A 57181-nucleotide genomic window follows, 5' to 3' on the forward strand; every position below is an offset into this window, starting at 1 on the left:
ACGAAACAGTTTAACGATCAATTATCTCAACTCTCTTACTATAACTACATGAATTCGACTTTATCACGTGTAGAATCTATGGTTGGAACGACAGGAAAGAATTCATTATCTAGTTTAATGGATGGCTTCTTTAATGCCTTTCGTGAAGTTGCAAAAAATCCAGAACAACCAAATTACTACGATACATTAATTTCTGAAACTGGGAAGTTTACAAGTCAAGTAAATCGTCTAGCGAAAGGCTTAGATACAGCAGCAGCACAAACGACAGAAGATATTGAAGCGCATGTCAATGAATTTAATCGTCTTGCTGGCAGCTTAGCGGAAGCGAATAAAAAAATTGGACAAGCAGGTACACAAGTGCCAAATCAACTTTTGGATGAACGTGATCGTATCATTACAGAAATGTCTAAGTACGCAAATATAGAAGTGTCTTATGAATCTATGAATCCTAATATCGCGAGTGTTAGAATGAATGGTGTTTTAACAGTAAATGGACAAGATACGTATCCGCTTCAATTAAATAAAGAAAAAGAACCAATGACTGCTGAAATTTACGGTTCGGAAATTCCTTTAACGAGTGGAGCAATCCAATCAGCGATCGATACGAAAGCGAAGATTGCTAGTTATAAGAAAAACCTTGAAGAATTAATGAGCTCTGTAAAGAATGAAGTGAACACAGTAATGGGAAAAGAGTTCTTCGTTGGAGATCAAGCGAAAGATATGAAATTAAACCCTGAATTTGCAAAAGATGTTTCGAAAATGAAAATATCTGCTGAAACAGCAAATAAACTAGCAGCAATTACAGATGGAAATTATAAAGAAGGTCTTTCTTATAAACAAGCATTAGACCAATTCGTAGTTGGTGTTGCATCCGATAAAAGTGCAGTGAATGCTTATCAAAAAATTCATGGGGATTTATTAGAGGGGATTCAGCAAGAAAAAATGGGTGTTGAAGGCGTTAATATGGAAGAGGAAATGGTTAATTTAATGGCCTTCCAAAAATATTTCGTTGCAAACTCTAAAGCTATTACTACGATGAATGAAGTGTTTGATAGTCTATTTTCGATTATTCGATAAGTGATAGTAATTGATTGGAAATATATAAGGAGGAGATAGAAATGAGAGTATCTACATTTCAAAATGCAAGCTGGGCAAAGAATCAGTTAATGGATTTGAATGTGCAACAACAATACCACCGAAATCAAGTAACTTCAGGGAAGAAAAACCTTCTTATGAGTGAAGATCCACTTGCAGCAAGTAAATCATTTGCGATTCAACATTCATTGGCAAATATGGAACAAATGCAAAAAGATATAGCGGATTCGAAAAATGTGTTAACACAAACTGAAAATACTTTACAAAGCTTGTTGAAGTCTTTAACAAGAGCAGATCAATTAACAGTACAAGCATCAAATGGAACAAATAGTGAAAAAGAATTGAAGGCTATTGGTGTAGAAATTGATCAAATTTTAAAACAAGTTGTATATTTAGCGAATACGAAAGAGCAAGGCCGTTATATTTTCGGTGGTGATAGTGCAGAGAAGCCACCGTTTACAGAAGATGGTACATACCAAGGTGGAAAAAATGATGTGAACTGGCAACTAAATGACGGTTATGAATTCAAAGCGTTCCGTAACGGAGAAGCATTATTATCCCCAGTTATAAAAACGTTAAAACAGATGAGTGAAGCGATGCAAAACGGTGACCCAAAAGCGTTAAAACCGTTATTAGAAGGAAATAAGCAAAACTTAGATGGCATCATTAATCGTACAACTGAAGTGGGTTCGACAATGAACACAATGGAGACGTTTAAAACAATTTTAAGCGAGCAAAATGTAGCACTTCAAGAAAACCGTAAAGAAATTGAGGATGTTGATTTAGCGGTCGCAATTTCTGATTTAGCTTATATAAACGCAACATACGAAGCAACATTAAAAGCTGTTAGTACGATGAGTAAAACGAGTATTTTAGATTACATGTAAATGATAAGGAGTGAAAAATATGGCAGGGACAATATCTAATTATGGTGACAGACAGCAAATATGGAATTTAGGAAATAACATGATAGATACAAAGAAGTTAGTAGATTTAGAGTTACAAGCATTGGAAATGAAAAAATCACCATATACTACACAAAAACAAACGTTAACAAATGAAAACAAAGTGTATGCGAGCATGAAAAAAGAGTTTGCAAGTTTTGTGCAAGTATTCAAAGATTTAAACACATTTAAAGGTGATGAAAAGAAAACAACTCTATCCAAAGATGGTTTTATGACAGCACAGGCGGATGCTGCTGCAATTCCTGGAACATACACAATTACAGTAGAGCGAGTAGCAGAAAGGCATCAAATAACTACAGCGCCACTTACTCCCCCAAAAACTCCTGAAGGTACGGAGCAAAAATTCAGTTTAGATTTAAAGCTTGGAGTAGATGATGCATTTCAGATAAATGGAAAAGAAGTTAAAATTTCGGAAGATATGACGTATAAAGATCTTGTCAATAAAATTAATAATGGAAATTATGGTGTATCCGTATACACGTTAGGGGATCAACTATTTTTCACATCTACTATTGCAGGAAAAGAGGGAGAGCTGAAATTAACGGATGGTGCCAATGGCTTTTTACAAAATATAGGGCTGGTTACTTCTGCGAAAAATACGGATGGAACGAATGCCATTGCACATCAAGTGACAGGAGCAGTAAATGCGGAATATACAATAAATGGAATTAAAGGAACTAGTAAAACAAATAAGATTGATACAATTCCAGGATTAACTATTAACTTAGAAAAGGTAACTACAGAGCCAATTAAATTAGCTATCGAAGATTCAGATATAAAAAATTCGATAGATTTAATCAAAAAAATGAAAGATGAGTATAATAACGCTGTTAAAAGCTTAGATTTGTTTTCTGGTGAAAATGGAGTAATGCAAGGGAATAATGTTTCATTTGCTATCAGTAATGCAATGACAAGCATTTTTAGATTTTCCCAAGATGATAAGTATTTATTTTCTTTTGGGATTCAAATTGATAAAACAGGAAATATGACTCTTGATGAAGAGAAATTGAAAATAGCTTTTAAAGAGAATCCAGAATCTACAAAACAATTTTTCTTTGGTTTTAATGGCATTGGTCATGATATAGATAAAAAGCTCGAGGGAATCTTTGGAGATGAAGGGATTATTGGAAAACGCTCTAAAAGTATTGAAAAGCAAGTAACTGATTTAGAGAGAAAAATTCAAGATATTGATACAATTAATAAGAAAAAACAAGAATCAATTATTGATAAATATGCAAAGTTGGAAAGCCAGCTAGCATTGCTTGATAGTCAGCTGCAGACAATCAAAGCAATGACAAAAACAAAAAGTGATGATTAATGAAAGCTGAGGAAGTGATTATATGCAAGCATGGCAACGTTATATGCAAAACGATATTATGACGAGTAATCCGATTAAAAATACAATATTTATTTATGAAAGATGTATCGTAGAGTTTCGTAAATTGGAAGAGCTTTTAAATACATTTAAACTTCAAGAAGGAGACGACCTTCTTGAAAAGTTAGAACGTATATTTGAAGAGTTGAAGCTTCAATTAAATCCTGATATTTCGAAAGATTTATATGACAGTTTATTCGGTTTATACGATTGGATTAGCATTCAAATTCAAACGATGAAAGTAACGCGTGAAGCAAAAGACATTGATGTGATTGTACAAGTGTTACAAGATTTAATAGACGGTTACCGTGGAGCGCTCGAAAATGAACAATGATATTTATCGGATGTTTGTCGGCTGTTTTAATGAAATCGGTGAATTGCAGGTTTCAGATGAAGAGTTTGCTGAGAAAAGTGGGATGTTAAATCGTTGGATGATGACATTGGATGAAGAAACGCGCACGCAAGTTGCAACGGAAGTTACCCCGTGGATTATTAAGGCAGCGCAGCATATTCGAGATAAGCAAAAGATTTTGGAAGAAATGATTATGGAAAATGATGGGCGAATGAAAGCTAATTCATTTTATGGTAAATATTAATGATAAAGTATGGAAACGGATTCCCCTTTTTAAAAGGGAATCCATTCCTTGTTTAAATAAAGAGTTCCGCTGATTGAGGTTTCACTTTATGCCTGTAATGAGAAAGTAATCTAAAAAATATAAAAATTGACTTTGGTTTGTATTTCATATATTGAAATATTTCATGGATTACTACGTGTATACATTTTTTTGTATTCTTTTTTATATTTTTGTATTTTTCTAAAGACAACAATGGAAAAATGGAATAAAATATGTAAGGGTACATGATTGTTAATATTTTAATAAACACATATAAGAAAATAAATAATGAAGTGAAACTTCCATCAGTGGATCATTAAGTTAAAAAAGAAAGGGTGTGAAATATGCCAGATTTAGTGAGTGATGTAGGCCATTACATGAATTATTTAGTGACGAAACGAAATACCGTTTCTAGTAATATTGCAAATGCGAATACACCCGGCTATAAAGCACAAGATGTAACATTTGCTGAGCAAATGAATAAAAGTAGTGCATTATATAAGAACAATGCTGCGGACTTAAAGAGCAATCCAAATTTATATCAAACGAATGAAATGCACTTACCGACAGTGAATGCGAAAAATACATATGCAAAGATGCAAACAAAATCAATGCAAACGAATAAAGATGGAAATAGTGTGGATGTAACGACAGAAATGCTAGATTTAATGAAAGCAAATCAGTTATACGGTATTTCAGTTAACGCGATTAATACACAATATGCAATTAACCAAGCGGCACGCGGACGTTAAAAGTAGAAGGAGAGACAACGATGTTTCAGGCAATTAATGCAAGTGGCTCAGGGCTAACGACAGCGAGAAAGTGGATGGAAGTTACTTCTAACAATATTGTAAATGCAAATACAACGGCTGCTCCGGGGGCGAATTTATATGAGCGTCGTAGTGTAGTGCTAGAATCAAACAATAGTTTTGCAAATATGTTAGATGGGTCTCCTACAAATGGAGTAAAAATAAAAAGTATTGAAGCAGATAAAACTGAAAACTTAGTGTATGATCCAACACATCCGCATGCAAATGAAGAAGGATATGTACGTTATCCAAATATTGATGTGACTGCTGAAATGACGAATGTAATGGTTGCCCAAAAAATGTACGAAGCGAATACAAGTGTATTAAATGCGAATAAAAAAATGCTTGATAAAGATTTAGAAATTGGTAGAGGATAAGGGGGAATATAGTAATATGAAAATCCAACCGATGTTAAATACGCAACCATTTGGAGCAATTCAGTCAATTGGTGCACCGAAAACGTCTCAAACATCTGTAGTTGAGGGGAAAAAGTTTATTGATTTATTGGAAGATATGAATCAAACGCAAAACAATGCGCAAACAGCAGTATACGATTTACTAACTAAAGGGGTAGGGGAAACGCATGACGTTTTAATTCAGCAGAAGAAGGCAGAGTCCCAAATGAAAACGGCTGCTCTCGTACGTGATAATCTTATTGAAAATTATAAGTCACTAATTAATATGCAAATTTAGGAAAGTGGACGGGTGTGTTTAAATGGAAAAGATAAAAAATGTTATCCAATCATTAAAAACGTGGCATAAGTTAGTAATCGGTGCTGCGCTTTTAGCGATTGTAACAGGAGCACTTTTATACTTCACCTTGCCAGATAAATATGTTGTTGTATATCAAAATTTAAATGATACAGATAAGCAAGAGATTACAGCAGAATTATCGAAGTTAGGTGTCGATTATCAATTAGCGGCCGATGGTTCGATTCGTGTGCAAAAGAATGATGCTCCATGGGTTCGAAAAGAAATGAATGGGATGGGCTTACCGTTTAATTCTAAAAGCGGTGAGGAAATTTTATTAGAAAGCTCGCTCGGTTCAAGTGAGCAAGATAAAAAAATGAAGCAAATTGTCGGTACGAAAAAGCAATTGGAGCAAGATATCGTAAGAAACTTTGCGACAGTTGAAACGGCAAATGTTCAAATTACATTACCTGAAAAAGAGACAATTTTTGATGAAGAAAAAGCAAAAGGAACAGCGGCAATTACTGTAGGTGTGAAACGTGGCCAATTATTAACGGCAGATCAGGTTGCAGGTATACAGCAAATGATTAGTGCAGCAGTTCCAGGTGTAAAAGCAGAAGAAGTAAGTGTGATTGATAGCAAAAAAGGTATTATCTCAAAAGGAGCAGATGAAGCGCATTCTACTAGTTCCTCTTCTTATGAAAAAGAAGTAGAGATGCAGCAACAAATTGAAGGTAAATTAAAGCAAGATATTGATGCAACGTTAATGACGATGTTTAAACCGAATGAATATAAAGTGAATACGAAAGTGTCTGTAAACTATGATGAAGTTACACGCCAGTCAGAAAAATATGGTGATAAAGGTGTACTTCGTAGCAAACAAGAGCAAGAGGAAAGCTCTACTGCACAAGAAGGAGCAGAGACGAAGCAAGGCGCTGGTATTACAGCGAACGGCGAAGTGCCAAACTACGGTACGAACAATAATCAAAATGGTAAAATCGTCTATGATAATAAAAATGGTAACAAAATTGAAAACTATGAAATAGATAAAACAGTTGAAACAATTAAGAAACACCCAGAATTAACGAAAACAAATGTTGTAGTATGGGTAGACAATGATACGTTAGTAAAACGAAAAATGGATATGACTACTTTCAAAGAAGCAATCGGCACAGCTGCTGGCCTTCAAGCTGATCCGAATGGAAACTTTACAAACGGTCAAGTTAACGTTGTAACTGTTCAGTTTGATCAGCCGAAAGAGGAGAAGAAGAAAGAGCCAGAAGAAAGCGGTATAAACTGGTGGTTATTCGGTGGAATTCCAGCTGGTTTATTAGCAATTGGTGGTCTAGTATGGTTCTTATTAGCAAGACGTAAGAGAAAGAAAGAAGAAGAGGAATATGAAGAATACTTAGCAGAAGAGGAAATTGCTGCAAGTAATGAAAGTATTATGGAAATTCCTGAAGAAAAAATAGTACCAGAGCCAAAACCAGAACCAGAAGAACCGAAAGAACCAACGTTAGATGAACAAGTGCATGATGCTACGAAAGAACATGTAGAAGGAACTGCAAAAGTAATTAAAAAATGGTTAAATGGACAGTAAGGGAGGAACAACGATGTTAGATGAAATCTCCTCCAAAGAAAAAGCTGCCATCCTTATTCGTACATTAGAAGAAGGGGTGGCAGCAAAAGTCATTGAATATATGACGGCTGAGGAAAAAGAAGTATTACTTCGTGAAATCGCGAAGTTTCGTGTATATAAACCGGAAACGTTAGAGAATGTACTAGGGGAGTTCTTGTATGAATTAAATGTAAAAGAATTAAACCTAGTGACTCCGGATAAAGAATATATTCGTCGCATATTTAAAAATATGCCAGAAGACGAACTAGAAAAATTATTGGAAGATCTTTGGTATAACAAAGATAATCCGTTTGAATTCTTAAATTCACTTGCGGATTTAGAACCGCTTCTTACTGTACTTAATGATGAATCGCCACAAACGATTGCGATTATCGCTTCTTATATTAAACCGCAGCTTGCTTCTCAATTAATTGAGAGATTACCAGATCATAAGCGAGTAGAAACGGTAATGGGGATTGCGAAGCTAGAGCAAGTTGATGGTGAATTAATAAATCAAATTGGTGATTTATTAAAATCGAAATTAAATAATATGGCATTTAATGCAATTAATAAAACGGATGGCTTGAAAACAATAGTAAACATTTTAAATAATGTTTCACGAGGTGTTGAAAAAACAGTCTTTCAAAAGCTGGATGAAATGGATTATGAGTTATCTGAGAAAATTAAAGAAAACATGTTTGTATTTGAAGACTTACTCGGACTTGAAGCTCTTGCACTTCGTCGTGTATTAGAAGAAATTACAGATAACGGTGTTATTGCGAAAGCACTTAAAATTGCAAAAGAAGAGATTAAAGAGAAATTATTTACATGTATGTCTTCAAACCGTAAAGAAATGATTCTAGAAGAATTAGATGGCTTAGGACCGCTTAAGATGACGGATGCTGAAAAGGCACAGCAAACGATTACAGGCACAGTGAAAAAGCTAGAGAAGGAAGGAAGAATTATCGTTCAAAGAGGTGAAGATGATGTCCTTATTTAAAAACAGAATTCCGAAGAATTCTGTTTCTTTTTCAGAAGAAACGTATGAATTACAATACCCAAAGCCAGCCGCAGTTCATATAGAAGAGGAAGAATTACAAGTTGATCATGCAGAACTTCGCGCGCAGCAAGAATCGTTACATATGGAAATGAATCAGCTAAGGCAAGAGCAGCAAATGCTAGAACGAGAGCGTCAACAGCTATTGCAAGATAAAGAAGAATTTCAAATGCATATTCATGAACAAATGGAACAGATGGAAGTAGCGCGTATGCAGTTTCAACAAGAACAGCAAGAAACAGCGTATGAATGGACAGAGTTATTATGGGATCAATCTTTTCATTTAGCAGAAAAAATCGTGAATCAAGCAGTAGATTCACGATTGCTTGATGTGTTACCCATTTTAACTGGTATCGTTCAAACGTTGCCTACTTCGTTTGAAAAATTAATCATTACCGTACACCCAGAAACATTTGAACGTATTCAAGAAGAGAAGGAAAATACGAAAGAGTATTGGTTACTACAATTAGTAGAATGGAAATATGATTTCTCCTTACAGTTCGGTGAATTTGTTCTAGAAGAAGAGAAAGAGTTCTTTGAATTTAAATTTGCACCTATATTTGCGAAACTTCGCCAGAAATGGGAAGAAGAGAAGTTATTTGAGGAGCAAAATGTATGACTCGACTATTAATGAATGAAAACCAAAAATGGAATATGTTTATTGAAACCCCGTTTTATACGAAAGTCGGTAAAGTTCATAGTGTACAAGAACAGTTTTTCGTAGCGAAAGGGCCAAAGGCAAAAATTGGAGATGTTTGTTTCGTTGGACAACATAATGTTTTATGTGAAGTGATTGCGATTGAAAAAGAAAATAATATGTTACTTCCATTTGAACAAACAGAAAAAGTATGTTACGGAGATTCAGTTACACTAATTGCAGAAGATGTTGTTATACCTCGTGGCAATCATTTACTTGGAAAAGTGTTAAGTGCAAATGGCGAAGTACTAAATGAGGATGCAGAGAATATTCCATTACAAAAAATAAAACTAGATGCCCCGCCTATTCATGCATTTGAACGTGAAGAAATTACCGATGTATTTGAAACGGGAATCAAATCAATTGACTCTATGCTAACAATTGGCATCGGTCAAAAGATTGGTATTTTTGCAGGTTCTGGTGTTGGTAAATCTACTTTACTCGGAATGATTGCGAAAAACGCAAAAGCTGACATTAATGTTATTAGTTTAGTAGGAGAACGTGGCCGGGAAGTAAAAGACTTTATTCGAAAAGAATTAGGTGAAGAAGGAATGCGAAAAAGCGTCGTTGTTGTAGCGACGTCAGATGAAAGTCACTTAATGCAACTTCGTGCAGCGAAACTCGCAACGTCTATTGCTGAATATTTCCGTGATCAAGGTAATAACGTACTACTTATGATGGACTCTGTTACTCGTTTTGCTGATGCGCGTAGAAGTGTTGATATTGCCGTTAAAGAGTTACCGATTGGCGGTAAAACACTCTTAATGGAAAGTTATATGAAGAAGCTGTTAGAGCGCTCTGGGAAAACGCAAAAGGGATCTATAACAGGTATATATACCGTGCTCGTCGATGGAGACGATTTAAACGGCCCTGTACCAGATTTAGCGCGTGGTATTTTAGATGGACATATTGTATTAAAACGTGAGCTTGCAACACTTAGTCATTACCCTGCTATTTCAGTGCTAGACTCAGTGAGTAGGATTATGGAAGAAATCGTTTCGCCAACTCATTGGCAACTTGCAAATGAAATGAGAAAAATCTTATCTGTTTATAAAGAAAATGAATTGTATTTTAAATTAGGAACGATTCAAGAAAATACAGAAAATGCTTATATTTTTGAATGTAAAAACAAAGTAGAAGGTATAAATACGTTTTTAAAACAAGGTCGATCTAATAGTTTCCAATTTGATGATATTGTTGAAGCGATGCACCATATAGTATAAGACCTCTGCCCAAGAGGTCTTATTTTTTTGTTTTTTAATATTTCACAGATTTTTTTGGAAAAAAACTATATAATAGAAAAAGAGAACGTTATAATAGGAAGGGGCTATAAAAACAGGTGGATAAGCAGCAGTACGACACGATAAAATTGCAAATAAATCAAGAAAAAGAACAGATTTTGAAAGAAGTGTATGAATTAGCAGGTGAAAAAAGAAAAATAGAACAAAAAAAAGAATATGATTTATATGTAGTAAAATCGCGTAGTAAAGTCGTACAAACTGGGCAGCGTATAATGGCTGGCATGCTTTCGTCACATACGTTTTCACCTGAAAGAATAGAAGAATGGAATCGGAAAATTAAAAAAACGGAAGATTTTATTCGAAAAAATGAAAGCCTTTTAGAGCAAGTAAAAGAAAAAGAACGTGTCATTGATGAGATGTATCAAGAAGGTTGTAGAAAGCTTGCTAAAATACGAGAAAAGCAGGAAGAAAAAATGCTTCTTGATTTGAAAATGTGTATGAATGGATGAGGTGAATATAGTGATACAGTCTGTATTACCGGTGCAACAAAGTTTACCTCCGCAAAAAGAAAAAGGGCTAGAAGTACAATCAAAAAGTGAAGATTCTTCATTCGATCTTACGATGAGAATGGAAAATAAAAAGCAGCCGAAAACGGAGAAAATGAAACGAGAAGAAGCACCAAAAGAAGAAAAAAAAGAATATATTCTTTCTAAACAATCAGTAACGAAAGAAGAGCCAATTGTAAAGAAAGAAGAAAAAAAAGAGACAGAACAGTTACTATTAGCTGTATCTGAGCAAATGGTTGCAATTGAACAATTACGTGTGCAGCCGGAATTGTTATATCAATACATACAAAAAATACAAGAGCTATATAAAGAATATGGGAATATAAAACTTAACGAATTACCCGCCAATGAATTACAACAGTTGCAAGAGCTTCTTTCAAATATGAATATCAAAAATGCTATATGTTTAGAAGATACAATGCAAATGGTATTAGACAAAATGAAGATGCCGGAGCAAACGATGCAAGCATTAAAAATTGTAGAAACAGAAACTTGTAATATTGCAAAGAAACAAGAAGATTCCAAAGACTTAGATGTAGATCTTCCAAAAGCTGAGGGCGATGATGTAAAGATAGAGTTGCCTGAAGGTGATGTGTTAAACGATTCGAGTTCAACGGGTGCGGAGTTATTAAATAAAGCAACGGGTACGGATCAAATAGGAAAATCAAATAGTGGCGCTGAGAAAGTTACGTTACCTGACTTAGGAAAGAAAATGGAAGCACAAGTAGAAGCGTTGCAAAAATTTGTAGTGAAACAAGAGCGTGTTTTATTTCAGTTAAATCCAGAAAAACTTGGTACATTAACGGTGTTTATGAAAAAACATGGAGATCAAATTGATGTTCACGTAGAAATGGAAAAACATGATGCGAAAAAACGTGTTGAAATTATTTTTGATGAATTGAGACTGAAGTTAAAAGAAAAAGAAATCAATATTCAAATTAGCTATTCAGATAAAGATGAAAATCGAAAAGAACAGCGAGAACAAGAGCAAAGACAAAAACAAAAATTAGCAAGTACGAAACATGAAAAACAACATGCAAAAGAATTTGCTGGATTATTGGAGGAATAAAGTGTGCCAACAGTTGGATTAAATACAACGAGTACAAATCATATTCCGTTACAAGCAGGAGCACAAACAAAAAACGCATCTGTTACTGGTGCACAGTCGACAGCTCAACAAGCAAACGGAGTATCAGCAAGTACTCAAAAAACACCCGGTATTATGGATAAAGATGATTTCCTGAAACTTTTCTTAGCAAGCTTTCAACATCAAGACCCGTTTAATGCGATGGATATGAACCAAATGATGAACCAAACAGCACAGCTATCGCTTATGGAGCAAGTACAGAATATGACGAAAGCAGTAGATAAACTGCAATCAACGATGTATTCGACGGCTCTTGATGGAGGGATGAAGTTTTTAGGAAAGTACGTTAGAGGTGTAAGCAATAATGGAAAGCAAGTGACTGGTCAAGTGGAAACAGTTCGACTTGCTGAAAATAACGATGTGCAACTTATTGTTGATAATCAAGTTGTCTCACTTCGTTTCATAGAAAGGGTTTCTGATAAACCGATAACAGAAACTAATCCGGAAGATGAGAAGAAAGATGATATAGAAAAAAATGAAGAGGTTAAGCAAGATTAATAAAAGGAGTGTACAAAGGTTATGATTAAAGCGTTATATACAAGTATTACAGGGATGAATGCAGCACAAAATGCATTAAGTGTTACTTCAAATAATATTGCAAATGCACAAACAGTTGGGTATAAAAAGCAAAAGGCTATTTTTGATGATTTGCTATATAATAATACTGTTGGTTCACGTGGTGATGGTGCCTATGCGGGTACGAATCCAAAGAGTATTGGTAACGGTGTAAAGTTCAGTGGGACATCTACAGATTTTAGTGATGGTTCTATTACTTTAACTAGTGATAAGATGGAGACAGCGATAGAAGGAAACGGTTTGTTTTTAGTTGGTGATCGTAACGGTGGAAATGTAGAGTATACGAGAAAAGGATCTTTTGGTGTATCGAAAGATAGCTATGTTACAAATACAGGTGGACAGTATGTACTGGGTTATGGTGTAAAAACAGGAACACAAGAAGTAGATTTTTCTTCACGACCAAGCCCAATTCATATTCCAATGGGATCAGCTGTTGGTGGGATTCAAACAGATAAAGCGACAATAGGCGGAAACCTTCCTAGAAACCAAAATGCATTATCTCACGAATTCACAGTTTTTGATGCGGAAGGGAACTCGTTAACGTTACGTGTAAATATTAAACAAAAGACTACAAAAGAGACTGTAGATGGTAAAGAAGTTGAAAAGCCAGTGCCAGGCGAATATACATATTCAGTTTCTGTAAGAAATGATTCTAAAAACGAAAAAGAATTTAAGCCTATTGAAGGCATGCCGGACAACAAACCGCTTATATTTGATACATTGGGAAATTTAAAGCAAACAGATGAACCTGTACAAAAAGATCCAGTAACTGGTGAAATTACTAAAGGTGGAACTATTACAATTCCTTTTGGTGATGGTCTGACGCTAGATTTAAGCGGTTTAACAAACTATCCAACTGGAAAAACTATTTCTACAACAGAAGTAACGGGGCGTCCAGCTGCAATTGCAAATGATTATTCTATTTCTGACGGTGGTTTCGTTATGATGAAATATTCGGATGGTAGTATGAAAGTTGTAGGACAACTAGCTGTAGCTACATTCCCAAATTCAGGTGGATTAATGAAAACAGGGAATGGAAATTACGTTGCGACACCATCAGCGGGTATTCCAGGAGTAGGTGTTGCTGGTGAGAATGGTGCAGGTAATGTACGAGGATCAGCAAAAGAAAGTTCAAACGTAGATTTATCTGTAGAATTCGTTGACTTAATGCTTTATCAACGCGGATTCCAAGGAAATGCGAAGGTAATTAAAGTGTCAGATGAAGTATTAAATGAAGTTGTAAACTTAATTCGATAATATATCATAAAGAAAAATTGTAATGTAGTAGAAAGGGTTTTTTATTCGTATGACGACAAGACAAGAGCGAATTTTACAATTGCCTTTTTTCGAAAATAAACGTGAACTTGCCGAGCAAGTGTTAAACATGGAACGAGAAGAGCATATATATTTACCTGATCAATTTGAAATTAAGCAAGTACCTCCATATTCATTTGGTGAAAAGCAATCGATTATTGGCCGTATTCATGAGTTTTATTTCGTAAGTGTTGGTAGCGAAGGAGAATGGAAGTATCAACTGTTTAAGGACGAGATGAAGTGCCGTGAGTTTTTTATTACACTATCAGGGATAACGGATCAGCAGATTGCATTTTGGTTCAATAACATCGAGTTGTTGAAAAGCTCTTAAAAAGCTTTTAAAAGCCCCTTTTTAGGTTTTGAGAGAGGACACCTGGCGGTTGCTTATGTGGGTGCTCGACTGTTGTTTAAGACCAGAGATATGGAGATTTACTAGGTTAGTTTAAGTTTTAAGCGAAGTGTAGTATGAATAATACCTGTGGTCTTAGCGTGTTAGATGGACTAATAAGTTTATTTGTGAAGATAGATTTCTATAAAAGGAGAGGTGAGGAGGATGGCGCAGAATAAGTATCGCGTTACATTCATTTCGCCGAGTGAGGTTGAGCAGCGGACTGTAATGGCGGCGAGTAGTTTGCCAGATTTAATTCGTAAAGTAGAGAGTATTATTGCAGATCCGAACGGTTATTTTGTAAATGATAAAAAAAATAATTGCTATTTTAAAGTAATTAAAGAAAATGTTACGTTCATTCAATATGAGTTACTATTTTCGGATAAGGAAATTCATATTGAAAAATTAAAACATATAGCACCAGCTATATTGAAACAATTATTTAAAAAACTAAATGATCCAGAATTATATGCGCTTGCGCTACTTGATGTTGATATAGCGACGAAAGAATATGTGCTAGAAGAAATGGATTCAGAGCTAAGAATACGAGTAGAAACGGAGCTTGCAAAAAAGTGGGAAGCAATGCCGACAGAAATTGTAGGAGCACAAGAAGTGTTATTAGAGGCACTTGCTTCGTTTATACACGATTAAGCGTCTTTTAAAATAAATCGTTCGACTATCTATATTTTGTATATAGGTAGTTGACTTTTTCTCTTTTATAAAGCTTAATAATTAGATATACGGAATTAATGGAAGGGGAGCGACACCTTTATGTCACAAGCACAAAGTATTTTATTAGAAAGCGGAACAAATGAATTAGAGATTGTCACATATACTGTTGGTGAAAATCTGTTTAGTATCAACGTAATGAAAGTACGTGAAATCATTAATCCATTCCCTGTTACAACTGTGCCAGAATCGCATCATGCAGTTGAAGGTGTTGTTCAAGTACGTGGTGAAATTTTACCTGTTATAAACTTAGCGACAGCTCTTAATTTAAAATCAACAAAGCCACTTGATCAAACGAAATTTATTATTTCAGAATTAAATCAAATGAAAGTTATTTTCCGTGTTGATGAAGTGCATCGTATTCAACGTATTTCGTGGGAACAAATTGATGAACCAGCTTCATTGTCTATGGGACTAGAAGAAACGACATCTGGTATTGTAAAACTAGATGGAAAAATTATCTTACTATTAGATTACGAGAAAATTGTATGTGAAATTAGCGGAACTGGTTATGATAATAAATCCCTTTCAAAATTAGAACAAAAAACAGATCGAGCTGAAAAAGTTATTTATATTGCGGAAGATTCAGCGATGCTTCGTCAAATATTAGAAGAAACATTATCATCAGCTGGATATACGAAAATGAACTTCTTCAGCAATGGTGCAGAAGCATTGGCGCAAATTGAAAAGCTAGCGAAAGAGCAAGGCGAAAAAATGTTTGAACATATTCACTTGCTAATTACGGATATTGAAATGCCGAAAATGGATGGACACCATTTAACGAAAGTAATTAAAGATGGTGAAGTAATGAATCGTTTACCAGTCGTTATTTTCTCTTCACTAATTACAAATGAATTATTCCATAAAGGCGAAGCTGTGGGGGCGAATGCTCAAGTAAGTAAGCCAGATATTCAAGAGTTAATTGGTTTAGTTGATAAGTTAGTGTTGTAAAAGAGTTTGGAAAAGCGCTTTTTAGCTAGAATAGAAGCTCTAGCTATGCATGGCGGTCGGTGCCTAATAGAGCCCTATGCGATGTGAGATCAAAGATATGGAGTGGTTTTATGTAAGTAGAAGAAGTGAGGATTTGCAGACACTATTTACAACTCTATTCTTCTAGTGGAGAGAAGGGAACTAGCCATATGTAGTATTGGTTAGTTCCTTTTTAGTATTCTATACTCTGTATAGGAGGAAAAATGGAATGTTTTTGGAGTGTTTATGGTTGTAAGTATAAAAAATCTTCATTTGAAGATTTTTGATTTGAAAATATAAAAATGTATCTTTGGATAATTTTAGTAATATTTCGTGGTAACGCAAACTTTTTCGGTGAAAATACATCCGAAATACCATATAATATAATTAAATGTAATTAATATGCAATTATACATATTAATTAAAAAATCTTTTTTTATTTCTATACTTTCTATATATTTTTGTATGTTTATTATTTGACAGACAATTTTGAAATGTTATAATATGGATATGTAAAAATTGCTATTTTCTGAGAAGACATGGGAGTCAGATGAGAATTGTGAAAGGATGAGGGGGAGTGACACAGATTATGTATCACCACACAGCAATCAATGTATTAAGTCTTTTACAAAACATGTCAAATAATAAAATGAACGATGTGCAACTAGAAGAGGAATTAAAAAAAATAGAGAAACAATTCCAAGTAGAGTATGAAGAACTAGTTGATTTACATAATAGAATGGTATTATTTCAAATAGATATAGAAAAACATGGTGGGATGCGGGCGTATGAAAAATCTACAATTACATGGCTGAAGTCTGAGTTAGAGTTACTGTATGAAGTGTATCAATTTTCCCAACGTCACGGTTTAAACATTATTAATATTTCAAAATACGTCAGTAAAAAAGAACTAAATCTTTTTCCAAAAACAGCAAGCCAATTGCAAAATACGTATTACAAATTAAAAAAATGTGAAATACTGTTTGAAAATATTGAAAAACAAAAACCAGGACGAAAGCGAAAATATACGCCTGTAAAAGAACCAATTGTTGAAATAAAAAAAGAAAACAAGAAAGAATTAAGAAAAGAAGTTCAAAATATAGAGAATGAAAAAAGTCTTGTAACAGTTATATCTGGTATTGTTGATAATTTTGAAACGATTAGCCAGTGTAGTGAAAGAAAAGAGCATGAACTACATCAATTCATGGAAGGAATCTATAAGCTTTCTAGCATGGCCGCAGAGCGTTCAAAAGATGAAAAGAATACTCGTGGTCTCGAAGACGAATTACATGTATTACGGGCTGAAAATGAAAGGCTAAAACGAGAAAAGGAAGAGCTTGTTCATGATATAAAAGAAATGACGCATCATTTAATTCATTTCATTACGAGCTCTGATATTAATCAAATTCGCACATTGCCTTTCTTCGTAAAAGAATGTAAACAAGATTTGCATAAATTAGGGTTATATAACGCACAAGACGGTAAAATGAAAATTATGGTTGATCGTAGTGGACAGGTTATGACTGTAACACAGTAATGAAATTTGGGTACAAAATAAAAGGGAGGTACATAGCTTATATGTATTTCCCTTTTATTTTGTATGGAATCGTTCCAAAAAAGGAAGATGAATGTTTACGATTGTAGTAATTTAGAAACCATTTGCGGTATTTGATTCGCCTGTGGAACCATACTGAGCGCAACTTCAGTTAACAATTTAAACTTTAAAAAATCACTCGTAACAATACGCATAATAGACACTCTTGATAGATTCATAAAATCGGTGTTTTAAAGCTAATAAACGGCTATGGAATGATAAAAGGGTTTGTACTCACTTTATCTTTTTGTTTTCATATACGGAACGAGGGGAAAATAAGCCCTGACAGATTCTAAGTATGGTTAGAGCCTCTCTTTAAACTAAAAAGAAAGTTTTTTATCTGTTTATATAGAAAAAATAAACCTCTCCGCAAGCAGAGAGGTTTATTCATGAAAATAATTCAAATGGCTTATTGTAATAATTTAGAAACCATTTGAGGAGTTTGGTTAGCTTGAGAAAGCATGCTGATACCAGCTTCGTTCAAGATTTTGAACTTAGTCATTTCAGACATTTCTTTTGCCATATCAGCATCTTCGATTTGAGAAGCAGCAGCAGCCATATTAGTAGCTTGGCTAGTTACGTTGTTTAAGTTATGATCTAAACGGTTTAATTGAGAACCGAAAGTTGCTCTAGCGTCAGTAACAGCTTGGATAGCTGTGTCAAGAGCTATTATTTCATCTTTTGCAGTAGTTACATCTGTTAAAGTACCCAACTTATCACTTGTAATATCCTTTGTATTGATAGCTGTGATATCAAGTGTATCATTTGCAGCATCAGAAAGTTGAATTTTAATATCTTTACCGCCACCGGCTGTGTCTAGGAATGCATTGCCGTTAAAGTTTGTTTTTCCAGCGATATGACCAATTTCACCTTTTAATTGCTCATACTCTTTGTTTAAAGAAGCTGTATCTTTTGTGTTATTTGTACCACTAGCAGCTTGCGTAGCCAGATCACGCATACGAAGTAAGATGTTAGAAATTGAGCCTAAAGCAGCGTCACCAGTACGTAAAGCAGACATAGCGTCTTGTGTGTTACGTGCTCCAACGTTTAATCCGCCTTCTTTTGCACGCATACGAGTAGCGATAGCTAAGCCAGCCGCATCGTCAGCGGCACTGTTAATAGATTTACCGCTAGATAAACGATTCATCGCAGTATTCATTTTGTCTTGGTTTTGGCGCATGTACTCTTGTGTACGCATGCTGTTAATGTTTGTATTAATTCTCATGTAAAGAACCCCCATTTTTTTATCTTGGACTTTTAGTTATCTATAAATCTCTTTGATTACAAAGAGATTTATAGGATCAAATGGATTATTGTAATAATTTAGAAACCATTTGAGGTGTTTGGTTTGCTTGAGAAAGCATGCTGATACCAGCTTCGTTCAAGATTTTGAATTTAGTCATTTCAGACATTTCTTTTGCCATATCAGCATCTTCGATTTGAGAAGCAGCAGCAGCCATGTTAGTAGCTTGGCTAGTTACGTTGTTTAAGTTATGGTCTAAACGGTTTAATTGAGAACCGAAAGTTGCTCTAGCGTCAGCAATTGCTTGGATGGCTGTGTCAATTTTACCCATTTCAGTTGTTGCTGCAGTTACAGCAGCTGCTGAATCAGCACCTGTTAATTTTCCAACAGCAGCACCAAGTAGTGTATCAACCTTTGCATCAATAGCTGTAATAACAAGAGTATCACTTGCAGCATCAGAAAGTTGGATAGTCACATCTGAGCCCTTCTTAGTAGCATCAGCATCAGCAGAGTTTAAAAATGCATTACCGTTAAAGTTAGTTTTTTCAGCAATATGGTTAATTTCTTTTGCTAATTGTTGGTACTCTTCGTCTAGAGAAGCTGAATCTTTAACATTATTTGTACCACTAGCAGCTTGCGTAGCAAGATCACGCATACGAAGTAAGATGTTAGAAATTGAGCCTAAAGCAGCGTCACCAGTACGTAAAGCAGACATAGCGTCTTGCGTGTTACGTGCTCCAACGTTTAATCCGCCTTCTTTTGCACGCATACGAGTAGCGATAGCTAGGCCAGCCGCATCGTCAGCGGCACTGTTAATAGATTTACCGCTAGATAAACGATTCATCGCAGTATTCATTTTGTCTTGGTTTTGGCGCATGTACTCTTGTGTACGCATGCTGTTAATGTTTGTATTAATTCTCATGTAAAGAACCCCCATTTTTTTATCTTGGACTTTTAGTTATCTATAAATCTCTTTGATTACAAAGAGATTTATAGGATCAAATGGATTATTGTAATAATTTAGAAACCATTTGAGGTGTTTGGTTTGCTTGAGAAAGCATGCTGATACCAGCTTCGTTCAAGATTTTGAATTTAGTCATTTCAGACATTTCTTTTGCCATATCAGCATCTTCGATTTGAGAAGCAGCAGCAGCCATATTAGTAGCTTGGCTCGTTACGTTGTTTAAGTTATGATCTAAACGGTTTAATTGAGAACCGAAAGTTGCTCTTGCATCAGCAACAGCTTGGATAGCAGTATCAATTTTACCCATTTCAGTTGTTGCGCCAGCTACGTCTGCTAAAGTCCCCAAAGTTCCACTTGTAAGTGCCTTTGTATCGATAGCTGTAATAACAAGAGTATCACTTGCAGCATCAGAAAGTTGAATCGTAATGTCTGTACCTGGATTAGTAGCAGCAGATTTGTCTAGGAATGCATTGCCGTTAAAGTTTGTTTTTCCAGCGATATGGTCAATTTCTCCTTTTAATTGCTCATACTCTTTGCTTAAAGATGCAGTATCTTTTGCGTTATTCGTACCGCTAGCAGCTTGCGTAGCAAGATCACGCATACGAAGTAAGATGTTAGAAATTGAACCTAAAGCAGCATCACCAGTACGTAAAGCAGACATAGCGTCTTGCGTGTTACGTGCTCCAACGTTTAATCCGCCTTCTTTTGCACGCATACGAGTAGCGATAGCTAAGCCAGCCGCATCGTCTGCCGCACTGTTAATAGATTTACCGCTAGATAAACGATTCATCGCAGTATTCATTTTGTCTTGGTTTTGGCGCATGTACTCTTGCGTACGCATGCTATTAATATTTGTATTAATTCTCATGATAAGAACCCCCATTTTTTTATATTGATTTTTCTGTTAATTGATAAACGTAAATATGCAAAAAAATCAATTTCGAGATTAATTGTAATCCTTGGTATATATCGTGTCAACGATTAATTGTAATTATTGAATATAAAAAAATGATAATTTTCTATTTGTTCATTTTTTTATTACAATATTATCAAAAGGATTATTGCAAACTTTAAAAAAAAACTCTAATATTAGATTATCTTTGTTTACCGAAAAGGTGATATTATGGTAGTTGGAAATATAGTAAAAGAAGTGCTTGCATATAAGAAAGGACAAATTCAGCAAAAGCTAAGCAGTCCACAAGCATTCGTTAGTAGTCGTTTTCAAGAGAAGTTGCAGAGTGAACCTGTGAAGGAGACGAAGGGTACTACGCAGCCGGCAAACATAGAAGATATGAGTCAGCCGGTACAATCTACGAAAATAGAAACGGTTGTTAATAAGCCGGAACAATCTATTAATAAAGTAGAGGAAGCGAGTAAGCCTGAAGAAAAAGCTGAAACGAAGAAAGTAGATGAAGTGCAAGTCGCGCAAAAAGAGTTTGAACGACGTTTCCCAGAAACGAAAAATGAGGCTGCTGATACGTGGGGATTAACGAAGAAGTATAATATTCAAAAAATACGTTCTTCCAATGAAGGGAAGTATGAGGACATTATTGATCGCGCTAGCCGTACATATGGAATTCCGAAAACGTTAATTCAAAAAATGATTGAAGTAGAATCTGATTTTAATCCGAAAACGGTGTCACATGCAGGTGCGATGGGGCTTATGCAGCTTATGCCAGCGAATGTGAAAGAGATGGGTATAAAAAATCCATTTTCACCAGCTGAAAGTATTGAAGGCGGCGTGAAAGAGTTAAGCGGTTATTTAAAGAAAAATAATGGCGACTTAGTATTGGCGCTCGCTTCTTATAATGCGGGTCCTGGTAATGTGAGAAAGTACGGAGGCGTACCGCCATTTAAAGAAACGCAAGGATATATTAAAAAAATATTAAATATCGACGTTTCAAAATAAGAAATTTCATATATAGAGAGAACATGAAATTTTCGTGAACATGATATGGGAGTTGACTAGATTTGAAATTACAAGATGATATTCCGTTAACAATTTATTTTGAAATCGGAAATACGAAAAAGAAAATTGAAGATCTGCTTCATATTACGAAAGGTACATTGTATCGTCTGGAAAATTCAACGAAAAATACGGTGCGTCTTATGCTTGAGAATGAAGAGATTGGAACCGGAAAGATTTTGACGAAAAACGGGAAGATGTACGTTGAAATCGTTGAATTGAAAAGGTAGGGAAGGGGATTGTCATGAGTGGCGAAAAATTAAGCCAAGAGCAAATTGATGCCCTGCTGAAGGCGGTAAATGAAGGCGAGGAAATGCCAGCTTTCGCACAAGAAGCAGGGAAGCAAGAGAAATTTCAGGAGTATGATTTTAATAGACCAGAGAAGTTCGGTGTTGAGCATTTACGTAGTTTGCAAGCGATTGCTTCTACGTTTGGAAAACAGACGTCACAGACGTTGGCAGCGCGTATGCGTATTCCGATTGAGCTAGAGCCTTCAACAGTTGAGCAAGTTCCATTTACGAGTGAGTATGTGGAGAAAATGCCGAAAGATTATTATTTATATTGCGTAATTGACCTCGGTTTACCAGAGCTTGGAGAAATTGTTATTGAGATTGATTTAGCATTTGTTATTTATATTCATGAATGTTGGCTTGGCGGGGATAGTAAACGCAACTTTACGATGCGCAGACCGCTAACGGCGTTTGAGTTTTTAACGCTCGATAATATATTCATGCTTCTTTGTAAAAATTTAGAGCAATCATTTGAAAGTGTTGTTGCGATTGAACCGAAGTTTGTAACGACGGAAACAGATCCGAATGCATTAAAGATTACGACAGCGAGCGATATAATTTCGTTACTTAACGTAAATATGAAAACAGATTTTTGGAATACGACGGTGCGTATCGGTATTCCGTTCTTATCTGTTGAAGAAATTATGGATAAGTTAACGTCTGAAAATATTGTCGAACATTCTTCGGATAAGCGTAAAAAGTATACGTCTGAAGTGGAAGTAAAAGTAAATCAAGTGTTTAAACCTGTTCACGTTGCAATTGGCGAGCAGAAGATGACAATGGGTGAGATTGAACAAATTGAAGAAGGCGATATTATTCCGCTCCATACGAAAGTTTCGGATGAATTACTTGGTTATGTTGATGGAAAGCATAAATTTAATTGTTTTATTGGGAAAGATGGAACGCGTAAGGCGCTCTTATTTAAAAGTTTTGTAGAGTAGGAGGATCCATATGAAGCATGAAGTATCTCCTGTGTCATTAATGGGATTAGAAGATTTTGCAGGGAAGCGAAATGAAGCAGGTAAAGCACATATTGATACTGTTTCAGACATTTCGATTGAACTTGGTGTAAAGCTTGGGAAGTCATCTATTACGCTCGGTGATGTGAAACAGTTAAAAGTGGGCGATGTTCTTGAAGTAGAGAAAAACCTAGGACATAAAGTAGATGTGTATTTAAGTAATATGAAAGTCGGCATCGGTGAAGCGATCGTAATGGACGAGAAGTTCGGTATTATCATTTCTGAAATTGAAGCCGATAAGAAGCAAGCTGCGCTTATGAAAGCGCAAAGTCAAATGCAAGATAAAGAGTAGAGGAGGAGTCATATGTCGTATATGACGACCTTATTTCAAGTCGTTTTACTGTTTGGTGCGCTCGGCTACGGTGCATATTATATGACGAAAAAGACGCGCAAGCAGCAGTTTTTTAAACAAGGTGAAAATGGCCATATTCAAGTGAAAGACGGCGTGTATTTAAATCATCAAACGAGTGCCTTTTTATTTGAAGTAGACGGCAAGCAAGTGTTCACTGTTATTAGTAATAACGGTGTACAATCTGTGCAATTAACAGGAACAGGAAATCAGTTTCAACAAGCGCTAGAAGACGCGGTGAAGAGTGAAACGAAAAAAGTAGAGGATCCATCATGAGAATAAAGAAACAGTTATCATTATTAGCCGTTATTTTCGTATTTTCTATCGTTTTTTCAATTATTTTTGTAAATCCAGCGTATGCGGCCCCGAACGGTTTTATTAATTTCGAAAATGGGAAAGAGTTTACGAGTAATTCAAGTGTACAATTATTTGCGCTCGTTACCCTTTTATCATTATCTTCTTCTATCGTTCTATTATTTACACATTTTACTTATTTTATGATCGTTCTTGGGATTACACGTCAAGGACTTGGGGTAATGAATTTACCACCGAACCAAGTACTTGTTGGACTTGCATTATTTTTATCACTCTTTACGATGCAGCCTGTACTTGGGCAGCTAAAGAGCGATGTGTGGGATCCGATGACGAAAGAGAAAATAACTGTAAGTCAAGCTGCTGAGACGACAGCTCCGATTATGAAAGAGTATATGTCAAAGCATACGTATAAGCATGATTTAAAGATGATGCTGAAAGTGCGCGGAGAAGAATTGCCGAAAGATTTGAAAGATCTTTCCTTATTTACGCTTGTGCCATCCTTTACGTTAACGCAAATCCAAAAAGGATTGTTGACGGGGATGTTCATTTATTTAGCGTTTGTATTTATAGATTTGATTATTAGTACACTGTTAATGTACCTCGGGATGATGATGGTACCGCCGATGATTTTAAGTTTACCGTTTAAAATACTTGTTTTCGTATATTTAGGTGGATATACAAAAATCGTCGACATTATGTTTAAAACAGTCGCCTGAAGCGTTTGATGCTATGTGATAGGAGTCATATAAATGAATACGTCACCAATTATAGATATTTTTCAAACCTTTTTTTATAAAGGGGTTATGATTTTAATGCCGGTTGCCGGCGTAAGTATGATTGTCGTTATTATTATCGCTGTCATTATGGCGATGATGCAAATTCAAGAGCAAACGCTGACGTTTTTACCAAAAATGGCGAGTATCGTACTCGTTATTATCATTTTAGGTCCGTGGATGTTTCAAGAGTTAACGACGCTTATTTTAGATTTATTTGATAAAATCCCATCGCTATTGCGTTCGTACTAAGATAGGTGAACTGAAATGAATATGGAATTATGGGTGGCGACGTTTTTTGCGTTTTGCCGCATTACTTCATTTTTATATTTTTTACCGTTTTTCTCAGGGCGATCCATTCCAGCGATGGCGAAGGTTACAGTTGGACTTGCTCTTTCGATTACAGTTGCCGATCAAGTTGATGTCTCTCACATAAAGACAACTTGGGACGTTGCAGCTTATGCAGGTACGCAAATTGTAATTGGCTTATCACTTTCAAAAATTGTAGAAATGCTCTGGAATATTCCAAAAATGGCAGGACATATTTTAGACTTTGATATCGGTTTATCACAGGCGAGTTTGTTTGATGTAAATGCAGGTTCACAGTCTACTTTACTTTCAACCATTTTTGATATATTTTTTCTCATTATTTTTATTTCACTTGGAGGCATTAATTATTTCGTTGCCACGATTTTAAAGTCGTTTCAATATACAGAGGCGATTTCAAAATTGCTGACGACTAGTTTTTTAGATAGTCTACTCGCAACGTTATTATTTGCGATAACATCAGCGGTTGAAATTGCTCTTCCGCTTATGGGAAGTTTGTTCATCATTAACTTTGTTTTAATTTTAATCGCAAAAAACGCTCCGCAATTAAACGTTTTTATGAATGCGTATGTCATTAAAATCACATGTGGTATTTTGTTTATTGCGATGAGTGTACCGATGCTCGGTTATGTGTTTAAAAATATGACGGACGTATTGCTTGAGGAATATACGAAACTATTTAACTTTTTCTTAACGAAGTAGGGGGACGCGCATGGCAAAGGATAATAAAACAGAAAAGGCCACCCCGCAGAAGCGTAAGAAATCGCGTGAAGAAGGGAATATTGCCCGGAGTAAAGATTTAAATAATTTATTTTCCATACTAGTATTAGCAGTTGTTGTTTACTTTTTCGGAGATTGGCTCGGTTATGAGATTGCAAACTCTGTAGCAGTACTGTTTAATCAAATTGGAAAAAATACAGATTCAACACAGTATTTTTATTTAATGGGTATTTTATTACTAAAAGTATCAGCGCCGATATTAATACTCGTATACGCTTTTCATTTATTTAATTATATGATTCAAGTCGGTTTCTTATTTTCTTCTAAAGTCATTAAGCCGAAAGCGTCACGTATTAATCCAAAAAACTATTTTACGAGATTGTTTAGTCGGAAAAGTTTAGTAGATATTTTGAAATCACTATTTTATATGGGATTAATCGGTTACGTCGCTTACATTCTGTTTAAAAAGAATTTAGAGAAGATCGTGAGTATGATTGGATTTAACTGGACTGCGTCACTTACTGAAATTATTAGGCAAATTAAATTTATCTTTTTAGCTATTTTAATTATATTAATCGTTCTTTCTATTATTGACTTTATTTATCAAAAATGGGAGTACGAACAAGATATTAAGATGAAAAAAGAAGAAGTAAAAAGGGAGCATAAAGATAATGAAGGGGACCCGCAAGTAAAGGGGAAACGAAAAAACTTTATGCATGCGATCTTGCAAGGGACAATTGCGAAAAAGATGGATGGTGCAACGTTTATTGTAAACAACCCGACTCATATTTCGGTCGTACTTCGGTACAATAAACAGGTTGATGCAGCACCAATTGTCGTTGCAAAAGGGGAAGATGAGCTCGCATTATATATACGAACGCTTGCCCGTGAACAAGAAATACCAATGGTGGAAAACCGTCCGCTTGCTCGTTCTTTATATTATCAAGTCGAGGAAGATGAGACGATTCCAGAAGATTTATACGTAGCTGTAATTGAAGTTATGCGCTATTTAATTCAAACGAATGAACTTGAAGTATAATAGCGCGGTTGGAGGAGATCTCTTGTGTTTAAGATAGATTCTGCAAGAACCTATTTTTCTATCTTTTTAGCAGCGTCATTCGTAGTGGCGCTCTTAATTCCACTTCCACCATTTATACTTGATATCGTTATCGTTTTTTTACTAAGTATGTCAGTGCTTATTTATATGCGAGCAACAAGTATTAACGAGTGGGATGAATTAAAGTCATTTCCGACGATGTTGTTATTAATCGGGATTTTCCGCGTATCGATTAACGTATCGACGACGCGAGCGATTTTGACAGACGGAAATGCGGGGCATGTTATTGAAGAGTTCGGTCAGTTTGTAATTGGCGGGAACTTATTAATTGGTATCGTTATTTTCATAGTATTAATCATATTCCAGTTTATCGTTGCAAACGGTGCGTCACGTACAGCTGAAGTTGCAGCACGTTTTACACTTGATTCTTTACCCGGGAAACAAATGTCAATCGATGCGGATTTAAACCAGCGTATTATTACTGAAAAAGATGCACAGGCAAAACGAAAAAAATTAAATATGGAAACAGAGTTTTACGGGGCGATGGATGGTGCCGGGAAGTTCATTAAAGGGGACGTTATTTTCGGGATCGTCATTTTATTCGTAAACATTATTTTCGGTTTAATTGTCGGCATAATGCAGCAAGGAATGAGTTTTGCTGAAGCAGCTATTCACTATACACAGCTAACTGTCGGTGACGGAATCGTAAACCAAATCGGTTCGTTAATGCTTGCGATTTCAACAGGTATTATCGTAACGCGTGTATTTGATGGCTCAGCGGATACAGTAACAGAAGGAATATTTAAAGAGTTATTAGCACATGAAGTCGTTGTATATGCGCTTGGTGGTTTATTTATTGCGATGGGTATTTTCACGCCGCTACCATTTCTACCATTCGCACTCGTTGGTGGAACAATTATCTTCTTAGGAATTCGCAATAAAAACCGAATAAAGAAAGAAAAAGAAGACGAGCTTCAAAAAGAATTAGAAATGATTCAAGGCGAAGATGAGCAGCTGCAACAAGTGGAAGATTCATTCGGAGTATTTACAGATAAATATCCAATTATAGTAGAGCTCGGTTTAGATTTAGCAGCCCTTGTAAAGCAGAAGATTAACGGGGAAACAGCTCGTGATAAAGTTGTTCTTATGAGGAAGTCCATTATTACCGACCTTGGTATTAACGTTCCTGGCATTAACTTTAAAGATAATACGAGTTTTAGACCACGCGGACGTTACATTATTCGTATTAAAGGTGCGAAGGCAGCTGAAGGTGTTTTAAAATCAGGTTATTTATTAGCACTGAAAACACCGAATGTAATGGCAGATTTAGATGCAGAACCAGCGAAAGATCCAATTTTCGGTGAAGATGGATATTGGATTTTAGAGCATATGGTACAAGATGCACAAATGAAAGGCTATCAAGTATTAGAGCCGCTTAGCATATTAATTACACATTTAGATGTTGTCGTTAGACGCAATCTTCATGAGTTAATTCAGCGTCAACATGTAAAGGACTTAATTAACTCACTTGAAAATGATAACGGCGTTTTATTAGAAGAGATTAAGAAGAAAGAAATCGACTTATCACTCGTTCAAAATGTTATTAAACAATTGCTAAAAGAAGGTATTTCTATTCGTGATTTACCAACTATTATCGAAGGTATTATTGACGGAAAAGAAATTTATCAAAATCATGTAGACGGTGTAACGTCATTCGTCCGTGAATGTATTTCAAAAGTGATTTGTGAAAATGCGAAGAATCCTGACGGTAAAATATATGCGGCGCTCTTCTCCGATTCAATCGAGTTAGATGCAGACGTTGTGAACAATTCCTATCAAGGTTACTTATTAAACTGGGATTTAGATTTAGAAACACGTGTTGTTGAACAAGTACAACGCGTATTTAAACAAGCTCGTTTAATGGGAAGAGAACCAGTATTATTAACGCGTAGAAAAGATTTCAGGTTTGCGATTGTAAGACTTCTTGAGCGTTATCAAGTAGAAGCGCAAGTACTTTGTATTAGCGAATTAGCACCAGAAATTGTTGTAGATCAAATTGCCTATATTGAATAGTAGGGGGTGAAGTAATGGAAAGTACAGAAAAGAAAGAAGCGTTAATGCGAATAAAAGCAGCTTCGAAAAATGAATTGTATCGAAAGTTATTTGACCAATATGGTACAGATTATTATTACGTTGTCGATGAAAGTGTAAAACGAAATATCCCGTTTTTTTGGAAAAAGAATTATGAAATGTTAGTTGCTTTTCCAGAGGATAAACAGGAAGAAGAACAAGAAGTCACAACTCAATTTCATGAACAATTAATGGATGTTGTAAATGATCCTTCAGAACAAATTGTGAAGGCGAACGGAATTCAATCGGTACTGCACAATTTAGAAAACGTGACGACTCCTATGTCATACGCAGCGATGCAAACAGGAAATAGTGAAGAATGGGCAAGAAAGAAAGAAAAACTATTAAAGCTGTTTGAAAAAGGTATCGTCGTTGTGAAACAGACGGAAGAAACGAAAGTAACGAAAAAGCAAAAAGCTGTGAAAAAAGTTGTTCCGGTCAAGAAAGAAGAAGTGGTTGTAAAAAAAGAAAACCAAGAATCTGTACCGTTTATTATTCAAAAAGTAATTCGCATGCTAGAGCAAAACGATGTAGAACAATACTTCATTCATGCATATGCTGAGAAGTTAAAAGTGAAGTTTGAGAATGCAACGATGATTACAGAAGAAGAAGTGATCGGATACATATTGGAAGATATGAGATCCCATTTCAACACGGAAAACGTTTTTGAAAAAGAAGTGCAAACAATTGCATTAATCGGTCCAACTGGAGTTGGAAAAACGACGACACTTGCGAAAATGGCATGGCAGTTTCACGGTAAGAAAAAAACGGTTGGTTTTATTACGACAGACCATTCACGTATTGGGACAGTGCAGCAACTGCAAGATTACGTAAAAACAATGGGATTTGAAGTAATTGCTGTTCGTGATGAAGCTGCAATGACAAGAGCGCTTACGTATTTTAAAGAAGAAGCGCGCGTCGATTATATTTTAATTGATACAGCTGGGAAAAATTATCGTGCGTCAGAAACAGTAGAAGAAATGATTGAAACGATGGGACAAGTAGAGCCAGATTATATTTGTTTAACGTTATCAGCTTCGATGAAAAGTAAAGATATGATTGAAATCATTACGAACTTTAAAGATATTCATATTGATGGTATCGTATTTACGAAATTTGATGAAACAGCTAGTAGTGGTGAATTGTTGAAAATTCCAGCAGTATCATCAGCTCCAATTGTATTAATGACAGACGGACAAGACGTGAAGCAACATATACATATCGCTACAGCTGAACATTTAGCGAAACAAATGTTGCAAACATCATAGAAAAGAGGTGAAGGATAAGGCAACTGCCTTATTCAAACGAGTATGAACGGTCTTTATATAGGTTCTATGGGTATGATGAATTACATGCAGCGTATTAATGTTCATTCGAATAACGTTGCAAATGCTCAAACGACAGGATTTAAAGCAGAAAATATGACTTCTAAAGTATTTGATGTACAAGACACATATCGCCGCGGAGATGGGGCTGTGACAAATATCGGTTCGGTCGATTACGCTGTAGTTCCAGCCGCAACACATGTGAACTTAGTACAAGGAAATATACAAATGACAAATAGTGCTACAGATTTCTTTTTAGATGACGGTACGTCTGGCGCAGCTTCGTTTTTCGTTACATCTAAAAATAATGAAACGTTTTTAACGAGAGACGGTAGTTTTACATTAAATAGTGATCGTTATCTGCAAACAACTTCAGGTGCTTTCGTAATGGGTGAGAATAATGAACGTATTCGTATTCCAGAAGGAGCAAAGGTAGCTGTACAAGCAGACGGTACGTTATATGATGCGGTGACGCAAAATAATATTGCTCGCCTGCAAACAAAAACAGTAGGTGCAGAAGCGAATAATCGTCTCGTACAAAGAGAGAACAAAAGCTTTACTCTAGCAGAAGGAAACATTGCTGATTTACCGAACGGGGTAGGGACAGTAAAAAATTATATGCTAGAAAATTCAAATGTAGATATGACGAAAGAGATGGCTGATCTTATGACAGATCAAAAAATGATTTCAGCATCACAACGCGTTATGACTTCATTTGATAAAATTTATGAAAAAGAAGCGAATGAAATATTGAGATAGGAGACTCCCGCTAGTGGGAGTCTTTTTTATTATTGCTTTTATTGCAGTTACAGCATAAAATGATATTGATAATCATTATCATTTTATGCACTTCTATAGGAATGGAATTTCATAATGACAGTAACATTTATTTAACTAAGTGAATTAAAAACAAGGGGATGGTGTGTATATGTCTATAAAAAAACAACTTTGCATTGGGTTATGTTTAATTTCTAGAAAGAAAGAGCAAGAAAGTGAGTTTAATTCGGGAATTGAAGAGCAAGTAGAGTTAGCGAAACAGGCAGAAAAGGCTAAGTTAGATTTTGTTTTTAAAGCAGATTATTTAGTGGCGCACCCGGATTTAATTGCTCGTAATAAAGGGAATGTCATTTTAGATCCGACGTTATTGTTTACTGCTATTGCTTATGCAACAGAAAAAATTGGAGTCGTTACGACTGCGTCAACTTCGTTTTACCCACCATATATATTAGCGAGGCAATTACAATCTTTACACTGGATTAGTAATGGCCGAGTTGGTTGGAATATTGTCACATCCATTGATGGGGCTGAAAATTTTGGTGAGGAAGGGATGCCATCATCTGAGGAACGATACGCGAAAGCGGCAGAGTGTACAGCGTTAGTAAGAAATCTTTGGGGAAGTCATCCTAATGAAGTATTGAAAGTAGATAACCCTGATGTGATTAGAAAGATGGTAAAGCCTATCGAGCATAATGGTAAATACTTTAAGGTGAAAGGTCCACTTAATATTCCGCAGCACATTTCAGGAGAAATGCCATTATTTCAAGCAGGTGCTTCAGAGTCAGGCCGGAATTTCGCTGCTTCTGTTGCGGATGCAATTTTTGCTGCAACGCCAGATGTAGAGTCAGGGATGGAACTGCGCCAAGATTTAAGAAGAAGAGCAAAACAGCATGGCCGAAAGCAAGATGATATACGTGTATTGCCTGGATTATATTTCTTTATAGGTGATACATATGAAGAAGCATTAGAAATGCATAGGCTAGCTCATCAACATCTTACAAAAGAGAAGAGATATGCGTTACTTGAAATGGTTCTCGGATTAAATGCTAGAGGGATTCCACTAGAAAGTAAGATTACGGAAGAGATGCTGCCAAGTCAGGATCAAACTGTTCGCAGTAAAACACATGCCGAATTATTACGGAACTTCATCATTAAAAATGAACCAACCCTTGAACAAATACTAGAACGACCAGAAGTTGTTGGCTCCGCTCATTGGGTTGCGGTTGGTATAGCACAAGACGTTGCGAAGCAAATTATGGATAGGTTTGAGGCAGGAGCGTTAGATGGATTTATTGCTATTCCAGGAGGACCTCCAAAGTCATTGGATCTATTCTTAAGTAGGGTCATTCCTTTATTTGTGAAGGCCGGTGTATTTAGGGAAGAGTATACAGGTTCTACTTTACGGGAGCATTTAGAGGGACATACCTCAAAAACATTGCAGTTAAAATAACAGGAGTGTTACGTGCAAAAAGCCTTTCATAAGAAGGCTTTTTATTTTTTGAATAAAATTTCAGAATTATCAATTGACTTTATAGGTCTGTTTTTTTATATTAGTAGGTATACTAATAACTACTAACATACATGCATCGTTTTGAAATGAGAGTTATATAGATTGTGAGGGGTACTGATGGATGAAATTATAAAGGAATTACAAAAGTTAGGTTTTTCCCAGTACGAATGTAAAGCGTATATTGGACTATTAAAACATTCTCCAGTAACAGGGTATGAAGTGAGTAAACAGACAGGAGTACCTCGTTCTATGATTTATGAAGTGCTCGGTAAATTGATGGATAAAGGAGCGGTGCATATCGTTCCGTCAGAACCGGTGAAATATGTACCGGTACCAGCTACCGAATTAATGAATCGAATGCGAAAAGATTTTGAGAAGTCCTTTGAATTTTTAGATGAGAAATTAAATTGTTTAGAACAAGAGCGACAAATAGATGTAATTTCGCATATTCGCTCAAATGATCGTGTTTTAAAAGAAATATGCAATATAATTAGTAGAGCGAAGGAAGAGCTATGGATTTCTGTATGGGAAGATCAAGTGCATGAAATTGAGCCATATATTCATCAAAAGGAAGAGGAAGGCGTACATATATTTTCAATCTTATTCGGTGCTCCGGATACAACAATAGGCGCGACATTTCACCATAATTATATGACGCCCCACGTTGTTGAAAAGAGAATGGGTGGTCATTTAACTGTTATCGCGCGTGATGGAGAGGAAGTATTAATTGCGAACTTCTCAAATGATAGTACTTCATGGGCGGTTACAACGTATGACCCAGCTTTAGTTCTCGTTGCTACAGAGTATGTGCGACACGATATTATGGTTGAAGAAATCACGAAGGAATTTGGTGCGGATAAGTTAGATACGTTATGGCGTGAAAATATAGATTTAGTTCATGTCGTAACAGGAAAACGAACTTTAGAAGGAATGGAGGATGACACGGATGAGTAAAGCTCAGGCACATGTAGCTTTGCAGAGCGAGGATACATTTCAGCAAGGAGTAAAAGATTGCTTACCAACTGTATTTGGATATTTGAGCATCGGTATAGCAGCTGGTGTTATTGCAAAAACAGCAGGTTTTTCCATCATTGAAATTGCGTTTATGTCCACTTTAATTTATGCAGGTTCTGCCCAATTTATATTAGCTGGTATGTATGCAGCTGGTGCACCTGCTTCTGCAATTATTTTCACCGTATTTTTTGTTAATTTACGCCATTTATTAATGAGTGCAGCGCTTGCGCCGTATTTTACGAAAATTCCTCTATTTAAAAACTTAATCATCGGTTCGCAAATTACGGATGAAACTTTCGGCGTTGCAGTTCAGCATGCAGCGCAAAAAGGATATTTAGGTGAAAGATGGATGATCGGGCTTAACGTAACAGCGTATTTAAATTGGATTCTTGCTACCATTATTGGCGGTCTATTTGGTGAATGGATACCAGACCCGCATACGTACGGGATGGATTATGCATTACCAGCGATGTTTATCGGATTATTTGTACTTCAGCTCATAAGTAGTAAACCGAAACTAGCAATTCACCTTACTGTTGCAATTGTAGCGATTATGATTGCATACGTTTCACACTTATTTATGCCTGATAGTATAGCGGTTATTATTGCAACACTATTAGCTGCGACGATTGGAGTGGTGATTGAAAAATGGAAATGAGATTAGACGTATTATTACTTTTATTAGCAGCAGGAGCTGTCACACTTGTGCCACGTATTTTACCTCTACTCGTATTTAGCAAACTACAAATTCCAGACTGGGGTTTAAAATGGTTAAATTACATACCAATTGCAATATTAGCAGCACTTTTAGCACAAGTTTTATTTATGCATGAGACGATGCAGTGGGATTACCTTATTGCAGCAATTCCAACATTTCTTGTTGCCATATATACTCGTAGTTTATTAGGTACAGTATTAACGGGAGTGATTGTGATTATTTTGTTACGTTTCTTTTTCTAAAAAGGATTACGCTCATATAATAGCGAAAGGTGTAATAACATGAAAAATATAGGGGTGGTGTTATGATACTTTTAACGATAGGAGCAATTTTGTTAACGTTGTTTATTTTCTTTATTATCGGTTTTATTGTATTTATGATGTTTGTTGATAAGGCGACGCCTCAAATATATTACACACCTTGTGAATCAGTGACAGTGAAATCTAAAGGTAAACATAGAAGGAAGAAAAGTTGAAAGTTGGCTTTTCTTCCTTTTTTTACTATTTAGATGGTTATTGCTTATGCTTTATATTTAATAATTCTATGTATGATACAATATAAAAAGATTGAGAGATGTTCCAAAGATAGCTGAGTAACTATTTTTAGAATATCCATTTTTGTCCGCGCTTCATATATACTTGTGTTTGTATTAATTTTAAAGAACAAATTATATAGACCGGTCGTTTGTTTCATAAATATATCTTAAAAAGGAATTCAATTTAATATCAAATTTGTGTATAAATGCTCTATACACAAGGGTAAAACCTTTTGATATACCGTACCCTAAAATGACACCCATACAATTAAATATTACATCGTTTATATCGACATATCGAAAAGTGAATCCGGCATAAAGTGCTGATAAAAGTTGTAAAGTTTCTAATAAGAATCCTAATACAATTCCTAATAAAACAACCTGTTTGAAATTCGTCTTTTTTATATAAGGAAAACCAAAGCCAAAAGGAATTGTTAGTAGTATATTAAGTATTGATGTTGTTATAGCAAAATGTTCCGTGTTAAATGGTATAAAATTAGCATCTCTCCATACATTTTGTCCAATGTCTTTTTTCATATTTTCATCTATAATAATTGGGAATTGGGTATAATTAAATACTACACAAAGGTACAAATAAAATATTGAAAAAAATAGTAAGTACATGTTTCTCTTTTTTAGGTGTAATTTAAAAAAGAGAAGTAAAAATAACAATATAATAAACGCTCCAATAAGAATAAAACCATCAAAGTCAATTAGCATGTGTAAAACCCTCATATTTTCATAGTTTAGTAGTGATACTTTAATTAGTTATTTTTCCATTCCCTCGTACATTTTGTCCCTCGTCATTTGTTTTCCAAATAAATAAGTAGTATTCACTTGAATTTGTATCAACATTATATGCACCAGAGAAAGATTTATTTATGCCGCCATTAACTGTTCCATAACTAGGGTCAGAACCCCATGCAGATCTATACAGAGTATATTTTACATCGTAAGGCCCCACAGCTCCTCCGTCAGTAGAATATACATATGCACTCCCATTGATATATACACTACCTTTAGAAAGGGTGTGAAACTGTTTGTTTTTACTACCATCTACCACTCGATAGTCCATTTTAAAACTGTAACTACTAGATGCTGCTAATGTTGGTATAGCGAAACATGTTAGTAAGGTTAAAGCAGTAATAATAGAAAAAATTTTTGTTTTCATGTGTTCCTCCTTGTTATTTTATTATTGAGAGGGATTCTCAATAAAGAGGGTAATCTATTTAATTGAACACGTAAATAATAAAGTATAAAGATTAATAATTTTTTACATTGGTTTTACGATCATTAAGAAAATGCCATATAGTTTCAATTTGTTTAAAAGAAGGGAGTTCAATTGTTAAAAAAAATTTGTGAATGGATTAAGATTGTGTATGATTATACGACTTCAAAAGTACATTGAGGAGAATGCAGTAGCTGAGCAATTTTTTAGTACTATGAATTTCTAACTTTAAAAGAAAATGAAATGGTTTTAAGAAGAGAGTGTTAAATAGATGATATATAATAACCACATAAAAATTAGGGGGAAATTAAAAGACCTGAACTTGATATTATACCAAGTTCAGGTCAAAGCTGCTAATGAAAGAAAGTAATAAGGTCTTTACTCCCATTTCATAGCTACATCCCCGAAAGAACTAACAACAATAACCCAAATAGAAAACTAATACAGGAAAGAAAACCGATACATATTGCGAACACACGATTATTTCTCCATTCGTGCCAGAAAACGATACATCCTAAAATACAAAGGAAAAACCAAATGGGCAAGAATATGAACTAGCTAACTTTCTCAGGAAGTAACGTATAAAAAGTTGTTACATATAAAATCCAATTTGTAAAAAATAAAATGCAAACGATAATAGATTGTAAGTGGGGGCGTTTGAAAAACTCCCCTTTTCTTACGGTTATAATAATGATAGTTAGTACGGAGAAAAAGGCAATGAATAGGAAAATAAGTAAGAGTAATGTAAGAGTCATTTAAATCTCCTTTATAAGAGTGCTTTTTACAAGAAACGAATCTATTAAATTGTATGCTTGTTTTGTAGAGTGCCCGTTATATTTTTCAGTGTACGGATTTAGAAATCCATGTTCACCGTGTAGTTGTTGTATTTCTAATAAAGGATTCTTTTGTTGCTGTAATGTTTGAATGAAAGAGGATACTGAAAAACTAGATTCTTTTTCAGGGAAAATAAGTAAGGTAGCACAAGTTGGTTTCATATGAACATAGTCGCGTATACGAGAACCGTAACATCCGATAATAAAATCTATTTTCGGATTGTTACTACATAGCCATGAGATGGTAGCGCCAACACTAAAGCCAATAAGTCCAATGTGTGTGTAACTACTAGAGAGATGAGTAATGAATTCGTCAATTTGCTTTTTTCCATTCTCAAATCCAATATGATTCATAAAAAAATGATATGCTTTTTCTTCATCACTATAATGAAATGTATGTTGCGATTGTAGAAGATTAGGACAGAATACATCTATATGAGATGAAGTGAAGTGGTGGGTAACGTGCTGCATATGGTCGTTCACACCATAGATTTCATGAACAGCAATGAGAGCTAATTTTTTCTTCATCGTTACAATGTGCCTCTATGAAACTTAAATTCTTTCTCTACAAGGCAAATACGAAGATGAAAGTTTTCATACCATTGCTCACGTCCTCTTTTTTTCGCTTCTTTATGTAAGGCGTTTTGTTTCCAATTTTCAATTGCCTCAAGTGATTCCCAATAAGAAATTGTGATACCGAGTCCCGAATGCTCTCGTGCACTTTCTACACCTAGAAATCCAGGTTGCTGCTTTGCAAGTTCCTCCATTTTGTCAGAGGCGGTACTATAATCTGTTGTATCATTTGATAAATTAGAAGTGAATATAACTGCATAATATTGGCTCGTTTTTTGTGGAGCATTTTCCATATGAGTTCCCCCTTTTATACATATTTTAGCATATGAAAAAAGAAAAGAAGCCATATGCTTCTTTTCTTTTTTTACGCTGTGAATTTTAATCCAGCATATATTTTACGACCCTTTTTTTGAATCCAACATACTTTCGCTTTTTTCTTTTGAATATGACGCTCATTCATTGTTATCTGTATAATTTGGTCAATCGCGAGTGGGGTGTTCGTTTGTATTTGGCACCCACCTGTACTATAGTCGATAATGGTCGCTTCAATCGGCATCCCATTCATATGCAATGTTCCAGGAGACATCAGTTGTTCACGTATATGTTGCCTGCGAAATTGTCTTGGTGATTTCTTTGTGTTTTTTATGAACGATGCAATTGCTAGTGTAAGAAATGCTTTATCGTATACCTTTTCCACCCGGTCATTAACAGGTTTACTAAATAGATGAAGAATGAGTTTACAATATTGCTCATGGGATACATCATGAAACGATACCCCAATTTGTACTGAATTTACTTGTCTTCGGATCCATTTTTTTGTACTATGAATCTTTTCTACCTCTCCAAAAGATAATGTATAGGAAGATAGACTTGATAAAGTTTCAAACGGAATGGATGAATCTACTTCAAAACGTGCACCAGTTTCACTAATATCAAGGACGTGGCAAGAAATCGTCATATCTTCGGTTTGTAAAGTACCTGGTAAATTTACTACGAAACGTTCAGAGTTTCGGAAACGTGGTCTTTCAAATGCTACAAATAATGAAGTGATAATAGCTATTCCGTTGTAAAGTACCCAGAAAATATTAATATATAAACTTTCTCTTTCAATATGATATTGTGCAGGGTATAAGAGCATAAGTGTTGCCCGAATAAGTGCAATAATTGTTAATATTAGTAGCACGAGATGAGGGACACTTGCAATCCATAAAAAATGCCTCGTGTTATTTTGGACGCCTTTTCTCGTTACATGAAATTGAAACTTTTTCCGTAAGAACGTTTCAGATAAAATAGCAAATCCCATATAAGGTGCCATAGCTACTTCGTATACGTGACTCCACGTAGTCGTTCGTTTTTTATTCGAAACAGCTTTGAAAATAAGCTGTGACGTTAAAAAGGCAGGAGCCCAAAACATAAATAATTGCATAAAATTAATTTCTAAACTATAAATATCGAATACTAAAAATAATAGTGGTGCTAGTAAAAATATCATTTTATAAACGCCGAAAAACCAATAGTGGATTCCATCTGCATATAAAAGACGCTGCATAAAAGATAATCCTTTTAAAGTGAAAGGATTCCATTTTTTTACGACTTGAATATTCCCTCGACACCAGCGATCACGTTGTTTTAATAAATCGCTAAACGTTTCTGGGGATAATCCAACAGCGAGTGTTTCATTGACAAATACAGTTTCCCATTTGTTCGCTTGTAGTAGCATACCAGTTGCCATATCTTCAGTAATAACTCCAGTTGCAAATCCTCCAATTTCTTCAAGAGCAGTACGGCGAAATAGAGCGTTACTACCAACATACATCGTAGCGTTAAATCGATCTTTTCCTTCCTCTAATTGACGCATAAAGAAATCTTGTTCATTGGCGATGTTATCTTCAAAAAATAAATTATATTGGAATGGATCAGCATTATAAAACACTTGTGGTGCTTGAACAAATACAACATTATTTTTAGAAAAATAGCCAATCGTTCGCTCTAAAAAGTTGGCCCTTGGGACCATATCAGCATCCATTGTAACGATAATATCACCTGTCGAATGGGTCATGGCATGATTTAAGTTTCCTGCTTTTGCATGACTATTTTCAGTACGAGTAATATAGTGAACAGAAAATTCACTAGCAAGATGTTTCACACTTTCCCGTCGACCATCATCACAAATGTAAATATTAAGCAGCTCTTTCGGATAAGTAATCATTGTACAACCAGCGACAGTTCGTTTTAATAAATCAAGTGGCTCATTGTAAGTTGCGATAAAAATATCGACAGTAGGTAATGTTTCGAAAGTAGATAATGGTATTTCTTTTCGTTTATACGGTTTCCATGAAACGATGCTAAAAATGATAGATTGCAAGTAACCAGCCCATTCTGTAATTAACAATACAATACCCGCAATAATACTTATGAGATTAATAGTTGGTAGTGAATAAAATGTTCGCCAAATAAGGTAAATAGCATTACTAACGAGAAATAGAATAATGAGCAATTTCTTTGACCATAAATATTTGTGGGCGAGAGCATAAGTAATAATGATTATGAAAAAAATAATACCTAAACCTTCGTATATAGAAAGGTTCATAAAATTCCTCCTTCATGCATAAAGTGGGAAATGAAAGATTTATAAATGTATATTATTTATCTATAAAGATTTAAATATTTCCAAATTATACAATATCATAAAATATAGAATAAGAGTATAAAATTTACATTTTCTTATTATAAGATGAAGAAATAATAGTGGTATCTGTGCTTCATAAGAAAAATGCCACTTCAAAATCGAAGTGGCATTTTTTATATTTCCTCTAAGCTATTAACTGGAACAGTTAATTCGCGTCCGGGATTTTTTACTTCATATATGCGGGCGGTTTCGTTGCTTTCATCGACGTGTTGAATTGTAACAGGCATGCCTTGAAAACTGACATTTGCTTGTTCTGATGACACAGAAAGTTCTTTTGCACGTTGAATATTCATTTATATTCCTCCCATCATTATTATCTTTGCTAAAAAAGAGGAATAATATACCATTTCGAGACATTCTTAAAGTTTTTGTATTATTTGTAATGTTTCTTTAACAAAAGAAGAAAAGATGGAATCCGGATAGGATTGTATTTTTTTTGTGGCGTCTGTAGCCTCCTTAAGAGCTCTTTTTTTATCGTTTAGTTTTACATAACAAAGGGCACGATATGCACCTGCTGTTGTAAGCCAGGATTGATCAAGTGGATGCGTCATATAATCGGGAATGTTAGCACGTTGTAAAGCTTTTAGAGCTTTTTTGTATTCTTTTAATCCGTACAAAGATTTTCCTTTTTCAAGGTAATACAATCCATCGTTTTGAAAAATTGGCTCATCTTTTAGTTTTTCTCGAAATTGTTCTAGATGTTCTAATGCAATTGTATATTCATTAGTAATTGTGTTGTAGTAATATGCTTTTAATATATCTATAGTTGCGATTGATAAAGTGTCTTCAGTAAAAATAGCGAATTGCTCGGATTTCTTTATGTAGTGTAAATATTGTTCTTTATCAGCCATGATGACTTTTTGATAAGATAATATGCGGTAAAACTCATCTGTTTTATAATACACTTGATGTTTTTTAGAAAAGGCGAGTGCCTCTAATATGATTTTTTCGCATTTTTCATAATCGCCATATGCTAGTAAAATGATGGCCTCTTTTAAACATAATTGAATGTGTATAATAAGATCCATTTCTAAATGTTTCGCTTCATAATCATCTCGAATGCTAGCAATTAGCTGTAAACATTCCTCATACTTTTTATGTGAGAACAGCACGTATGAAAAAGTTAATTTTGTTTCAGTACTGTCCCGGTATAAAGTATATTTTTCAAATATAGAGGTAGCTTTTTCAACGAAAAACTCAATATTGTAATCTTTCATGATAACTGCTCCGATAATAAATTGTTTATATAAACGAGCGGTATGTAGAGTAAGGGGCATGTCATTTTGAACGATAGGTAGTAAAGTGTTATATACTTCATCGCATTTATTTGCCTTTATGAGTTGCTCCATTTTTTGAATGAGTTCTACAATTTCTCCTTCATCTTCCTCTAATAAAAAGCTCGTTTCACATTCAAGTTTTTCAGCAATATATTGTAATGTTTTCATGGAAGGTGTAGCTTTTCCATTTTCAATTTGACTAAGCATACTTTTTGTTAGTTCCGAACCTGCCAGCTCTGTTTGTGTAAGTTTTTTTTCTTTTCGTAATGCTTTAATTTTTTCTCCGAGAGTTGCCATATCATTGCTCCTTTATAATTAAAAAGTTAAATATAATTTAACTTTTTGTTGTAAAAATTGGAAAGTTGATTATATAATAAGTTTAACACAATTTAACTTTTAAGGGGAGTGTCATAATGGGAGATGTAAGTATAGGTCAAAATGATTCGAGAATGAAGATTGCAACGAGAAACATCATTTTAATGATGATTGGAAAGATGACTTCTTTATTAGGAGCGGGAATTTATACATTTGCCATGGGGTTATACGTATTAAAGACTACTGGTTCAGGGATGGGGTTTGCTACTACGCTTGTTTGTGGATCACTTCCAAGGATGATTTGTGGTCCGATTGCGGGTGCTGTAGCTGACCGCGTGAATCGTAAGTGGCTTGTTATTGGTACTGATTTATTAAGTAGCTTAACGATGCTTATTATGTTTATTCTTGCTACTATATTTGGGCCGTCACTTCTTTTTATTTATATTTCAGCAGCATTATTATCCATTTGTGCAAGTTTTTATTCTGTTGCATTAACCTCATCTATTCCTAATTTAGTAGATGAAGGGCGTATTCAAAAAGCGAGTGCATTAAATCAAACGGCAGCTTCTTTATCAAATATTTTAGGGCCAATTATTGGCGGAGTTGTATTCGGTTTCTTTTCAATTAAGTCGTTCTTTTTATTAAATAGTATTACGTTCTTTTTAGCAGTGATTCTGCAATTATTTATCGTATTTGATTTATACAAAAAAGAAGTGGCTGAGAATAAAGAGCATTTCTTGACGAGTATAAAAGAAGGTTTTTCATATGTAAAAAGACAGCATGAAATATATGGTTTAATGAAAATAGCACTTTGGGTAAACTTTTTTGCGTGTGGGCTAACCGTTGCACTTCCATATATTATCGTCCATACATTGCATTTATCTTCAAAGCAACTCGGTACTGTAGAGGGAATGTTAGCAGTCGGGATGCTAATGGGTGCGATTGCCTTATCAGTACGTAAAGAATTGAATAATCCGTTTCGTTCTATTTATACGGGACTGTTTTTGTTTGCGGGTTTAAGTTTATGTACAGTCTTCCCGTTGTTAGTTACTATTCCAAAAGTGGCAAGTTTTATTTACTATGGCACTTTTATGATGTTAATTGGTATATCAATCATGCTTGCGAATATTCCGATGCAAGTATATATGCAAAAGACGACAGATCCGAGCTACTTAGGGCGTGTATTCGGTCTACTTGAAACAATTGCTACTGCAATCGCACCGCTCGGTATGATTGTATATGGATTATTATTAGATATGTTGCCAACTAGCATTGTTATGATGACAATAGGTGGAGGATTATTGTTAGTTGTATTAGTTGGAGTAAAGCAGCATATGGCGAAAAAACAAGTGGATGTATCGGCTTAAAAGAAAATTTTAACAATATAAAAATGACCAAATTAGTATTTTAGTTTTTGAAACTCTTTTTCATGTATGTTACAGTATAGTGATCAGGCAAAGAAAAGGAGAAAACATCATGAAAAAATTAAGTTTTGTAATGCTTTTTCTGTTAGTCGTAATGGCTGGATGTAGTAATTATGACACGTATATTGAAACAGGTATGCAATCATTGAAAAATGAAAAATATAGTGATGCAACGATGTGGTTTACAAAAGCAGAAAAAGAGAAATCAGGAAATGAAGCGAAATCATATAAAGAAGTTGCTGAGAGAATGGATCACGGAGCAACAGCATTGAAAGACGGTAAGTATTTAGAAGCGAAAGACATTTCAAATGAAGTGTTACAAATGAAAAAAGACGATGCACTTGAAACAGCTGTAACATCAAATGCCGAGAATATGCTTCAAAAAGCTAAAGATGTAGAAGAGAAAGTGAATGAAAGAGTAGCAAAGCGTAGAAAAGTAGAAGAAGAAGGAATCGATAAACTCATTAAAGCTGTCGATAGTATAGATGACGTGAAAGAAAAAGAGAAGAAAGTTTCAGAAGCGTTAGATAAGGCTGAAGAGGCGCAAGCAAAAATTGAAGCGAAGAAGAATAAATAGAGTTATAGTTTAAAAGGCTGTCGTGTATAACGACAGCCTTTTAACTTTTTTCTGCATAAGAAGTGATGCTATGTAGTAAAAAAGAAATAATTTTAGAATTCCATCTGTCCTCATGATGAATCGTATAAATGTTACGTTGAAATTCAAATCCAGGGATGGGTATATAGCATAGTTCATTTCGTTGTACTTCTTGTTCAATAGCAAGTTTAGAAATAAAAGCGACGCCATTACCATATTTTAAAATTTGTTTCATCGTTTCTAATGAATCTAATTCAATTTCAGATTGGAATGTAATGTTATGAGCTAACATCCATTTTGTAAGTAAATCTCTCGTTGTAGATGGATTACGATGCAATAGTATACGTTCTTTTTCAATATCTTGTAGTGATATATTTTCTTTTTTTGAAAAATGATGTTCTTTGGAGAAAGCAAGAACAAGTGTATCAGGCATTACATTTGTTTGTTTTAAAAGTAATTCATCAAACGGTGCTGCGGAAATTACACCGAGATCAATTTCATGATTTTGTAGCATCGTTCGAATCTCAGGAGCTGTTTTTACCATAAGTGTTATTTTTATATTTGGAAATTCGCATTGAAATTGGTGAACAATTTCTGGTAAAAGATAAGTCGCTGGTACATAACTAGCGCCAATTGTTATAGCGCCTTTATGAAAATCTTTAAACTCTTGCGTGACCCGTCTAGCTTCTTTCATGAGTGCATCTATTTTACAAGCATAATGATGTAATGCCTCACCAGCCTCTGTTAAGAAATACCTTCCCGAACGTAATTCGAATAAAGATACACCGAGGTCCTCTTCTAGGCTTTTTATATGGAATGTAATAGTAGGTTGTTTAACACCTAGTTTTTCTGCAACGATCGTAAGCTTTTTGTATTTCTTAATAAGCACTACAATTTCCAGTTTTAAGAGATTCATTATGAATTGCCGCCTTTTTTATTTTAACTATAGAAAAAATCTATAGAAATAAATAGTTTATTAGAAGTTTTTTAATTTAATCTTTACAGTACATTAACATTCAGTATAAATCTTCCATATAAAATGAAAGCAGGTTAAGAGTGAGGGGAGAGAGGTGAAACGATGGACATTAAAATTAGTGGGTTAGAAAAGAAATTTGGAAAAACGCAGGCGTTAAAGCCGTTACAAATTGTCATGAAACAAGGTGAATTTACCACACTTTTAGGGCCTTCGGGATGCGGGAAAACGACTTTACTTAGAATGATTGCAGGACTTGAGGAGCCAGATAAAGGTGAAATATATTTCGGAGATACGTGCATGTATTCGGGTGCGAAAAAAATAAAAACATCTCCTCATGAACGTAATATCGGTATGGTGTTTCAAGATTTTGCTTTATGGCCACACATGACTGTATTTGAAAATGTCGCATTTGGTTTAAGGGCTACAAGGCAAACGAATCAATTACAGGAAAAAGTAGAAGATGCAATAAAGCGAGTTCACCTGCAAGGGATGGAGAAAAGATATCCGCATGAACTCTCTGGTGGACAGCAGCAACGTGTTGCATTTGCTAGAGCAATTGTAACAAAACCACATTTTATTTTGTTTGATGAACCGCTGAGTGCACTCGATGCCATTTTGCGAGAAGAAATGCGATTAGAGCTTATGGATATCGTTCATTCGATCGGTTTAACGGCATTGTATGTTACTCACGATCAAACAGAAGCTATGTCAATGTCAGACCAAATTATTGTAATGAAACAAGGAGAGGTATTACAAAAAGGAACACCAGAAGACATTTATGTGAAACCGTCTCATGAATTTGTTGCAAAATTTGTTGGTAAGGCAAATTGGCTTGTAGAGGGTAAACAAATGATTCGTCCAGAGCATGTGAGCTGGACAAAAAAAGAATTGTGCGAAATGTATACAGGTGAAATTCAGCACGTTACATATGTAGGAGAACGGTATGAAATGAAAGTAAACATGGGTGCACTTGGAATATGGACAGCTTATCACAATAGTAAATTAAGCATTGGGAAACCAGTATCGTTATATGTGCCAAAAAAATGTATTCATCATATAGGGGGAGAATCGTATGAAGAAATTCAGTTCGCTTAAGTCTTTATTTGTATGTACTTTACTGTTTTCTGCAGTAGTAACAGGGTGTAGCTCAAAGACAGGTAATGCAGATGCAAAAAGTAAAACTACGAATGAAAAGAAAATTGTTGTATATAGTGCGGGACCAAAAGGGTTGGCAGAAAAAATTCAAAAGGACTTTGAAAAGAAAACGGGTATAAAAGTGGAAATGTTTCAAGGGACAACTGGAAAAATTTTAGCGAGAATGGAAGCTGAAAAGAAAAAACCAGTCGTTGACGTAGTGGTACTTGCTTCTTTACCAGCGATGGAAGGATTAAAGAAAGATGGTCAAACGTTAGCTTATAAAGAAGCGAAACAAGCTGATAAGCTTCGTTCGGAATGGTCGGATGATAAAGGGCATTATTTCGGGTATAGTGCTTCGGCATTAGGAATTGTGTACAATACAAAAAATGTGAAGACAGCACCTGAAGATTGGAGCGACATAACAAAAGGAGAATGGAAAGGGAAGGTGAATCTTCCAGATCCAGCACTTTCAGGTTCGGCTTTAGACTTTGTAACAGGATATGTGAAGAAGAATGGAAAAGATGGATGGAATTTATTTGAACAGCTTAAGAAAAATGAAGTTACAGTAGCCGGGGCAAACCAAGAAGCATTAGATCCAGTTGTAACAGGTGCAAAAGATATGGTCATTGCGGGTGTTGATTATATGACGTACAGTGCAAAAGCAAAGGGTGAACCAGTTGATATCGTATATCCAAAAAGCGGAACAGTCATTAGTCCACGCGCAGCAGGCATTATGAAGGATAGTAAAAATGTAGAAGGTGCAAAAGAGTTTATTGATTATTTATTATCAGATGATGTGCAAAAACAAATTTCTAAAGCATATTTATTGCCTGGTAGAACAGATATAAAAGCTGAAAATAGACCAAATGTGGAAGAAATTCCAGTATTAAATATTGATTGGAAAACAGTGGAGAAAGAACAAGATGAAATAGGAAAACAATTTAAGAAAGTATTCCAATAAGATGGTGATTACATGGTAAATCGATTCGTTTCAGTAAGACAAATTGGAATGACGGTAGCGTTGTTACTTGTGGCGATGTTAATCGTCATTCCGCTTTTTCTCATTTTATTTTCTAGTGTATATGAAAATAGCAGTTGGAATTTTTTAAAGCCTTTTGAACTCATGCAGAGTGGTGGATTAGCTGGGATTTTTCTAAACTCGATGCTTCTCGGTGTACTTGTAGTAATAGGAGCTACCGTATTTGCATTTCCATTAGCGTTCATTATGAGCAAAACAGATGTTGGAAAGTATAGCAAGTTAGATGTTGTTTTTATGATCCCATTTATGACACCGCCGTATATTGGGTCAATGGGCTGGATTTTGTTCATGCAACCGAACGGCTATTTCGAACAGTTTTTTCCGATGCTAAAGACGATTTCATCTTCGTTTTTTAGTTTAGGAGGTATGGTTGTAATTATGAGTCTGCATTTATTCCCATTCCTTTATTTCATGTTGAAAAATACGTTACTTCAGATTGGGAGTAGTAAAGAAGAAGCAGCAGCAGTTCATGGTGGAAGATTTTTCTATCGTTTAAGAAAGATCATATTGCCGCTATTAGTATCAAGTTATGTAATGGGTGCGTTACTCATTTTCGTAAAGACGATTGCAGAATTTGGAACGCCGGCTACATTCGGACGAAGAATAGGATTTCATGTGTTAACATCAGAAATTCATAAATTTATTTCGAGTTGGCCGATTGATTTTAGTAGTGCAACAGCATTGTCTTCTTTATTACTTAGCGCGTGTATGCTCATTTGGTATATGCAAAATGTATTAAATCGAAAATATTCATATGCAATGGTTAGTGGAAAAGGTGTGAAATCTAAAAGGTATACATTGTCTATATTTACACGCGTTGTGGCATGGGGATATGTATTTGGTTTATTAATCGTATCAATTGGAATCCCATACTTTTCTATACTGATTGCTTCATTATCAAAATTAAGAGGCGGCGGCTTACAGTTAAATAACTTTACAACGAGCCATTATGAAGCATTATTTACAATGGGATCTCCAGGATTAGAAGCTTTATGGAATAGTTTTCTTTTTTCGCTTATAACAGCGATTATTGCCGTTATGATTGGAGTGTTTTTGGCGCTTATGATCCGAAAGGGGAAAAAGTCCTCTGAAAAATGGCTTGATATGTGCGGTATGTTACCAAATATGGTACCAGGAATCGTGATGGTTGTAGGGCTTATTTTATTTTGGAATTCACCCTATATGCCCCTGTCAATTTATAATACGCCAGTCATGGTTATCGTAACGTACGTTGTTCTTTTTTTACCTTATACGGTGCAGTATGTAAAAGCATCACTTGGACAAATTGATGATTCTCTAGTACAGGCAGGAAGTATTTTTTCTGGAAATTATATTTATATTTTTAGAAAGATAATATTACCTCTTATTATCCCGGGAATTCTTGCTGGGTGGGCGATGACATTTACAATCTCGATAAGAGAGTTAGTAGCGTCGCTTCTCGTACTACCTCCATCAGTAGAAACGTCAGCAACATTTATTTTTGCTCAATTTGAACAAGGAGAAGTATCTATTGGAATGGCAATGGCTGTCGTTTCAGTTGGACTTACAACAATATGTTTATTACTTCTGCAACATATGGAGGAAAAACGAAAAGGGGTAGCATGATGAGGATGGAAGTATGGGGAGGAGCGGGAGAATACGGTCGTTCCTGCTACTTCGTAAAAAATAAAGAGACGAAAATAGTATTTGATTGTGGTATTAATCGATCATATGAGGATAGTTATCCAAAAATAGAGAGGGAAGTTGTACCGTTTTTAGATGCAGTATTTTTATCGCATATTCATGAAGATCATACGATGGGTTTACCTTTATTAGCGAAGTATGGATATAAGAAAAAAATTTGGACGACTCGTTATACGAAGGAGCAACTTCCAGCTTATTATGAAAAATGGAGAAAATACAATCTGACGCGAGGATGGAATGTACCTTATAGTGACCAAAACATAAAAGATTTAAATTATGTATATATTGATGAGATTAGTAATCCAAATGAATGGATACAAATTACTCCTACATTGCGCTTTCAATGGGGCTATAGTGGTCATGTATTAGGCGCTGTTTGGTTTTTAGTGGATATGAGTCATACATATGTATTTTATTCTGGCGATTATTCAGCAGAGTCTAACATACTACGAGCTAATTTACCTGAGAAATTGCGTGGCGATATAAAAGTTGCCATCGTAGATGCCGCGTATCACACTGATGATGTTTCGCAAAATGAACGAGTAGCCGAACTGTGTGCAGAAATTGTACGAGTTGCGGGGAAGAAGGGAATAGCAGTATTACCGTTGCCACCGCTTGGTAGAGCGCAAGATATCGTATTGTATTTATATGAAAAATATAAAGAACTTCCCATTATAGTAGATCAAGAAATTTTGGATGGATTCGAAGAGATGATCGTATATAAAGATTGGATCAAAAATAATGAAGAACTTGAAGAGCTAGTGGAGAGTTTAAAAAGAAACGTAATAGTTATGGATGATGACATCGGTACGCAACATAGTTATGGAATAGTTGTAATGAGTGATGCGAATATGCAAACGAAACGAGCTCAGTTATATTATGAACAAATTCGGCATGAAGAACGAAATTCCATTATCTTTACTGGACATATTGCTAAAGGGAGTTTTGCAGAAAAAGTTTTGAAAGAACGTGTAGGTAAAGAATGTAGGGTGAAACGGGTTCTATACAAAGTTCACCAAAGTATAAGAGATGTGAAAGAGATGTTAAATACATTATCACCAGAACATACGGTGTTAGTACACGCTTTGAAAGAGGATACGGATCGATTACAGAAAAAGCTTAGCACGGCAGGGTATGAAAATGTATATTCACTTACTATGGAACGTATAGAAGTCATTTGAAATGTAAAGGGGATAGGTATATGAAAAGAGTATTTGTATTCGTAAGTATTTTCTTTTGTTGCTTCCTTTATAACGTTAAGGAGGGGGTTGCTGCTAGTCCAATGACACCTAGTTTTGAAGTGAAGTTATTAGTAAAGCCAGAACAAGTACTAGGTCCTAACAAAGAGATGAAACAAGATGTACTAGAGCATTTCCAGGCTGGTACAAATTATGAAAGGATACAAGTACAGTTTTTAGATACGGCAAATAAAAATTTAAGTAATGAAGGCTGGTTTGCCAGAATCCGAAAGAAAGAATTTAGTAAAGATTTTGAGCTAACATATAAAAAAAGATACCCTATTCAAAACGGCGTAATTCAAGATGCACTAGAAGTAGCTAAAAAAGATGGATTTGACAGTAAAACTGATAATTATGAGGCAGAAATAGATTGGGGATTTGAGAAGAAAACATTAAGTATTTCAAATAAGAAAAGTTACAGCGCTAAAGGATATGGAGTACTTGATTTACCAAACGAACGAGCCGCTCAAAACATGTTAATAGAAAAATTGCCAGGGAAAATGAACAAATGGTTGTATACGAATTGGGGAGAAGAAATGCTCAAAAATTCTCGTATTTATGGTCCTGTATTAATGAAGAGGTATACAGGTGAATTTGAAAATATTAAAACGAATATTGAAGTTTGGCCACTAAGTAATACAGGGAAGATAGAAGATGATTTCGTAATAGAAGTTTCGTTTAAAACAAAAGAGGAAAGTATTGCAAAAGAACAAAGAGAATTATTAATGCAGAGTTTAGATCAAAAAGGATGGCTATTACCGAAAGATAGTTTGAAGACAGAGCTTATTTTTCAATAAATAGTAAAAAGGAATCCATATGCCATGGATTCCTTTTATATATGGGTATTAAGCTAAATCAGCTGACACGAACATATCATTATTTTGAAGGTTTTTAGAGCGTAAACTATAAGCAACGACCTTCTTTTTATGTTGCTTTACAACATCAACATGCTCTTCATGACTATAAATATAAAATGTAAAATCTTTTTTGCCACGTTTTGCATTGATAATTAAAGGAGTACCCTCATTGTGTGGCGGTGCATAATAGCGATCTAAAAATAAACCTTCGTTAAAATCATGAATAATTTTGGATTTCTGTTCGCCTTCTACGTTATTTCCGTGAATTGTAATAGTCACATTCTCTTCTTCAAGTTGTGGATGTGTTTCGTACTTGCTAATAATAGATTCAATAACAGAGTTAGGAAGGCTAGAAACGATAATTTTAAATGCTCCAAATACAACTAACATAACAATAAACCAAGTCGTCATAGTATTTCATCCCCTTTATCCCACAGTAACGGTCCGTAAAATCATGGTTGGTGCGGGCTAATAATCAGTGTGGGATAGATACCCCGTACTGACTAAAATTTCACTTTATCCTATTTAACAATATAACTCATATGGTAATAGTACATATGGTGAAGTTTTGTATAATTTGTGAAAAATATGCCATTTTTATGAACGAAATATTAGAAAAATCAATTTTGTTACAAAAAGTTGAAATCGAAGTATTTTAAAAGAAAAAGGTTTATAATAAAAATATAACTAATAACAACATTACTAATTATAAGGAAGTGTAACTATGAGTACTGTAGCAATCGTGTATGGTATTATTCTTTCTACAATTATCGTTTTATTTTTCGTTGGGGTTTCACGTTATATTCATAAATGGAAAGAATGCGTTGCGAAATTAAATCACATTGAAGAAGAATTAAGTGATTTAATGTTACATCATGGTAAGTGAACGTTTATTTTTTAACTAAACAATGTGAAGGATATCACAAAACATGCTCTCATCATGAAGGCATGTTTTTTTGTTATGTGAATGATTAGGCACATACATGTTTTTCATACGATACAGTGTAAGTGCAGAAAAATTAGGAAAGGACCTTTCGCCAATTAAGGAGTCAGTTGTAATTGGTCCTCCTAATTCAAATCGACTAAATAGCGTTAAAGAAAGTCACGACTCAAATATAATCGTTACGTTAAACGGACAAATAACATCATGTGAAATAGAGTAACTCTTTCTATTTTAGGAAGAGTTACTCTGTTTTGTTTAATTTTGTAATTAAATTCGTTATAATTATTATATAGAAGGGAATTTCTAGAGGGGGCATATTGTGAACATATTAAAGATTATAGGAATTGTTGCAGGAGTCATTATAGTAGCCGTTATAGCTTTCTTTGTTATTATGAAGTACTATTTGTCAAAAGAAGATCCTGATTATGTATTAAAGTACATAAAAGAACATAAAGATGATAAAACATGTTCATTACTAATTAGAAAAAATGGGGAAGTATTAACATCTATAAATGAAAATGTAAAATTGCCATTAGCGAGTACGGCAAAGATCGTAATAGCTGTTGAATTTGCTAAACAAGTGTCAGAAGGAAAAATAAGTCGAGATGAACAAATTTCATTGCATGAGCTAGAAAAATATTACGTTAAAAACACTGATGGTGGAGCGCATCCAGACTGGTTAGAAGATGCCAAAGCGAGAGAATTAGTGAAAAATGGACAGATCGCTTTAGAAGAAGTCGCTAAAGGGATGATTCATTATAGTTCTAATGCAAATACAACATATTTGTTAGATAAGCTTGGAATAGAAAGAGTAAATGAAAGTATAAAAGAGTTAGAGCTTACTAGTCATGACAAGTTCTCTTCGTATACTGCTTCACTATATATGAGAGGGTATGTAGAAAAAGAGCTTCATGAGCCAGAAAATCAATCGTTAGAAATGATACGTAACATGTCAAAGGATGAATATAATAAACATGTGTTACAAATACATGAATGGATGAAAGATGAAGAAGAATGGAAAAAACGGGATATTCCATTAAAAGTAGATATGGAATTTCAGCGAATTTGGTCGGATCGATTAGTGGGTGCAAACGCTAAAGATTATATGAGTATAATGGAAAAGATAAATAGTAGAAATTATTTTCCGAAATCAATGCAAGAAGAAATCGAGAATATTTTCAAAGGAACAGTTAATAATAGTAAGTTAGAATTTGCTGGGCAAAAAGGTGGCTCTACCGCATTCGTATTGACAAAAAGTCTATATACTACAGATAAGAAGGGGAATAAGGTAGAAGTTGTAATTATGTTTAACGATATAGAAGATCAAGTTGCATACCAAAAATTGAGAAATAATATAGATTATTTTATTCAAGACGCTGTAACAAATGAAGAGTTTAGAAGGAAATTATAATGAAATAATTTTATTATGTAAACAAGGGCGCTTTTTAGAAAGTGTCCTTTTCTTTTTATGATACAGGATTTCTTATTTACCTCATTGAATATAAATTGAAAATAAGAAAGGAAGTTGAAAAATGACGACAATATATTTCGTTCGCCATGCCCACTCTACATATACAAAAGAAGAACGGGAACGGCCTCTATCTGATAAAGGGCATTGTGATGCAGAGAATGTAACACGTTTATTAAAAGATAAACATATTGATATTGTAATCTCTAGCCCGTACAAAAGGGCGATTCAAACCGTGCAAGGGATAGCGAATACATATAATTTATCAATACAACTGGAAGAAGATTTACGGGAAAGGCTATTAAGTAAAGAACCAGTACAGGATTTTAATAATGCTCTTCAGAAGGTATGGGAAGACTGGACTTTTGCATACGAAGGCGGAGAATCAAATGATGTAGCACAAAGACGTGCTGTAATATGTATGCAAAGTATATTAAAAAAATATAAAGGTAAGAATATTGTAATAGGTACTCATGGGAATATTATGGTATTACTCATGAATTATTTTGATTCGAAATATGATTTTCAGTTTTGGAGAACCCTTCATATGCCTGATGTGTATAAATTAACTTTTGATAATAATTGTTTCAGCTCTGCTGAAAGAGTAGAGAAAACAGGTCATCGGATAAACATTTTGTAAAAGTTTATCAAAAAAAGAGGAAAGAGAGAAGGTATTGTAGAAGTATGACTTTGTAACATAAAAAATATTGGTTAAAGGAGGCTGTTTACATGTTTGAGAAAGAGAAAGAAGGGCTTATTGAAGTTCACAACGTATATGAAATCGCACCAGCAGATGGAGCAATTATAGGTATGGCAACGGAAGAAGAAATGGAGATTGCTGCTGAACTAGAGCTGCAGTACTATGCCCATTCTCGTTTGCTAGAAGCAAATATTCAGTTAGACGGTTCCTCCTACAAAGAGTTACTTCAGGAGTTCCAGGAGTACGAAAGAAAATCAATGGACTTTTGGAGAGCAATACATAAACGTTTAGCTGTGCCATGGGCATGGGTATTACGTATTGATGTTGCGAATGGCCCTATATATGTAAGCAATGGGAGTTCGTATTATGAAGAAGTTGATGATGACGAAGAAGACTATGAATAGATAAGTAAGGAAGCAACTTCAGTTGCTTCCTTTTTTTATGGACAATGAGTGAATGGCTTCAATGATAGTATCTGGGCGATGGTATGAAATGACTGTAAAGTGCTGTGAAAGCTTTTCTATAATAGGAAACCAATCATAAAATGAGCAAGTCATTCCGGTTTGAATGACTACCGTTTGTTTACTACCTCCTTTTATATATACTTCTATAGTTTGCCCCAATACCTCTACAAATTTATAAATAATAAACCCTCCTAATTAAGCTTGAAATAATTTTTGACAAGCAAAAACGATACACCAAACACCTATACCGAACAGGACAGATGTACTAAGTGAAAAAGAGTTTTTTAGACCAATATAGACGATAAATAATAGTAGTGCGGATGCAGGAAATCCATATAATACGCCTATAGCAAATTGACTTAATTCTTGTTTGTTCCCACCTTCGACAGAAATCCAAAATAGGCTTAGTAAACTAACGAGTGGAAGGGCAGCAATAAAGCCGCCTATCGTACTATAATGTTTAGCGACTTCAGTAATAACGCCAATAATAAGTGCGGAAACGATTACTTTAACGAGGAAATGCATACTTTGCCTCCTTCGCTAATAATGAAAAGGCTTTTTCGATTAATTGTTGTTCTTCTTTTGATAACTGTGATTCTAATATTTTTATTTTTTCTTTATCTAGTAAAGTATGCTTTTCTAATACTTCAATTCCTTCTTTCGTTAAAGTAAGGTTTACAACCCTTTCATCTTGTTTGTTTCTTTCTTTCATGATAAATCCTTTTTGAATAAGACGTTTTACGTGTTCAGACGCTGTGTTATGAGAGAGATTAAGCTCAGTAGCGACTTTTCCAATTGTTATATCTTTCTCACGAGAAACGATTTGTAAAATACGAATGGCTTGGTGGGAAAGGTTGTCTTCATATTCATATCGTAAGTGATAATAAATACTTTCCCAATGTTGATTGATGTCTTTCATAATGATAAATCCCCCTATTTTTATATCGTATAATAAGATATATTCGTTAGTTTAGAAATAAAATCCTTTTATTTGGATAAAAAATGTTGAAAAAGTTTATTTTTATTGAAATATAAGGTAATCTATGTGTAAAGGTATACATTTAGCAAGAGAGAGGATGGTAGCTGTGAATACATTCAAATGGATGAGTCATGAACAGATGTATGTAGATGAAATACATGTTGAAAAATGTGGTCCTCTTTCAGTCGGCGTATATGGGGGAAATCAAGAGAGTGATGCATATGAACGAGGAGATGCGGTACTTGCTTGGTGGGATCCTGAATTACAATTTGAATTTGTTATGATTTTTGATACACACCATAAAACAAAAAATATTGATTATATAATAGAAGCAATTTCAGAAAGAAAAGAGAAATTAAAAGAGTTATTTTCCTACCCGATACATTTAGCTTTTCATCATACACATATGTACTTATTAGCGTTATTTACAGATGAGTTGTTTATTGAAAAATGTGATCAAGATGATGAGGAACTTGCATGTTTAATTTGTTTACGAAAAGGCGAATTTTTATATTGGCTATCAGTTGGTGATTGTTTCGCATATTTATTCCATTCTGAGAAAACGAAGAATGGTAAAGGGCGATTAAATAAACGGAAGAATTACGAATATATTGGTAGAAAAAATATTTTCGCAGCAAATACACCTTGCTTTACGTCAGGTGTAAGAGGATTAGAAAAAGGAATGAATCACATTGTAATGGCAACGGACGGTATTTTAGAGTGTGATAAACGAAGGTTTGATGATGATCAATCTTTAGTAGAAATATTGCACGACGGAAGTTGCTTACAGATTGAGCCAGTATTAACAAATGTACTACAGTGGAAAGGTAGAGATTGTGCCACTATTATTGGATGGTCCATTGATACTGAAAATAAACGATGCGCTAATTAATATAAAAGGAGTTCAAGGTTTTTATCCTTGAACTCCTTTTTGTTAAGCGATATGGATGTGATATGTTTTCAACCATTCATTTACTTGAAGCATGTATTCCATAGCACTTCTTGCTTCAAAATCGTTAATTTCTTTATTGCTTTCATCGGCAATCGCAAGTAATGTGGAATGATTAATAAGTGAGAAAATAGGATTGTTTTTATTACTGCACATGTCGAGTGATAAGTGACGGATTGTTTGTAAATAATGTGGATCTTGTGAAGTTGGATAAGCGCTTTTTCTTCTATTACGTACATCGTCAGGTAAAGCAGGTTGCAGTGCTCTACGTAAAATGCCTTTTTCAATATTATCAATGCTTTTTATGTTGAAAGGAACGTTCCATAAATATTCAACTAATCGATAATCGCAAAACGGTACACGAACTTCAAATCCGACAGCCATACTCATACGGTCTTTACGGTCAAGTAAGAACGGGAGAAATCTCGTTAAAAATAAATAAAACATTTGACGTTGTTTCGCGGATTTTTTGTTTTCGCCTTCAAGAGTAGGTACTTCAAGTATCGCTTCTTGGAATCGTGTATCAATATAGTTTTCTAAGTTGCATTGGTTATTTACTTCATTTAGTAGAAGAGGAGATGTATTTTTCCAATTAGTTAGCCACGGAAACTTATCTACATACAGTAATTCTTCTTGGTGAAACCAAGGATATCCACCGAATACTTCATCAGCAGATTCTCCAGATAAAGCTACAGTTGCATCTTTTTTCATTTCGCAAAATAGTAAATATAGTGAAGTTTCCATTTCACCAGCACTCGGTAAATCTTTTGCACGAAGGGGAACGAATAAGTGATTTGCTAATTCTTCAGCATTCACAATAATATCATGATGCGATGTCCCTACATGCTCAGAAACGCGTTTTACCCAAGGAGCGTCTAAACCAGTGCGAGCAAATGTCAGTTCAAAATCTTTTGCGCTATTTACGAAGTCAACGGAATACGTATGAAGTGTTTTATTTTCAGCAGCAAATTCTTTCCCCGCTAGTGCAGTAATGCCGCTAGAATCTAATCCTCCTGATAACATACAGACGAGAGGAACATCGGCAATTAATTGTCTTTTTACTGTATCTTGTAAAATAGATAAAATATGTGATGATGTATCTTCTATTGAATCTGTATGGACCTTACTTTCTAAATTCCAATACTTCGTAACTACTTTTTTATCACGTGTAAACGTTATAGAATGTCCAGCACGCACTTCTTGAATATGTTTAAAGACGCCACATCCTGGAGTTCGAAATAAGCCTAATCCAAATATTTCATTTATGCCATTCGCATCAATTTCAGCAGGAACAGATGGATGAGCTAATAATGCTTTTATTTCAGATCCGAAAATAAT

At 34.8% G+C, this 57181-nt stretch carries 65 protein-coding genes and 4 pseudogenes (2 of these 69 cut by a window edge); 51 read left to right on the forward strand and 18 right to left on the reverse strand.

The window, feature by feature from the left end; all coding sequences use genetic code 11:
- From flgK to KZZ19_RS08275, 20 genes are all read left to right on the forward strand, one after another.
- Positions 1-1077, forward strand: partial view of a flagellar hook-associated protein FlgK gene (gene flgK, locus KZZ19_RS08180; RefSeq protein ID WP_064476546.1) — the 3' portion only. 222 nt of this gene lie to the left of the window's left edge; only the last 1077 of its 1299 coding nucleotides appear in the window; its start codon lies off the left edge, out of view; the stop codon is at positions 1075-1077.
- A gap of 41 nt (positions 1078-1118) precedes the next feature.
- Positions 1119-1982 (forward strand): flagellar hook-associated protein 3, encoded by an 864-nt coding sequence (locus tag KZZ19_RS08185; protein ID WP_098115407.1) that lies wholly within the window; start codon positions 1119-1121, stop codon positions 1980-1982.
- A gap of 19 nt (positions 1983-2001) precedes the next feature.
- Entirely contained in the window at positions 2002-3378 is a 1377-nt protein-coding gene (locus tag KZZ19_RS08190) for a flagellar hook-associated protein 2 (protein ID WP_097817773.1), read from the forward strand.
- Positions 3379-3400: 22 nt separating this feature from the next.
- A complete protein-coding gene (gene fliS / locus KZZ19_RS08195; protein WP_097817772.1) occupies positions 3401-3769 on the forward strand; it encodes a flagellar export chaperone FliS in 369 nt (122 codons plus the stop codon).
- The gene (locus KZZ19_RS08200; protein ID WP_097817771.1) at positions 3759-4031 is read left to right on the forward strand and encodes a flagellar biosynthesis protein FlgG; all 273 of its coding nucleotides are present in this window, start codon (positions 3759-3761) and stop codon (positions 4029-4031) included. Before fliS ends, KZZ19_RS08200 begins: the two co-directional genes overlap by 11 nt.
- A 362-nt stretch (positions 4032-4393) precedes the next feature.
- On the forward strand, positions 4394-4801 hold the full coding sequence (flgB, locus tag KZZ19_RS08205) for a flagellar basal body rod protein FlgB (protein ID WP_097817770.1): 408 nt from the start codon (positions 4394-4396) through the stop codon (positions 4799-4801).
- A 20-nt stretch (positions 4802-4821) separates the two neighbouring features.
- Complete coding sequence (gene flgC / locus KZZ19_RS08210) at positions 4822-5235, forward strand: flagellar basal body rod protein FlgC (RefSeq protein ID WP_042511534.1); 414 nt, start codon at positions 4822-4824, stop codon at positions 5233-5235.
- A 16-nt stretch (positions 5236-5251) separates the two neighbouring features.
- A complete protein-coding gene (gene fliE / locus KZZ19_RS08215) occupies positions 5252-5551 on the forward strand; it encodes a flagellar hook-basal body complex protein FliE (RefSeq protein WP_000701682.1) in 300 nt (99 codons plus the stop codon).
- 22 nt (positions 5552-5573) lie between these two features.
- A complete protein-coding gene (locus KZZ19_RS08220) occupies positions 5574-7148 on the forward strand; it encodes a flagellar M-ring protein FliF C-terminal domain-containing protein (protein WP_048566831.1) in 1575 nt (524 codons plus the stop codon).
- Positions 7149-7161: 13 nt separating this feature from the next.
- Positions 7162-8166, forward strand: a complete 1005-nt coding sequence (locus tag KZZ19_RS08225; RefSeq protein WP_048561266.1) for a flagellar motor switch protein FliG — start codon at positions 7162-7164, stop codon at positions 8164-8166.
- The gene (locus tag KZZ19_RS08230) at positions 8153-8842 is read left to right on the forward strand and encodes a FliH/SctL family protein (RefSeq protein ID WP_097817769.1); all 690 of its coding nucleotides are present in this window, start codon (positions 8153-8155) and stop codon (positions 8840-8842) included. Before KZZ19_RS08225 ends, KZZ19_RS08230 begins: the two co-directional genes overlap by 14 nt.
- Complete coding sequence (fliI, locus tag KZZ19_RS08235; RefSeq protein ID WP_098324353.1) at positions 8839-10143, forward strand: flagellar protein export ATPase FliI; 1305 nt, start codon at positions 8839-8841, stop codon at positions 10141-10143. The genes KZZ19_RS08230 and fliI overlap by 4 nt, the downstream gene beginning before the upstream one ends.
- Positions 10144-10259: 116 nt before the next feature.
- Complete coding sequence (locus KZZ19_RS08240; RefSeq protein WP_098324354.1) at positions 10260-10670, forward strand: cytoplasmic protein; 411 nt, start codon at positions 10260-10262, stop codon at positions 10668-10670.
- Between the two features lie 10 nt (positions 10671-10680).
- Positions 10681-11796 carry a flagellar hook-length control protein FliK gene (locus tag KZZ19_RS08245; protein WP_142332109.1) on the forward strand — a complete coding sequence of 372 codons (1116 nt, stop codon included), beginning with the start codon at positions 10681-10683 and terminating at the stop codon, positions 11794-11796.
- 3 nt (positions 11797-11799) lie between these two features.
- Complete coding sequence (locus KZZ19_RS08250) at positions 11800-12372, forward strand: flagellar hook assembly protein FlgD (protein ID WP_001143483.1); 573 nt, start codon at positions 11800-11802, stop codon at positions 12370-12372.
- Between the two features lie 21 nt (positions 12373-12393).
- Positions 12394-13707 carry a flagellar hook protein FlgE gene (gene flgE / locus KZZ19_RS08255; protein WP_097817765.1) on the forward strand — a complete coding sequence of 438 codons (1314 nt, stop codon included), beginning with the start codon at positions 12394-12396 and terminating at the stop codon, positions 13705-13707.
- 49 nt (positions 13708-13756) lie between these two features.
- On the forward strand, positions 13757-14095 hold the full coding sequence (locus KZZ19_RS08260) for a DUF3964 family protein (RefSeq protein WP_097817764.1): 339 nt from the start codon (positions 13757-13759) through the stop codon (positions 14093-14095).
- 222 nt (positions 14096-14317) lie between these two features.
- Positions 14318-14803 carry a LysR family transcriptional regulator gene (locus KZZ19_RS08265; RefSeq protein ID WP_097817763.1) on the forward strand — a complete coding sequence of 162 codons (486 nt, stop codon included), beginning with the start codon at positions 14318-14320 and terminating at the stop codon, positions 14801-14803.
- Between the two features lie 120 nt (positions 14804-14923).
- Positions 14924-15832 carry a chemotaxis protein gene (locus KZZ19_RS08270; RefSeq protein ID WP_097817762.1) on the forward strand — a complete coding sequence of 303 codons (909 nt, stop codon included), beginning with the start codon at positions 14924-14926 and terminating at the stop codon, positions 15830-15832.
- Positions 15833-16439: 607 nt separating this feature from the next.
- Positions 16440-17387, forward strand: coding sequence for a DNA-binding domain-containing protein (locus tag KZZ19_RS08275; protein WP_097817761.1), 948 nt, complete (start codon positions 16440-16442; stop codon positions 17385-17387).
- A 95-nt stretch (positions 17388-17482) separates the two neighbouring features.
- Here KZZ19_RS08275 and KZZ19_RS08280 read toward each other — a convergent pair.
- From KZZ19_RS08280 to KZZ19_RS08295, 4 genes and pseudogenes are all read right to left on the reverse strand, one after another.
- A pseudogene (locus tag KZZ19_RS08280) lies at positions 17483-17584 on the reverse strand (flagellin); the annotation flags it as partial.
- A 269-nt stretch (positions 17585-17853) separates the two neighbouring features.
- Positions 17854-18669 carry a flagellin gene (locus tag KZZ19_RS08285; RefSeq protein WP_097817760.1) on the reverse strand — a complete coding sequence of 272 codons (816 nt, stop codon included), beginning with the start codon at positions 18667-18669 and terminating at the stop codon, positions 17854-17856.
- Positions 18670-18754: 85 nt separating this feature from the next.
- A complete protein-coding gene (locus tag KZZ19_RS08290) occupies positions 18755-19609 on the reverse strand; it encodes a flagellin (protein ID WP_097817759.1) in 855 nt (284 codons plus the stop codon).
- 85 nt (positions 19610-19694) lie between these two features.
- Positions 19695-20519, reverse strand: a complete 825-nt coding sequence (locus tag KZZ19_RS08295; RefSeq protein WP_348638033.1) for a flagellin — start codon at positions 20517-20519, stop codon at positions 19695-19697.
- 255 nt (positions 20520-20774) lie between these two features.
- Between KZZ19_RS08295 and KZZ19_RS08300 the strand changes: the two genes are divergently transcribed.
- From KZZ19_RS08300 to KZZ19_RS08380, 17 genes are all read left to right on the forward strand, one after another.
- Positions 20775-21560, forward strand: coding sequence for a lytic transglycosylase domain-containing protein (locus tag KZZ19_RS08300; RefSeq protein WP_097817758.1), 786 nt, complete (start codon positions 20775-20777; stop codon positions 21558-21560).
- A 62-nt stretch (positions 21561-21622) separates the two neighbouring features.
- Positions 21623-21847 (forward strand): flagellar motor switch protein FliN, encoded by a 225-nt coding sequence (locus KZZ19_RS08305; protein ID WP_000775712.1) that lies wholly within the window; start codon positions 21623-21625, stop codon positions 21845-21847.
- Between the two features lie 14 nt (positions 21848-21861).
- The gene (gene fliM / locus KZZ19_RS08310) at positions 21862-22848 is read left to right on the forward strand and encodes a flagellar motor switch protein FliM (RefSeq protein WP_097817757.1); all 987 of its coding nucleotides are present in this window, start codon (positions 21862-21864) and stop codon (positions 22846-22848) included.
- A gap of 10 nt (positions 22849-22858) precedes the next feature.
- Positions 22859-23218: a flagellar motor switch protein FliN gene (gene fliN, locus KZZ19_RS08315; RefSeq protein ID WP_000680010.1), complete on the forward strand. Its 360-nt coding sequence runs from the start codon at positions 22859-22861 to the stop codon at positions 23216-23218.
- Between the two features lie 12 nt (positions 23219-23230).
- The gene (locus KZZ19_RS08320; protein ID WP_000121176.1) at positions 23231-23551 is read left to right on the forward strand and encodes a hypothetical protein; all 321 of its coding nucleotides are present in this window, start codon (positions 23231-23233) and stop codon (positions 23549-23551) included.
- Positions 23548-24306 carry a flagellar type III secretion system pore protein FliP gene (locus KZZ19_RS08325; RefSeq protein WP_001220582.1) on the forward strand — a complete coding sequence of 253 codons (759 nt, stop codon included), beginning with the start codon at positions 23548-23550 and terminating at the stop codon, positions 24304-24306. Before KZZ19_RS08320 ends, KZZ19_RS08325 begins: the two co-directional genes overlap by 4 nt.
- 33 nt (positions 24307-24339) lie before the next feature.
- Entirely contained in the window at positions 24340-24615 is a 276-nt protein-coding gene (locus KZZ19_RS08330) for a flagellar biosynthetic protein FliQ (protein ID WP_001098085.1), read from the forward strand.
- A gap of 15 nt (positions 24616-24630) precedes the next feature.
- The gene (locus KZZ19_RS08335; RefSeq protein WP_097817756.1) at positions 24631-25392 is read left to right on the forward strand and encodes a flagellar biosynthetic protein FliR; all 762 of its coding nucleotides are present in this window, start codon (positions 24631-24633) and stop codon (positions 25390-25392) included.
- Between the two features lie 10 nt (positions 25393-25402).
- Positions 25403-26449, forward strand: coding sequence for a flagellar type III secretion system protein FlhB (gene flhB / locus KZZ19_RS08340; protein WP_097817755.1), 1047 nt, complete (start codon positions 25403-25405; stop codon positions 26447-26449).
- 24 nt (positions 26450-26473) lie between these two features.
- Positions 26474-28540, forward strand: a complete 2067-nt coding sequence (gene flhA / locus KZZ19_RS08345) for a flagellar biosynthesis protein FlhA (RefSeq protein WP_097817754.1) — start codon at positions 26474-26476, stop codon at positions 28538-28540.
- 14 nt (positions 28541-28554) lie between these two features.
- A complete protein-coding gene (gene flhF / locus KZZ19_RS08350; protein ID WP_097817753.1) occupies positions 28555-29865 on the forward strand; it encodes a flagellar biosynthesis protein FlhF in 1311 nt (436 codons plus the stop codon).
- 42 nt (positions 29866-29907) lie between these two features.
- Positions 29908-30681, forward strand: coding sequence for a flagellar basal-body rod protein FlgG (locus KZZ19_RS08355; protein ID WP_226545483.1), 774 nt, complete (start codon positions 29908-29910; stop codon positions 30679-30681).
- A gap of 169 nt (positions 30682-30850) precedes the next feature.
- Positions 30851-32149, forward strand: coding sequence for an NtaA/DmoA family FMN-dependent monooxygenase (locus KZZ19_RS08360; RefSeq protein ID WP_226545482.1), 1299 nt, complete (start codon positions 30851-30853; stop codon positions 32147-32149).
- Between the two features lie 177 nt (positions 32150-32326).
- Positions 32327-33163, forward strand: a complete 837-nt coding sequence (locus KZZ19_RS08365) for a TrmB family transcriptional regulator (protein ID WP_237982376.1) — start codon at positions 32327-32329, stop codon at positions 33161-33163.
- The gene (locus tag KZZ19_RS08370; protein ID WP_088095879.1) at positions 33156-33881 is read left to right on the forward strand and encodes an AzlC family ABC transporter permease; all 726 of its coding nucleotides are present in this window, start codon (positions 33156-33158) and stop codon (positions 33879-33881) included. The genes KZZ19_RS08365 and KZZ19_RS08370 overlap by 8 nt, the downstream gene beginning before the upstream one ends.
- A complete protein-coding gene (locus tag KZZ19_RS08375; protein WP_000425942.1) occupies positions 33872-34183 on the forward strand; it encodes an AzlD domain-containing protein in 312 nt (103 codons plus the stop codon). The genes KZZ19_RS08370 and KZZ19_RS08375 overlap by 10 nt, the downstream gene beginning before the upstream one ends.
- A 62-nt stretch (positions 34184-34245) precedes the next feature.
- Positions 34246-34416 carry a DUF3951 domain-containing protein gene (locus KZZ19_RS08380; RefSeq protein WP_088095880.1) on the forward strand — a complete coding sequence of 57 codons (171 nt, stop codon included), beginning with the start codon at positions 34246-34248 and terminating at the stop codon, positions 34414-34416.
- Positions 34417-34608: 192 nt separating this feature from the next.
- Here the strand turns inward: KZZ19_RS08380 and KZZ19_RS08385 are convergent, their stop codons facing one another.
- The 8 genes and pseudogenes from KZZ19_RS08385 to KZZ19_RS08420 form a co-directional block, all read right to left on the reverse strand.
- Complete coding sequence (locus tag KZZ19_RS08385) at positions 34609-35196, reverse strand: VanZ family protein (protein ID WP_226545480.1); 588 nt, start codon at positions 35194-35196, stop codon at positions 34609-34611.
- A 40-nt stretch (positions 35197-35236) separates the two neighbouring features.
- Positions 35237-35647 (reverse strand): hypothetical protein, encoded by a 411-nt coding sequence (locus tag KZZ19_RS08390; protein WP_237982377.1) that lies wholly within the window; start codon positions 35645-35647, stop codon positions 35237-35239.
- A gap of 452 nt (positions 35648-36099) precedes the next feature.
- Positions 36100-36459 (reverse strand): annotated as a pseudogene (locus KZZ19_RS08395) (hypothetical protein).
- Positions 36460-37065 (reverse strand): dienelactone hydrolase family protein, encoded by a 606-nt coding sequence (locus tag KZZ19_RS08400; protein WP_237982378.1) that lies wholly within the window; start codon positions 37063-37065, stop codon positions 36460-36462.
- A gap of 2 nt (positions 37066-37067) precedes the next feature.
- A complete protein-coding gene (locus KZZ19_RS08405; RefSeq protein ID WP_237982379.1) occupies positions 37068-37403 on the reverse strand; it encodes an antibiotic biosynthesis monooxygenase family protein in 336 nt (111 codons plus the stop codon).
- A 71-nt stretch (positions 37404-37474) separates the two neighbouring features.
- A complete protein-coding gene (locus KZZ19_RS08410) occupies positions 37475-39700 on the reverse strand; it encodes a glycosyltransferase (RefSeq protein ID WP_237982380.1) in 2226 nt (741 codons plus the stop codon).
- 212 nt (positions 39701-39912) lie between these two features.
- Entirely contained in the window at positions 39913-40092 is a 180-nt protein-coding gene (locus KZZ19_RS08415) for an H-type small acid-soluble spore protein (RefSeq protein WP_071723071.1), read from the reverse strand.
- A gap of 66 nt (positions 40093-40158) precedes the next feature.
- A complete protein-coding gene (locus tag KZZ19_RS08420; protein ID WP_226545475.1) occupies positions 40159-41373 on the reverse strand; it encodes a helix-turn-helix domain-containing protein in 1215 nt (404 codons plus the stop codon).
- Positions 41374-41489: 116 nt separating this feature from the next.
- Between KZZ19_RS08420 and KZZ19_RS08425 the strand changes: the two genes are divergently transcribed.
- The gene (locus tag KZZ19_RS08425) at positions 41490-42758 is read left to right on the forward strand and encodes an MFS transporter (RefSeq protein ID WP_237982381.1); all 1269 of its coding nucleotides are present in this window, start codon (positions 41490-41492) and stop codon (positions 42756-42758) included.
- A gap of 109 nt (positions 42759-42867) precedes the next feature.
- Positions 42868-43392 carry a hypothetical protein gene (locus KZZ19_RS08430; protein ID WP_226545473.1) on the forward strand — a complete coding sequence of 175 codons (525 nt, stop codon included), beginning with the start codon at positions 42868-42870 and terminating at the stop codon, positions 43390-43392.
- A 40-nt stretch (positions 43393-43432) separates the two neighbouring features.
- Here the strand turns inward: KZZ19_RS08430 and KZZ19_RS08435 are convergent, their stop codons facing one another.
- A complete protein-coding gene (locus KZZ19_RS08435; protein ID WP_237982382.1) occupies positions 43433-44326 on the reverse strand; it encodes a LysR family transcriptional regulator in 894 nt (297 codons plus the stop codon).
- A 162-nt stretch (positions 44327-44488) separates the two neighbouring features.
- On the opposite strand from KZZ19_RS08435, the gene KZZ19_RS08440 reads away from it, so the two are divergent.
- Genes KZZ19_RS08440 through KZZ19_RS08460 form a run of 5 tightly spaced genes read left to right on the forward strand, consistent with a single transcriptional unit; the run spans position 44489 to position 50280 of the window.
- Positions 44489-45481 carry an ABC transporter ATP-binding protein gene (locus KZZ19_RS08440; RefSeq protein ID WP_237982383.1) on the forward strand — a complete coding sequence of 331 codons (993 nt, stop codon included), beginning with the start codon at positions 44489-44491 and terminating at the stop codon, positions 45479-45481.
- Positions 45459-46484 carry an ABC transporter substrate-binding protein gene (locus KZZ19_RS08445; RefSeq protein WP_000714691.1) on the forward strand — a complete coding sequence of 342 codons (1026 nt, stop codon included), beginning with the start codon at positions 45459-45461 and terminating at the stop codon, positions 46482-46484. The genes KZZ19_RS08440 and KZZ19_RS08445 overlap by 23 nt, the downstream gene beginning before the upstream one ends.
- Before the next feature lie 12 nt (positions 46485-46496).
- A complete protein-coding gene (locus tag KZZ19_RS08450; protein ID WP_237982384.1) occupies positions 46497-48167 on the forward strand; it encodes an ABC transporter permease in 1671 nt (556 codons plus the stop codon).
- Entirely contained in the window at positions 48164-49426 is a 1263-nt protein-coding gene (locus KZZ19_RS08455) for an MBL fold metallo-hydrolase (RefSeq protein WP_237982385.1), read from the forward strand. Before KZZ19_RS08450 ends, KZZ19_RS08455 begins: the two co-directional genes overlap by 4 nt.
- 20 nt (positions 49427-49446) lie before the next feature.
- The gene (locus KZZ19_RS08460) at positions 49447-50280 is read left to right on the forward strand and encodes a hypothetical protein (RefSeq protein WP_226545467.1); all 834 of its coding nucleotides are present in this window, start codon (positions 49447-49449) and stop codon (positions 50278-50280) included.
- Between the two features lie 48 nt (positions 50281-50328).
- Here the strand turns inward: KZZ19_RS08460 and KZZ19_RS08465 are convergent, their stop codons facing one another.
- Positions 50329-50751: a YfmQ family protein gene (locus KZZ19_RS08465; protein ID WP_088095895.1), complete on the reverse strand. Its 423-nt coding sequence runs from the start codon at positions 50749-50751 to the stop codon at positions 50329-50331.
- Positions 50752-50882: 131 nt separating this feature from the next.
- Here KZZ19_RS08465 and KZZ19_RS08470 point away from each other — a divergent pair, with 131 nt between their 5' ends.
- The 6 genes and pseudogenes from KZZ19_RS08470 (at position 50883) to KZZ19_RS08495 (ending at position 53855) form a co-directional block, all read left to right on the forward strand.
- On the forward strand, positions 50883-50999 hold the full coding sequence (locus KZZ19_RS08470) for a hypothetical protein (protein WP_002018064.1): 117 nt from the start codon (positions 50883-50885) through the stop codon (positions 50997-50999).
- 65 nt (positions 51000-51064) lie between these two features.
- Complete coding sequence (locus KZZ19_RS08475; protein WP_016088490.1) at positions 51065-51226, forward strand: hypothetical protein; 162 nt, start codon at positions 51065-51067, stop codon at positions 51224-51226.
- 109 nt (positions 51227-51335) lie between these two features.
- Positions 51336-51503, forward strand: a pseudogene (locus KZZ19_RS08480) (cupin domain-containing protein); the annotation flags it as partial.
- Between the two features lie 99 nt (positions 51504-51602).
- Positions 51603-52694: a serine hydrolase gene (locus tag KZZ19_RS08485; protein WP_098342981.1), complete on the forward strand. Its 1092-nt coding sequence runs from the start codon at positions 51603-51605 to the stop codon at positions 52692-52694.
- 121 nt (positions 52695-52815) lie between these two features.
- On the forward strand, positions 52816-53391 hold the full coding sequence (locus KZZ19_RS08490; RefSeq protein ID WP_226545466.1) for a histidine phosphatase family protein: 576 nt from the start codon (positions 52816-52818) through the stop codon (positions 53389-53391).
- An 89-nt stretch (positions 53392-53480) separates the two neighbouring features.
- On the forward strand, positions 53481-53855 hold the full coding sequence (locus KZZ19_RS08495; RefSeq protein WP_226545465.1) for a hypothetical protein: 375 nt from the start codon (positions 53481-53483) through the stop codon (positions 53853-53855).
- Between the two features lie 72 nt (positions 53856-53927).
- Here the strand turns inward: KZZ19_RS08495 and KZZ19_RS08500 are convergent.
- The 3 genes and pseudogenes from KZZ19_RS08500 to KZZ19_RS08510 form a co-directional block, all read right to left on the reverse strand.
- Positions 53928-54074: pseudogene (locus KZZ19_RS08500) on the reverse strand (alpha/beta fold hydrolase); the annotation flags it as partial.
- Positions 54075-54110: 36 nt separating this feature from the next.
- The gene (locus KZZ19_RS08505; protein WP_226545463.1) at positions 54111-54440 is read right to left on the reverse strand and encodes a DUF3147 family protein; all 330 of its coding nucleotides are present in this window, start codon (positions 54438-54440) and stop codon (positions 54111-54113) included.
- Positions 54424-54834 carry a MarR family winged helix-turn-helix transcriptional regulator gene (locus KZZ19_RS08510; RefSeq protein ID WP_226545462.1) on the reverse strand — a complete coding sequence of 137 codons (411 nt, stop codon included), beginning with the start codon at positions 54832-54834 and terminating at the stop codon, positions 54424-54426. The genes KZZ19_RS08505 and KZZ19_RS08510 overlap by 17 nt, the downstream gene beginning before the upstream one ends.
- A 124-nt stretch (positions 54835-54958) precedes the next feature.
- On the opposite strand from KZZ19_RS08510, the gene KZZ19_RS08515 reads away from it, so the two are divergent.
- Positions 54959-55786 carry a protein phosphatase 2C domain-containing protein gene (locus KZZ19_RS08515; protein WP_088095901.1) on the forward strand — a complete coding sequence of 276 codons (828 nt, stop codon included), beginning with the start codon at positions 54959-54961 and terminating at the stop codon, positions 55784-55786.
- Between the two features lie 42 nt (positions 55787-55828).
- On the opposite strand, the gene asnB is transcribed toward KZZ19_RS08515, so the two are convergent.
- Positions 55829-57181 carry the 3' portion of an asparagine synthase (glutamine-hydrolyzing) gene (gene asnB, locus KZZ19_RS08520; RefSeq protein ID WP_226545461.1) on the reverse strand. Its footprint extends 471 nt past the window's final position, so only the last 1353 of its 1824 coding nucleotides appear in the window; its start codon lies beyond the right edge, outside the window — the gene reads right to left on this strand; it ends in the stop codon at positions 55829-55831.

It is taken from the genome of Bacillus thuringiensis (genome assembly GCF_022095615.2).
Lineage (GTDB): Bacteria > Bacillota > Bacilli > Bacillales > Bacillaceae_G > Bacillus_A > Bacillus_A cereus_AG.

Bases quoted from the DNA above. Each gene is read 5' to 3' on its own strand.
- KZZ19_RS08185 (WP_098115407.1), top strand. From the start codon at position 1,119: ATGAGAGTATCTACATTTCAAAATGCAAGCTGGGCAAAGAATCAGTTA.
- KZZ19_RS08190 (WP_097817773.1), top strand. From the start codon at position 2,002: ATGGCAGGGACAATATCTAATTATGGTGACAGACAGCAAATATGGAAT.
- fliS (WP_097817772.1), top strand. From the start codon at position 3,401: ATGCAAGCATGGCAACGTTATATGCAAAACGATATTATGACGAGTAAT.
- KZZ19_RS08200 (WP_097817771.1), top strand. From the start codon at position 3,759: ATGAACAATGATATTTATCGGATGTTTGTCGGCTGTTTTAATGAAATC.
- flgB (WP_097817770.1), top strand. From the start codon at position 4,394: ATGCCAGATTTAGTGAGTGATGTAGGCCATTACATGAATTATTTAGTG.
- flgC (WP_042511534.1), top strand. From the start codon at position 4,822: ATGTTTCAGGCAATTAATGCAAGTGGCTCAGGGCTAACGACAGCGAGA.
- fliE (WP_000701682.1), top strand. From the start codon at position 5,252: ATGAAAATCCAACCGATGTTAAATACGCAACCATTTGGAGCAATTCAG.
- KZZ19_RS08220 (WP_048566831.1), top strand. From the start codon at position 5,574: ATGGAAAAGATAAAAAATGTTATCCAATCATTAAAAACGTGGCATAAG.
- KZZ19_RS08225 (WP_048561266.1), top strand. From the start codon at position 7,162: ATGTTAGATGAAATCTCCTCCAAAGAAAAAGCTGCCATCCTTATTCGT.
- KZZ19_RS08230 (WP_097817769.1), top strand. From the start codon at position 8,153: ATGTCCTTATTTAAAAACAGAATTCCGAAGAATTCTGTTTCTTTTTCA.
- fliI (WP_098324353.1), top strand. From the start codon at position 8,839: ATGACTCGACTATTAATGAATGAAAACCAAAAATGGAATATGTTTATT.
- flgE (WP_097817765.1), top strand. From the start codon at position 12,394: ATGATTAAAGCGTTATATACAAGTATTACAGGGATGAATGCAGCACAA.
- KZZ19_RS08260 (WP_097817764.1), top strand. From the start codon at position 13,757: ATGACGACAAGACAAGAGCGAATTTTACAATTGCCTTTTTTCGAAAAT.
- KZZ19_RS08265 (WP_097817763.1), top strand. From the start codon at position 14,318: ATGGCGCAGAATAAGTATCGCGTTACATTCATTTCGCCGAGTGAGGTT.
- KZZ19_RS08270 (WP_097817762.1), top strand. From the start codon at position 14,924: ATGTCACAAGCACAAAGTATTTTATTAGAAAGCGGAACAAATGAATTA.
- KZZ19_RS08275 (WP_097817761.1), top strand. From the start codon at position 16,440: ATGTATCACCACACAGCAATCAATGTATTAAGTCTTTTACAAAACATG.
- KZZ19_RS08285 (WP_097817760.1), bottom strand. From the start codon at position 18,669: ATGAGAATTAATACAAACATTAACAGCATGCGTACACAAGAGTACATG.
- KZZ19_RS08290 (WP_097817759.1), bottom strand. From the start codon at position 19,609: ATGAGAATTAATACAAACATTAACAGCATGCGTACACAAGAGTACATG.
- KZZ19_RS08295 (WP_348638033.1), bottom strand. From the start codon at position 20,519: ATGAGAATTAATACAAATATTAATAGCATGCGTACGCAAGAGTACATG.
- KZZ19_RS08300 (WP_097817758.1), top strand. From the start codon at position 20,775: ATGGTAGTTGGAAATATAGTAAAAGAAGTGCTTGCATATAAGAAAGGA.
- fliM (WP_097817757.1), top strand. From the start codon at position 21,862: ATGAGTGGCGAAAAATTAAGCCAAGAGCAAATTGATGCCCTGCTGAAG.
- fliN (WP_000680010.1), top strand. From the start codon at position 22,859: ATGAAGCATGAAGTATCTCCTGTGTCATTAATGGGATTAGAAGATTTT.
- KZZ19_RS08320 (WP_000121176.1), top strand. From the start codon at position 23,231: ATGTCGTATATGACGACCTTATTTCAAGTCGTTTTACTGTTTGGTGCG.
- KZZ19_RS08325 (WP_001220582.1), top strand. From the start codon at position 23,548: ATGAGAATAAAGAAACAGTTATCATTATTAGCCGTTATTTTCGTATTT.
- KZZ19_RS08330 (WP_001098085.1), top strand. From the start codon at position 24,340: ATGAATACGTCACCAATTATAGATATTTTTCAAACCTTTTTTTATAAA.
- KZZ19_RS08335 (WP_097817756.1), top strand. From the start codon at position 24,631: ATGAATATGGAATTATGGGTGGCGACGTTTTTTGCGTTTTGCCGCATT.
- flhB (WP_097817755.1), top strand. From the start codon at position 25,403: ATGGCAAAGGATAATAAAACAGAAAAGGCCACCCCGCAGAAGCGTAAG.
- flhF (WP_097817753.1), top strand. From the start codon at position 28,555: ATGGAAAGTACAGAAAAGAAAGAAGCGTTAATGCGAATAAAAGCAGCT.
- KZZ19_RS08355 (WP_226545483.1), top strand. From the start codon at position 29,908: ATGAACGGTCTTTATATAGGTTCTATGGGTATGATGAATTACATGCAG.
- KZZ19_RS08360 (WP_226545482.1), top strand. From the start codon at position 30,851: ATGTCTATAAAAAAACAACTTTGCATTGGGTTATGTTTAATTTCTAGA.
- KZZ19_RS08365 (WP_237982376.1), top strand. From the start codon at position 32,327: ATGGATGAAATTATAAAGGAATTACAAAAGTTAGGTTTTTCCCAGTAC.
- KZZ19_RS08370 (WP_088095879.1), top strand. From the start codon at position 33,156: ATGAGTAAAGCTCAGGCACATGTAGCTTTGCAGAGCGAGGATACATTT.
- KZZ19_RS08375 (WP_000425942.1), top strand. From the start codon at position 33,872: ATGGAAATGAGATTAGACGTATTATTACTTTTATTAGCAGCAGGAGCT.
- KZZ19_RS08380 (WP_088095880.1), top strand. From the start codon at position 34,246: ATGATACTTTTAACGATAGGAGCAATTTTGTTAACGTTGTTTATTTTC.
- KZZ19_RS08385 (WP_226545480.1), bottom strand. From the start codon at position 35,196: ATGCTAATTGACTTTGATGGTTTTATTCTTATTGGAGCGTTTATTATA.
- KZZ19_RS08390 (WP_237982377.1), bottom strand. From the start codon at position 35,647: ATGAAAACAAAAATTTTTTCTATTATTACTGCTTTAACCTTACTAACA.
- KZZ19_RS08400 (WP_237982378.1), bottom strand. From the start codon at position 37,065: ATGAAGAAAAAATTAGCTCTCATTGCTGTTCATGAAATCTATGGTGTG.
- KZZ19_RS08405 (WP_237982379.1), bottom strand. From the start codon at position 37,403: ATGGAAAATGCTCCACAAAAAACGAGCCAATATTATGCAGTTATATTC.
- KZZ19_RS08410 (WP_237982380.1), bottom strand. From the start codon at position 39,700: ATGAACCTTTCTATATACGAAGGTTTAGGTATTATTTTTTTCATAATC.
- KZZ19_RS08415 (WP_071723071.1), bottom strand. From the start codon at position 40,092: ATGAATATTCAACGTGCAAAAGAACTTTCTGTGTCATCAGAACAAGCA.
- KZZ19_RS08420 (WP_226545475.1), bottom strand. From the start codon at position 41,373: ATGGCAACTCTCGGAGAAAAAATTAAAGCATTACGAAAAGAAAAAAAA.
- KZZ19_RS08425 (WP_237982381.1), top strand. From the start codon at position 41,490: ATGGGAGATGTAAGTATAGGTCAAAATGATTCGAGAATGAAGATTGCA.
- KZZ19_RS08430 (WP_226545473.1), top strand. From the start codon at position 42,868: ATGAAAAAATTAAGTTTTGTAATGCTTTTTCTGTTAGTCGTAATGGCT.
- KZZ19_RS08435 (WP_237982382.1), bottom strand. From the start codon at position 44,326: ATGAATCTCTTAAAACTGGAAATTGTAGTGCTTATTAAGAAATACAAA.
- KZZ19_RS08440 (WP_237982383.1), top strand. From the start codon at position 44,489: ATGGACATTAAAATTAGTGGGTTAGAAAAGAAATTTGGAAAAACGCAG.
- KZZ19_RS08445 (WP_000714691.1), top strand. From the start codon at position 45,459: ATGAAGAAATTCAGTTCGCTTAAGTCTTTATTTGTATGTACTTTACTG.
- KZZ19_RS08450 (WP_237982384.1), top strand. From the start codon at position 46,497: ATGGTAAATCGATTCGTTTCAGTAAGACAAATTGGAATGACGGTAGCG.
- KZZ19_RS08455 (WP_237982385.1), top strand. From the start codon at position 48,164: ATGATGAGGATGGAAGTATGGGGAGGAGCGGGAGAATACGGTCGTTCC.
- KZZ19_RS08460 (WP_226545467.1), top strand. From the start codon at position 49,447: ATGAAAAGAGTATTTGTATTCGTAAGTATTTTCTTTTGTTGCTTCCTT.
- KZZ19_RS08465 (WP_088095895.1), bottom strand. From the start codon at position 50,751: ATGACGACTTGGTTTATTGTTATGTTAGTTGTATTTGGAGCATTTAAA.
- KZZ19_RS08470 (WP_002018064.1), top strand. From the start codon at position 50,883: ATGGTAATAGTACATATGGTGAAGTTTTGTATAATTTGTGAAAAATAT.
- KZZ19_RS08475 (WP_016088490.1), top strand. From the start codon at position 51,065: ATGAGTACTGTAGCAATCGTGTATGGTATTATTCTTTCTACAATTATC.
- KZZ19_RS08490 (WP_226545466.1), top strand. From the start codon at position 52,816: ATGACGACAATATATTTCGTTCGCCATGCCCACTCTACATATACAAAA.
- KZZ19_RS08495 (WP_226545465.1), top strand. From the start codon at position 53,481: ATGTTTGAGAAAGAGAAAGAAGGGCTTATTGAAGTTCACAACGTATAT.
- KZZ19_RS08505 (WP_226545463.1), bottom strand. From the start codon at position 54,440: ATGCATTTCCTCGTTAAAGTAATCGTTTCCGCACTTATTATTGGCGTT.
- KZZ19_RS08510 (WP_226545462.1), bottom strand. From the start codon at position 54,834: ATGAAAGACATCAATCAACATTGGGAAAGTATTTATTATCACTTACGA.
- KZZ19_RS08515 (WP_088095901.1), top strand. From the start codon at position 54,959: ATGTGTAAAGGTATACATTTAGCAAGAGAGAGGATGGTAGCTGTGAAT.